The 55,361-nt window shown below is 61.0% G+C and carries 53 protein-coding genes, 2 tRNA genes, 1 pseudogene and 1 other annotated feature (1 of these 57 running past the window's edge); of the genes and pseudogenes, 27 read left to right on the forward strand and 29 right to left on the reverse strand.

Annotation, left to right across the window (positions count from 1 at the left end; all coding sequences use genetic code 11):
• Nucleotides 1-6 precede the first annotated feature (6 nt).
• The 10 genes and pseudogenes from AB5Y68_RS01625 to AB5Y68_RS01670 all read right to left on the reverse strand — a co-directional run.
• Nucleotides 7-258 (reverse strand): annotated as a pseudogene (locus AB5Y68_RS01625) (transposase); the annotation flags it as partial.
• Nucleotides 259-379: 121 nt separating this feature from the next.
• Nucleotides 380-715 (reverse strand): hypothetical protein, encoded by a 336-nt coding sequence (locus tag AB5Y68_RS01630; protein ID WP_171269275.1) that lies wholly within the window; start codon nt 713-715, stop codon nt 380-382.
• 24 nt (nt 716-739) lie between these two features.
• Nucleotides 740-931, reverse strand: a complete 192-nt coding sequence (locus tag AB5Y68_RS01635; RefSeq protein WP_043133630.1) for a hypothetical protein — start codon at nt 929-931, stop codon at nt 740-742.
• Entirely contained in the window at nt 928-1,425 is a 498-nt protein-coding gene (radC, locus tag AB5Y68_RS01640) for a DNA repair protein RadC (protein ID WP_201880210.1), read from the reverse strand. Before radC ends, AB5Y68_RS01635 begins: the two co-directional genes overlap by 4 nt.
• A 109-nt stretch (nt 1,426-1,534) precedes the next feature.
• A complete protein-coding gene (locus tag AB5Y68_RS01645; RefSeq protein WP_279484730.1) occupies nt 1,535-1,780 on the reverse strand; it encodes a hypothetical protein in 246 nt (81 codons plus the stop codon).
• A gap of 4 nt (nt 1,781-1,784) precedes the next feature.
• Complete coding sequence (locus AB5Y68_RS01650; protein ID WP_201880213.1) at nt 1,785-2,195, reverse strand: hypothetical protein; 411 nt, start codon at nt 2,193-2,195, stop codon at nt 1,785-1,787.
• A 9-nt stretch (nt 2,196-2,204) separates the two neighbouring features.
• Nucleotides 2,205-2,630: a DUF2787 domain-containing protein gene (locus tag AB5Y68_RS01655; protein WP_201880216.1), complete on the reverse strand. Its 426-nt coding sequence runs from the start codon at nt 2,628-2,630 to the stop codon at nt 2,205-2,207.
• A gap of 19 nt (nt 2,631-2,649) precedes the next feature.
• On the reverse strand, nt 2,650-2,997 hold the full coding sequence (locus AB5Y68_RS01660; protein ID WP_201880219.1) for a YkvA family protein: 348 nt from the start codon (nt 2,995-2,997) through the stop codon (nt 2,650-2,652).
• Between the two features lie 83 nt (nt 2,998-3,080).
• Entirely contained in the window at nt 3,081-3,530 is a 450-nt protein-coding gene (locus AB5Y68_RS01665) for a hypothetical protein (RefSeq protein ID WP_201880224.1), read from the reverse strand.
• Between the two features lie 12 nt (nt 3,531-3,542).
• A complete protein-coding gene (locus AB5Y68_RS01670) occupies nt 3,543-3,866 on the reverse strand; it encodes a hypothetical protein (protein ID WP_123173866.1) in 324 nt (107 codons plus the stop codon).
• A 246-nt stretch (nt 3,867-4,112) separates the two neighbouring features.
• On the opposite strand from AB5Y68_RS01670, the gene AB5Y68_RS01675 reads away from it, so the two are divergent.
• A complete protein-coding gene (locus AB5Y68_RS01675) occupies nt 4,113-4,463 on the forward strand; it encodes a helix-turn-helix domain-containing protein (protein WP_201880227.1) in 351 nt (116 codons plus the stop codon).
• An 11-nt stretch (nt 4,464-4,474) separates the two neighbouring features.
• Here the strand turns inward: AB5Y68_RS01675 and AB5Y68_RS01680 are convergent, their stop codons facing one another.
• The 5 genes from AB5Y68_RS01680 to AB5Y68_RS01700 form a co-directional block, all read right to left on the reverse strand.
• Nucleotides 4,475-5,455: a hypothetical protein gene (locus tag AB5Y68_RS01680; protein ID WP_201880230.1), complete on the reverse strand. Its 981-nt coding sequence runs from the start codon at nt 5,453-5,455 to the stop codon at nt 4,475-4,477.
• Nucleotides 5,452-6,441 (reverse strand): YqaJ viral recombinase family protein, encoded by a 990-nt coding sequence (locus tag AB5Y68_RS01685; RefSeq protein WP_139392549.1) that lies wholly within the window; start codon nt 6,439-6,441, stop codon nt 5,452-5,454. The genes AB5Y68_RS01680 and AB5Y68_RS01685 overlap by 4 nt, the downstream gene beginning before the upstream one ends.
• A 94-nt stretch (nt 6,442-6,535) precedes the next feature.
• The gene (locus AB5Y68_RS01690) at nt 6,536-7,486 is read right to left on the reverse strand and encodes a DUF932 domain-containing protein (RefSeq protein ID WP_201880236.1); all 951 of its coding nucleotides are present in this window, start codon (nt 7,484-7,486) and stop codon (nt 6,536-6,538) included.
• A 234-nt stretch (nt 7,487-7,720) separates the two neighbouring features.
• A tRNA-Arg gene (locus AB5Y68_RS01695) sits at nt 7,721-7,797 on the reverse strand.
• A 50-nt stretch (nt 7,798-7,847) separates the two neighbouring features.
• On the reverse strand, nt 7,848-8,999 hold the full coding sequence (locus AB5Y68_RS01700) for a flagellar assembly protein FlgT (protein WP_039041370.1): 1,152 nt from the start codon (nt 8,997-8,999) through the stop codon (nt 7,848-7,850).
• Nucleotides 9,000-9,264: 265 nt separating this feature from the next.
• Here AB5Y68_RS01700 and AB5Y68_RS01705 point away from each other — a divergent pair, with 265 nt between their 5' ends.
• On the forward strand, nt 9,265-9,885 hold the full coding sequence (locus AB5Y68_RS01705; RefSeq protein WP_010673310.1) for a FlgO family outer membrane protein: 621 nt from the start codon (nt 9,265-9,267) through the stop codon (nt 9,883-9,885).
• Between the two features lie 88 nt (nt 9,886-9,973).
• A complete protein-coding gene (locus tag AB5Y68_RS01710; protein WP_010673311.1) occupies nt 9,974-10,399 on the forward strand; it encodes an LPP20 family lipoprotein in 426 nt (141 codons plus the stop codon).
• Between the two features lie 623 nt (nt 10,400-11,022).
• Here AB5Y68_RS01710 and pheA read toward each other — a convergent pair.
• A complete protein-coding gene (gene pheA / locus AB5Y68_RS01715; protein ID WP_010673312.1) occupies nt 11,023-12,195 on the reverse strand; it encodes a prephenate dehydratase in 1,173 nt (390 codons plus the stop codon).
• A 38-nt stretch (nt 12,196-12,233) separates the two neighbouring features.
• Nucleotides 12,234-12,367: a sequence feature (Phe leader region), on the reverse strand.
• A gap of 191 nt (nt 12,368-12,558) precedes the next feature.
• Between pheA and AB5Y68_RS01720 the strand changes: the two genes are divergently transcribed.
• The 20 genes from AB5Y68_RS01720 to galE all read left to right on the forward strand — a co-directional run bounded on the left by AB5Y68_RS01720 (nt 12,559) and on the right by galE (nt 30,172).
• On the forward strand, nt 12,559-13,158 hold the full coding sequence (locus tag AB5Y68_RS01720; protein WP_039041371.1) for an HAD family phosphatase: 600 nt from the start codon (nt 12,559-12,561) through the stop codon (nt 13,156-13,158).
• 114 nt (nt 13,159-13,272) lie between these two features.
• Complete coding sequence (locus tag AB5Y68_RS01725; RefSeq protein WP_162483107.1) at nt 13,273-14,136, forward strand: hypothetical protein; 864 nt, start codon at nt 13,273-13,275, stop codon at nt 14,134-14,136.
• Between the two features lie 87 nt (nt 14,137-14,223).
• A complete protein-coding gene (locus AB5Y68_RS01730) occupies nt 14,224-14,778 on the forward strand; it encodes a DUF3157 family protein (RefSeq protein WP_039041373.1) in 555 nt (184 codons plus the stop codon).
• A 178-nt stretch (nt 14,779-14,956) separates the two neighbouring features.
• A complete protein-coding gene (locus AB5Y68_RS01735; protein ID WP_039041374.1) occupies nt 14,957-15,586 on the forward strand; it encodes an outer membrane beta-barrel protein in 630 nt (209 codons plus the stop codon).
• 172 nt (nt 15,587-15,758) lie between these two features.
• Nucleotides 15,759-16,703, forward strand: coding sequence for a DUF523 and DUF1722 domain-containing protein (locus AB5Y68_RS01740; RefSeq protein WP_010673317.1), 945 nt, complete (start codon nt 15,759-15,761; stop codon nt 16,701-16,703).
• A 139-nt stretch (nt 16,704-16,842) separates the two neighbouring features.
• The gene (locus AB5Y68_RS01745; protein ID WP_039041375.1) at nt 16,843-17,730 is read left to right on the forward strand and encodes a MerR family transcriptional regulator; all 888 of its coding nucleotides are present in this window, start codon (nt 16,843-16,845) and stop codon (nt 17,728-17,730) included.
• Complete coding sequence (phrB, locus tag AB5Y68_RS01750) at nt 17,727-19,151, forward strand: deoxyribodipyrimidine photo-lyase (RefSeq protein WP_039041376.1); 1,425 nt, start codon at nt 17,727-17,729, stop codon at nt 19,149-19,151. The genes AB5Y68_RS01745 and phrB overlap by 4 nt, the downstream gene beginning before the upstream one ends.
• Nucleotide 19,152: 1 nt before the next feature.
• On the forward strand, nt 19,153-19,581 hold the full coding sequence (locus AB5Y68_RS01755) for a nuclear transport factor 2 family protein (RefSeq protein WP_039041377.1): 429 nt from the start codon (nt 19,153-19,155) through the stop codon (nt 19,579-19,581).
• A complete protein-coding gene (locus AB5Y68_RS01760; RefSeq protein WP_039041378.1) occupies nt 19,578-20,312 on the forward strand; it encodes an SDR family NAD(P)-dependent oxidoreductase in 735 nt (244 codons plus the stop codon). Before AB5Y68_RS01755 ends, AB5Y68_RS01760 begins: the two co-directional genes overlap by 4 nt.
• Nucleotides 20,309-21,568 carry an FAD-dependent oxidoreductase gene (locus AB5Y68_RS01765; RefSeq protein WP_323880254.1) on the forward strand — a complete coding sequence of 420 codons (1,260 nt, stop codon included), beginning with the start codon at nt 20,309-20,311 and terminating at the stop codon, nt 21,566-21,568. The genes AB5Y68_RS01760 and AB5Y68_RS01765 overlap by 4 nt, the downstream gene beginning before the upstream one ends.
• A complete protein-coding gene (locus tag AB5Y68_RS01770; protein WP_039041353.1) occupies nt 21,565-22,344 on the forward strand; it encodes a DUF1365 domain-containing protein in 780 nt (259 codons plus the stop codon). Before AB5Y68_RS01765 ends, AB5Y68_RS01770 begins: the two co-directional genes overlap by 4 nt.
• 106 nt (nt 22,345-22,450) lie before the next feature.
• Nucleotides 22,451-23,707, forward strand: a complete 1,257-nt coding sequence (locus AB5Y68_RS01775; RefSeq protein ID WP_039041352.1) for a cyclopropane-fatty-acyl-phospholipid synthase family protein — start codon at nt 22,451-22,453, stop codon at nt 23,705-23,707.
• 2 nt (nt 23,708-23,709) lie between these two features.
• Nucleotides 23,710-24,189 carry a DUF2878 domain-containing protein gene (locus AB5Y68_RS01780; protein ID WP_039041351.1) on the forward strand — a complete coding sequence of 160 codons (480 nt, stop codon included), beginning with the start codon at nt 23,710-23,712 and terminating at the stop codon, nt 24,187-24,189.
• Nucleotides 24,186-24,404, forward strand: coding sequence for a TIGR02450 family Trp-rich protein (locus tag AB5Y68_RS01785; protein WP_010673326.1), 219 nt, complete (start codon nt 24,186-24,188; stop codon nt 24,402-24,404). Before AB5Y68_RS01780 ends, AB5Y68_RS01785 begins: the two co-directional genes overlap by 4 nt.
• Nucleotides 24,361-24,903 carry a chalcone isomerase family protein gene (locus AB5Y68_RS01790; protein ID WP_039041350.1) on the forward strand — a complete coding sequence of 181 codons (543 nt, stop codon included), beginning with the start codon at nt 24,361-24,363 and terminating at the stop codon, nt 24,901-24,903. Before AB5Y68_RS01785 ends, AB5Y68_RS01790 begins: the two co-directional genes overlap by 44 nt.
• Before the next feature lie 11 nt (nt 24,904-24,914).
• Nucleotides 24,915-25,457, forward strand: coding sequence for a DUF3833 domain-containing protein (locus tag AB5Y68_RS01795; protein ID WP_080768134.1), 543 nt, complete (start codon nt 24,915-24,917; stop codon nt 25,455-25,457).
• A 130-nt stretch (nt 25,458-25,587) separates the two neighbouring features.
• Nucleotides 25,588-26,055, forward strand: a complete 468-nt coding sequence (locus AB5Y68_RS01800; RefSeq protein WP_010673329.1) for a Dps family protein — start codon at nt 25,588-25,590, stop codon at nt 26,053-26,055.
• A 236-nt stretch (nt 26,056-26,291) separates the two neighbouring features.
• A complete protein-coding gene (gene hcp / locus AB5Y68_RS01805; RefSeq protein WP_039041348.1) occupies nt 26,292-27,941 on the forward strand; it encodes a hydroxylamine reductase in 1,650 nt (549 codons plus the stop codon).
• A gap of 100 nt (nt 27,942-28,041) precedes the next feature.
• The gene (locus AB5Y68_RS01810) at nt 28,042-29,061 is read left to right on the forward strand and encodes a hybrid-cluster NAD(P)-dependent oxidoreductase (RefSeq protein ID WP_039041347.1); all 1,020 of its coding nucleotides are present in this window, start codon (nt 28,042-28,044) and stop codon (nt 29,059-29,061) included.
• Nucleotides 29,062-29,146: 85 nt separating this feature from the next.
• A complete protein-coding gene (galE, locus tag AB5Y68_RS01815) occupies nt 29,147-30,172 on the forward strand; it encodes a UDP-glucose 4-epimerase GalE (RefSeq protein WP_039041346.1) in 1,026 nt (341 codons plus the stop codon).
• 130 nt (nt 30,173-30,302) lie between these two features.
• On the opposite strand, the gene AB5Y68_RS01820 is transcribed toward galE, so the two are convergent.
• Complete coding sequence (locus tag AB5Y68_RS01820; RefSeq protein ID WP_039041345.1) at nt 30,303-31,052, reverse strand: DsbA family protein; 750 nt, start codon at nt 31,050-31,052, stop codon at nt 30,303-30,305.
• Between the two features lie 198 nt (nt 31,053-31,250).
• Here AB5Y68_RS01820 and AB5Y68_RS01825 point away from each other — a divergent pair.
• Nucleotides 31,251-31,338, forward strand: a tRNA-Ser gene (locus tag AB5Y68_RS01825).
• A 94-nt stretch (nt 31,339-31,432) separates the two neighbouring features.
• On the opposite strand, the gene AB5Y68_RS01830 is transcribed toward AB5Y68_RS01825, so the two are convergent.
• The 6 genes from AB5Y68_RS01830 to AB5Y68_RS01855 form a co-directional block, all read right to left on the reverse strand.
• Nucleotides 31,433-32,128 carry a family 16 glycosylhydrolase gene (locus AB5Y68_RS01830; RefSeq protein ID WP_080770122.1) on the reverse strand — a complete coding sequence of 232 codons (696 nt, stop codon included), beginning with the start codon at nt 32,126-32,128 and terminating at the stop codon, nt 31,433-31,435.
• 240 nt (nt 32,129-32,368) lie between these two features.
• Nucleotides 32,369-32,680 carry a PTS lactose/cellobiose transporter subunit IIA gene (locus tag AB5Y68_RS01835; protein WP_010673336.1) on the reverse strand — a complete coding sequence of 104 codons (312 nt, stop codon included), beginning with the start codon at nt 32,678-32,680 and terminating at the stop codon, nt 32,369-32,371.
• A gap of 10 nt (nt 32,681-32,690) precedes the next feature.
• On the reverse strand, nt 32,691-34,070 hold the full coding sequence (locus AB5Y68_RS01840; RefSeq protein ID WP_039041344.1) for a glycoside hydrolase family 1 protein: 1,380 nt from the start codon (nt 34,068-34,070) through the stop codon (nt 32,691-32,693).
• Nucleotides 34,071-34,127: 57 nt separating this feature from the next.
• Entirely contained in the window at nt 34,128-35,480 is a 1,353-nt protein-coding gene (locus tag AB5Y68_RS01845) for a PTS sugar transporter subunit IIC (protein ID WP_039041343.1), read from the reverse strand.
• Between the two features lie 27 nt (nt 35,481-35,507).
• On the reverse strand, nt 35,508-35,813 hold the full coding sequence (locus tag AB5Y68_RS01850; protein WP_010673339.1) for a PTS sugar transporter subunit IIB: 306 nt from the start codon (nt 35,811-35,813) through the stop codon (nt 35,508-35,510).
• An 830-nt stretch (nt 35,814-36,643) separates the two neighbouring features.
• A complete protein-coding gene (locus AB5Y68_RS01855) occupies nt 36,644-38,995 on the reverse strand; it encodes a glycoside hydrolase family 9 protein (RefSeq protein ID WP_336574559.1) in 2,352 nt (783 codons plus the stop codon).
• 718 nt (nt 38,996-39,713) lie between these two features.
• Here AB5Y68_RS01855 and AB5Y68_RS01860 point away from each other — a divergent pair.
• The 3 genes from AB5Y68_RS01860 (at nt 39,714) to AB5Y68_RS01870 (ending at nt 45,801) form a co-directional block, all read left to right on the forward strand.
• On the forward strand, nt 39,714-42,392 hold the full coding sequence (locus AB5Y68_RS01860) for a glycoside hydrolase family 3 protein (protein WP_039041341.1): 2,679 nt from the start codon (nt 39,714-39,716) through the stop codon (nt 42,390-42,392).
• 93 nt (nt 42,393-42,485) lie between these two features.
• Nucleotides 42,486-44,459, forward strand: a complete 1,974-nt coding sequence (locus AB5Y68_RS01865) for a methyl-accepting chemotaxis protein (RefSeq protein WP_039041340.1) — start codon at nt 42,486-42,488, stop codon at nt 44,457-44,459.
• A 10-nt stretch (nt 44,460-44,469) separates the two neighbouring features.
• Nucleotides 44,470-45,801 (forward strand): ABC transporter substrate-binding protein, encoded by a 1,332-nt coding sequence (locus tag AB5Y68_RS01870; protein ID WP_039041339.1) that lies wholly within the window; start codon nt 44,470-44,472, stop codon nt 45,799-45,801.
• Nucleotides 45,802-46,128: 327 nt separating this feature from the next.
• On the opposite strand, the gene AB5Y68_RS01875 is transcribed toward AB5Y68_RS01870, so the two are convergent.
• The 6 genes from AB5Y68_RS01875 to AB5Y68_RS01900 form a co-directional block, all read right to left on the reverse strand.
• Entirely contained in the window at nt 46,129-47,151 is a 1,023-nt protein-coding gene (locus AB5Y68_RS01875; protein ID WP_039041338.1) for a LacI family DNA-binding transcriptional regulator, read from the reverse strand.
• A gap of 139 nt (nt 47,152-47,290) precedes the next feature.
• Nucleotides 47,291-48,160, reverse strand: a complete 870-nt coding sequence (locus tag AB5Y68_RS01880; RefSeq protein WP_039041337.1) for a MalM family protein — start codon at nt 48,158-48,160, stop codon at nt 47,291-47,293.
• 74 nt (nt 48,161-48,234) lie between these two features.
• Entirely contained in the window at nt 48,235-49,524 is a 1,290-nt protein-coding gene (locus tag AB5Y68_RS01885; RefSeq protein ID WP_039041336.1) for a carbohydrate porin, read from the reverse strand.
• A 61-nt stretch (nt 49,525-49,585) separates the two neighbouring features.
• Nucleotides 49,586-50,923, reverse strand: a complete 1,338-nt coding sequence (locus AB5Y68_RS01890; RefSeq protein ID WP_124244622.1) for a putative glycoside hydrolase — start codon at nt 50,921-50,923, stop codon at nt 49,586-49,588.
• 834 nt (nt 50,924-51,757) lie between these two features.
• Nucleotides 51,758-54,883: a multidrug efflux RND transporter permease subunit gene (locus tag AB5Y68_RS01895; RefSeq protein WP_039041334.1), complete on the reverse strand. Its 3,126-nt coding sequence runs from the start codon at nt 54,881-54,883 to the stop codon at nt 51,758-51,760.
• 14 nt (nt 54,884-54,897) lie between these two features.
• On the reverse strand, nt 54,898-55,361 hold the final stretch of the coding sequence (locus AB5Y68_RS01900; protein ID WP_039041333.1) for an efflux RND transporter periplasmic adaptor subunit. It continues 694 nt past the right edge of the window; 464 of the gene's 1,158 nt are visible here — the last part of the coding sequence; its start codon lies beyond the right edge, outside the window; it ends in the stop codon at nt 54,898-54,900.

Below are 55,361 nucleotides of genomic sequence, written 5' to 3' on the forward strand. Positions count from 1 at the left end.
ACCTGATTACCCATGACCCTCAGCCAGCTTCAAGAGCCGATATGGCATCGGAGGGCTTGCCACGACTGCATGCCCCAATTCAACCAACATGCTCTTGAGGTCAAAACGATGATTAAACCGGAAGCAGTATTCCGCAAGATGCCTTGGTAAATGCTTCGCTCCGAGCGTATGGCAACTGCCCCGCAGCGAGTTTTTCACATTTCCTATCATCGTGTTTACCCAGTTGAATGCCGGATGATCCAGCCAGTCCAGGTTGCCCCGGTGACAGTCGGGATATCCGGATCATGGTGTTGGCGCTGATGATCCGGGTTTGGGGATGCTGGCGTTATTGGGTGGAAACGTGATCGGCATGCATGTTATTCGGCGATCGGTATACATGTTATTGCTGTGCCTGCGCTGCGTCTGGGTGAGCGGCATCGAACAGGATGGCGTAGAGCGCACAATCAATGCCGTTAACGGCATCGTGGTGCGGGTAATAGGGCGGTGCGTCTCGGGATCGTTCGAAGTAGTCGCCAAAGCAGCTGAGACAGTCGCGTATCTCGATGGTGGAGCCTTGCAAGGTCTCTTCAAACTGCTTGGCATAACTCCGGTCATCACTAGCCTTGGCGATGGCCTTCTCCAGCAACGTCAGCGCATCTTCGTTGCTGACGGCTGTCAGGCCATGGCGCAGCTTCTCGAGGGTTTCCTCAAGGGAATAGGGATTGGGTAATCGCATGGCGTTTATTCCTTCTTGGCGTGACTAATGGCGTAGCTGGTGGAGCAGTGTGTCAATGGCCTCGATGCAGTCGGCTTGGGTGAGCAAATAACCGTTGGGGAGGTGAGCCACGATGGCGGGCTCAGCCTGCATCTGAACGTTATCTTCAAGCCAGCAGCGCAGCTCGAGGAGGATGTCGAGGGCGGTGAGGTGTGTTTTGTCTGGAGTAAGGCTCATAGCAGACCTCGCTCGGCCAGTGATACGACGCCTTCCGCCCCGACCACCAGATGATCCAGGGTGCGGATATCGACTAACTCCAACGCGCGCTGCAATCTGTGGGTGATGTCGATATCTGCCCGGCTGGGTTCCGGGTATCCCGACGGGTGGTTGTGGACCAGCATCAGCGCGGCGGCATTGTGATGCAAAGCTCGCTTGACCACATCGCGGGGGTAGACGGTCGCAGCGGACAGGGTGCCAAGGAACAGCTCTTCGTAGGCCAAGATCCGGTGCTGATTATCGAGGAACAGTGCCGCAAACACTTCGCGATCCCGTGTTTGCAGCAGTCCTTGCAGGGCCTGATGGGCCACGTGTTTATCGGTGATGGCAATGCCCTTGGCGAGCTTCTGGCGGGCAACAGCTTGGGCGATGGTGAGCAGGTCATCGTCGGTGACAAGGTCAGTCACCCGGTAGGTGCCGGGTTGCTCCCCGGCGGTGAGTTTTTGATGCAACATGATTAGGCTCCATACGCCATCGCCCCACCGTGAGGGATGCGGCTGGGTCGGCGAGGTGTTTGGTTAATAGGGTGGTAAATGTGGTGGTTGCAGGATTGGCTGGTGGTGTTCAGGCCGCAAGGGTGTGAGTGGTGTAGTCGTACAACGGGACGTGGTAACTGGTCGCAAGCAGTGTGCCTAGCTGGGTTAGCCAGCGGTGATCCGGGTGGTCGCACAGCCATTGAACCAGTTTATTGCCCTGTTCGTTTTCATAGCGCAGGTAGAGGGCATAACCGTTCACTGGCTGGCTTTGGTCATGCACCACGTCAATCTGGCCATGGTGATCAAGGTAAGCCTCCAGCTCGATGGCGATCACGGCGTTAATTATCTTCGCTCTCCTTGTCAGGGGTGGGGTCACTCTCCACGGCATAGCCGCGATGGATGCAGATGCGCTGCAGGTCGCTCAGAAAGTTGGCCAGCACGCGGGGCTGCTCGCTGAGCGGAACCGGCCCTGCTTGGCAATGCCAGAAACAATTTCGCTTGGGGTCAATGCAGATCTCATCCCTCGGCTGGCTCATGGTGTGCCAGTCCTCAGCATTGGTGAGGGAGAGCAGTTGCCACTGCACGCCAGACCAACGGACCTGCAGGGTGACTGTGCGGATGTGTGGACTATCCGGGGTCAGGTGTAGCAGCCAAAGCTGACCACTGCGAGTGGGGGTTAGCTTGGCGCTTGTGGCGACTCGTCCCAGCCATTGGCGTGAGTAGTGGGAGAGCGCTAATTCTTGGCTCATCGTGTCCTCCTAATCCCCTGCGACCGTGATGCTGAAACATTCCAACCGACAGTAGGCAATGAAGTTGCTTTGCCAGATATCGAACAACTCCCGCGCTTCGGCCAGTCGCAGTGGCCCCCAGCCCAACATGATGTGTTCCCCATCGAGGAAGTTGAAATCGAGCTCCTTGCAGAGCTCAGCATCTTGGCCCTGCCCCTGGTAGCTGAAGTCGGTGACGTAATCGAACAGCCAGCCATCGAGCCCGCGGATCAAGCGGATCTCGACCGGGTGCACGCCGCCTTGCTCGGCGCTGTAGCCGGGATTGCGAAAGTTGAAGGTCAGTTGGGTTAAGCGCTCAATATTGAGCTCGGTTTTAGCTATTTCTTGGTCGAGGAGAACCAGCAATGCTTGGTCAACGGGCAGGGTAAAGCCGTCCCGGAAAAAGGGAATAGTCATGGTGTACTCCTTGTGGGGGTTAATCTTGTCCGAACAGCTCGCGCATTTTTCTGGCCACACGGGCACGGATCTGGGTGTCAATAAAGGCGGTAATACTGGCGAGTGCCGCACTTAGCACCGCGATGTCATCGGTGAGCCCCATAGGCAGCACATCCGGGATCGCATCGATGGGCGAGATAAAGTAGGCCAACGCGCTGTAGATCAGCAGCTTGGCCCAGAGCGGCAGGTCATCCTTCTGGCTGGTGTAGTAGAGCAACAGGCAGGTTTCAATAAAGGGCCGACCGGCACGCTTGGCAAAGGCGCAGAGCTTGCGCCAAAAGCCTTGCTGGTCGAACGGCTCGCATTCGGGAGGAATACAGGGGGGCATAGTGTGTCTCCTTCACAGGTGGGTGAATGGCAGAAATGAAAAGAGGAGGCAAATGCCTCCTCTTGGATGGGAATGGGTGTGAACTATTGGTCCCACATCAAGCAGTCAAACTCGGGGGTATTGGTGGCGGGCAGTACAGCGGCGACCTCTTTGGTTGGCAGTGCGAGTTGCTTGCCGTCAGCCGTCAAAATGCGGATCGACTTGGCCTTGCGTAGCTTGTCCCACATGTCGAAGAAATTGTTCTCACCGACACGGGACTCGGTCTCATAGGGCGCATCGTATTGGCTGCCATCGATGATGATGGTGAAAGCTTGCCCAGCATAAGAGCCGTACTCCTTGCCCTGCACGGTAGCCGTCATGCTGACCTTGCGGGTGTCATTACAGGCGATATAGAGGTTGTTTTGCTCGTTGACCACCGCCGTGTATTCGCTGGTCCCCTGTCCCCAGCCACTGCTCCAGCGTCCGGCCTCGCCATAGGCCAGGGCGTTGTTGCATAGCAGGATGGCCGTCAACGTGATCCAACATTTGTTCATGGTTAACTCTCCTTATCCAACGTAGTAACCCAACACATTTTGTAAAAAGCCACCTGCCGCGATGTAGCCCACCACGCCCCCGATGAGCTGGGGACCAACTTTCCAAAACAACTTTTTCTTGAACATCTCCTGTGCGCCGTCAGCAAACAGCATGTCTGGTTGGGTAAAGCGGCGGAACAATTCCCCGCCCATCAGGCCAAGTGAGGTAAACAGCGAGCCAAAGACAAAGTGCCAGATATGGCCCCAGAATCCGAGCTGTGGGGAGCTACCGGTCCAGAGTGAATAAATCGTGACGACGAGAAAAAAGAGGGAGGCAATAACGGGATAACGAGCCATGTACTTTTCCTTATGTAACAGAGTAATAGTAACAATGGCAGTCGCCCTAACCGCTCGCGTAAAAGCGCTTTACCCGAGATGGGAGGGGATGCCACAAACGAGGATTGATGTTTGTTGTCGGTGAGTCGGTCAGCGTAGCGATCATCGATTTACGGCCAATTACAACCAACTAGGTCGATACTCGCCTTTTTGAGTCCTTATCGTCAATGAGTCCATGGTCAACCATACGGGTTGACTGGAGGAACCATGACAGATATCAACCTTGAGCTGTTAGCCAAGAGCGTTGGCAAGGCGATTAGCCACAAGCGTACTCAAGCCGGATTCACGCAAGAGCATGTGGCTGAACACCTCAATATCGGGATGGAGGCCGTCTCTCGAATGGAGCGAGGGATTGTGGTGCCGACCGTGGTGCGGCTGGCGGAGCTCGCTCAACTGTTTGGTTGTGAGCTGGCGGACTTTCTGCGCGAGACCAGTAACCGCCCGACCGAGCAGGGCATTGTGCTGAGCCAGCAACTGGCCCGGCTCGATGTTGCTGACCGAACCCTGTTGCTGGAAACGGTTGAGCGGTTGGTTGAGCGGTTAGCCCGTCCCGGCTGAACGCCCGCCATTCACTGGGGAGAGGATGGGCTCCCTTTCCCCAATTTGTTGGTGAGTGGACTCCTTCTTGGTTGTGGCCTCTGCGGCATTCTGGTTACTTGGCTTTGCGGTGCGTTATGCGAGGCAACCTCCACTGCCCCTACGTTTCCATTCGCCGTATCGTCGCTGTTTGCTTCAGGATAGAACTCTTCCAGCAGCATCGGCACCTCTTCATCGATATCCTCAAATTGGCCATTGCGCAGCAGGTCGCGAGCGGCCTGCTCCATCTGGTCGATGGCGAGCCCCGCCTCTTGATCACGCCGGGCGGCCTCCAGTGCTTGCCTGACTGCCTCAGTCAGGTTGGTTTCTTCCCGCAAGGTCAAATCCACGTAGTAGACCGGTGTGCGGTAGGACTGGGTAGTGCTCTTGGCCCGCAACCGCAGGGTGAGCGGCAGATAGCGGGTATGACCCCCGCTCACTGCCTCCAGGTACTTCAGTCGCGCAGCCAGGGTGCGTACCGAGTTGTAGCCGGTGGTGCGGAAGATAAAGCTACCCAGCTCATCCCCTTGCCCCTCCACAAACAGGTTCAGTCGTCCGTACAGCTTGCAGCCCTGTTGCCCTGCAAAGGCGCAGCGCTCTGGTCCTGGACAGCTGACTTCCTCCATGCCTTGCGCCCCCACACGTCTCGCCACCTCCCCATTCCCGACACAGAGCGGCCTGCCGGTTTGCCGGTCAAAGGCGCTGTATTCCGCCCGCAGATTCAAGTCGCTGTCGTTGAACAGCACCCGCACTGGAATGGCGCGGATCTTGGTTTGCTCCTGACCTTGGCCACTCTTTTGCGATGAGTAGTGTTGATGCAGGGGATGGAGCAACCATCCCCCCTTTTGCTGTACCTGGGTGGTGAGGGTGAAGCTGTCGTCCTTCTCCGGTACCCACTTATCCTGTTTTTGCACCAGCTTGCCGATGCAGATCCGCCCGATCACGGGCGGGGTAATCGCCAGTCCTTTGATCATGGTGTTTGCCTCAAGGGTTGAATGGTGAAACGGCGCACGCCGGGCACCGGTTTGACATAACGGGTGAGCAGGTCGGGATGATCCTGACCGAGCTTATCCAGATCCGGTGCCAGCCGGTCTTTGCTGCGCTTCCAAGTGATCTTGCCGTTGGCAAACAGCCCGGCAGTGGCTTCACCTAAGGTGGCTTGCAACCGCTGCTTGAGCTGCGACTCTTGCAGCTCGACGGCTTCCTTTTGCTGACGCAATCGCAGCAGCTCGCCAAACAGCTGGTTGAACTCGGGAGAATCCGAGAGATCCACCGTCTGGCCATCATCGCGGGGAAACAGCCAGCTCAGGGCATTGGCGGCATCATTGGAGCCGTCAGGCTCGGGCTGCTGGTCTTGTTGCACCATCTGCCAGAACTGCGCTTCCCGCTCGGTGAGATCCTGGATCTTCTCCTCATCGCGCTCGATGCGGTAAATCCGAAAATCCTGGCCGCCGATCAGCACTGCCACCTCAGCCCAGGCATGGCCGGTAACCGCTAATTGATGCAGTACCTGACACTGATAAGCCACCGGCACACCTTCCTCCCACTGGGGGGCGCTGTGATAGCTGGCGGTCTTGATCTCCAGAATGCCCGGCCCATCGGGATGGCCGACTACCTCCCGATCGAGGTTGGCGAGCATGAAGGGTTGCTCGGGGTGTTGCAGCACAGCATTGACCCGTCGCACACGAAAGCCGGTGCGTTTGGCATAGACCTGCGCTAACACAGGCTCCAGCTCAATGCCCCACAGCACGGCTTCCTTGTGTGAGATATCCTCCGGCTCCTTGCGACCGGTCTTCTCCAGCCAGAGGCTGAGCGGGCATTTGTAGGGGGAGAGCCCCACTGCGACGGCGGCATCGGAGGAACCAATGCCGAGTTTACGGATAGCGAGCCACTGCTCGCGGGTTAATTGAGTAGTAGAGGCTAGCCGCAGGGCTTGGCCATATTTGGCTTTTGCTTTCATGACTATTCCTTGTTGACGGCATAAATGGCTACGCCCGGATTGGCTTGCGCCAGTCCGGGTGAGGTCGTTATGCGATTTGAATGGGGAAGCGTAATTACTGCAGCAGAGTGAGTGCCTGATTCAGGGCTTGGGATTTGAGTTGGGCCCCCTGACCAAACCAGGCGGAGTCGAGCCGGTGATCTTGGCTGCGGGCACGGCGGTGGTGATCCACGTATTCCGTTACCGCATTGACCAGCCCCCAGGCGGTATTGCGGGAGCTGACAAGTTCTGAGCCCATGCCTGCGCCCTGATAGAGCTCATGCAGCCGTTGTACCGGCTTGGTGAGAATGATGTTCTCCTCATCCAGCGGTTGCGCCAACAGGTCGCTGAAAAAGCGCAGTGCCTCTTCGGGGGCCACGGGCCGCTGTGCCAGCGCCTTGGTCTGCGCCTTAAATTCATCCCAATGAGAGAGCCCCAGCCCGAGCGACTCTTTGACGACAGCTGCATCGAACTGAGTAGAGTGGGGCACCTTGATGGCACCGGTAGCGCCGCGCAGTGCCATCTGTAGGGTGTTGTTGCAGACTACCCGCAGCGAGGTGAACTGCGCCGTGGTGCAGAGCGTGCCGTCGCAGCTGGTCGCCAGCAGCAAATAGGACTTTACCAAGTCATTGCCTTTGAGCTTTAGGTCCTGACCTGTTTTAGCCAGAGCCCACAGCTTGCGGCCGCCTTTAAGCGAGCCTGCTGTTTCCAGCTCAAAGCCACCGGCTTCTACCAGATCTTGATAGAAGTGCAGCACCTCGTGAGGCTGTACCACGTTGTAGCGACTTGAGACCACCGATAGGGGGGCGAGGGTATCGGAGCGATACAGCACCTTGCTGTCGCTGTAGGGGCGGATATGCAGTGCATCGGAGGCGACGTTAAACATCACGTCGCTCTGCTCGATGGTCCAATCCATCCCGGCTGCCTGTAGCCAGATATCGAGAGATTGTTGCGGGGGCAAAATATTGCCAAGGCCATGCCAAGGGGTTTGGCCCGTGTAGGCCATGGTGTCAATCAGGTGAGCCATATCTCCTCCAGGAATTGTGAAATGCAGACATCAGCCTGCTAACTCATGGAGGTGATGTAGGTTTGAAAGTTTATTGAATAGGATTTATTTGCTATTGAATTCTCATTATTTTAAGGGGCTTTACAGCATGATGGTGTTGTGCAATGAACTGCACTGGAGGGGTACGGAGAGGGGTACGAGGCCAAAAACGACCAAGGGGTTAGCACCATGACGATGCCAACCCCTTGTTTTGTATGGTGTTCCCGACTGGAGTCGAACCAGTGGCCTGTCCCTTAGGAGGGGACCGCTCTATCCTGCTGAGCTACGGGAACCTTGTGGCGGGCATTATACAAGAAGCATTGTGCTTTTAAACCCTTGATTCCTATTCCAATACGGCCAGGTCACCGATTTGGACATTGAACGGCGAATATTTGTTCTGACTGCTGATGATGGCGCCATCCTCGAACACCTGCACCACCTCGAACAGACCGTCTGCGGGGTTGCGCATCACCCTGGACTTGCCATAGGGGTCGACGAAGTCGGCGCTGTGCTGGACCCGGAACTGGTCCCCGAGCTTGACCCCGTTGCGACGGCCCAGGTTGATGTGGGGGCCGCGCTCGTGCTGGGCCACGATCCGGGCGGTGACGGGGGCACAGGCGAGTTCGGCGGCGATGTCCTGGGCCGCCTCCTTCAACTGGTAGCCCACCTCCTGGCCAAAGCTCGACTGCCAGAACTGGCCGCCGCTGCTGCCCACCTGCTCCCGCTTGGAGAAGGTCCAGTTGGCGCGGCCCTTGTACTCCTTGCGGCCGAGCAGGCTGCCGTTGATGCCGTCGAACAGGTAGAGCTGCATGGAGAAGTTGCGCACGGGATCCTCATACCAGCTGGTGAGGGCGTTGCCCTGGGGCTCGAGGGAGAGGTCGTCGATGCTGCCGAGCACCAGATACTGGCTGTCGGTGCGCAGGCTCAGAGCCTTGATCTCCTCGAGGGCGCTGCGATCCCCCTGTTGCAGATGGAGAGGGTCGATGCGCAGGTTCTCGTCCAGCCACTGGCGTGCGACCACCTGGGGTGTCGTCGCCAGGGTTTCAAACAGCCGGCGGGAGAGATCGGCGGGCATGTCGTCCAGGGCACCGGTGCTCGCCTGGTCCGGGTAGCGCATGCGCAGGCGCACCAGCGTCAAATCCTTGGCGTAGTGCTGGGTCTGGCAGATCTGCCGCTCCGCCTGGATGTCGGCCACGAGGGTGATGTACATGCGGCCGTTGCGCACCTCTTCGCGCTTGAGGCGGTACTGGCGGATGTCGCCGCCGGAGCGGATCTGGATCTGCTCGGAGCGTAGGCTGCCGTTTTCCAGGCGCTGGATGCTGGAGACGGAGGCACCGCTGGCCAGCAGCGCCTGGCGCAGGGCATCCCGGGTCGCCTGCTCGCGGGCGTAGACCTCGTCGCCCCCCAGAATGGCGGCACTGCCCTGGGCCTCGATAAGTTCGGCCCTGGCCGACAGGCTGGCCAGCAGCAGGGTGAACAGCAGCGAAACTTTCATAACAAACACCTTGAGTGGGCGACCCCGCTGCCGCCGGTGGGGCGGGTCAGGGATCCTGGACACAGATCCGGTCTGCACCGGAGCGGGTGACCAAATAAAAGCAAGAACCATGCCTTCTTCCCTGGCCAGAGCCCGTACGGTGGGCTCCGGTGGCACAGTGTGCGCCTTTGCCCGGGGATCATCGAGGATCCTGCGCGCATTCCCGCCTCAAGTGTTGGCGGTTGCGACCGATAACAGGTCAGGTGCAGATACAGGAAAGGTATCCATGAAGAGAGTTATCACGGTGCTGGCGGTGGCGCTGGCATTGGTCGGTTGCGGGTCGGCCGACCCCATCAATCGGGAGCTGGGAGACCCCCGCCAGGCGGCGAAGGGGATGGAGCTCAACTGGCTGGTGGCCCGCATGACGGATCAGCTGATGGAGCGCAAGTCTCTCACGACCCTGACCGAGCCCATTGCGGTCGCCTCCTTTGTCGATCTCGACACCCTGAAGGACACCAACTGGATGGGGCAGCAGATCGAGGAGAGCTTCATCTACGAGCTGAACCGGCGCGGTGAGGTGGTGGTGGATTTCAAGACCACGGGCAACATCCAGGTGACCCCGCAGGGGGACTTCGTGATGAGCCGCAACTACAAGGATCTCTCGTCCCGGCTGCCCATCTCCCGCATCCTGACCGGCACCTTCAGCCGCAATCAGCAGGGGATCCTGGTCAACGCCCGCATCATCGATCTACGCACCAAGATGGTGGAGACCACGGCCCAGAGCCTGATCCCGAAACAATATTTGTCCGGTGCCAGCAACTCCTTTGGCCGGGCCTCCATCAATCGCGGTTACCTGATGCGGGGGGGCCAGAGCCCGTCCGGTCATCTGGTCAACCTGACCCCTTGAGGTGGCGCGTCATGAAGCGTGAAGCGGGCTGGCTGACATTGAGCCGTGAAACATCGTGTGTGGTGAACAGGAAAACGGGGAAACAGCGATGAAAATCTTGTTGGGTTGCCTGATGGCCATGTTGCTGACGGCGTGCAGTGGCAACCGGGTGGTGAACTATGACGTGGGCGAGAAGCCCGATGACTTCCCGGTGCTCAAGGCGGTGGGGTATGCGGTGATCGACATCCAGCCCGGTCCCTCCCAGTCCGAGAAGATGTTGCAGGCGATCCGCGCCTCCAAGATGGACGCCTACCGGGAGCTGGCGGAGCAGCTCAACGGCCAGCAGGTGCGCGGCCAGAGCAGCTACAAGGACCTGACACAGACCTCCAACTCCCTGGATGTGTCGGTGGCGGGCATGGTGCGCGGTGCCCGGGTGGTGGCGACCTATCCCCGTGGCAACACCTATGCCACCGAGCTGGAGCTCGACACCCGCAACCTCTATCACCTGAACCAGCTGATGGCGGGCCAGTTCTAGGGCGGGTCCGGGGGGCGCCGGCATGAGCCGGGCGTTCATCACGGCACAGACAAAGGCGAGCGCAGGCTCGCCTTTTTGTTTGGTCGGGAAAGGGCTCGGATCTGCGGGGAATAACCGGGTTGGTGCCTTGGACGGCATAGGGCCTGGGGAGGATAAACGGGGTTGGCGTCTTGGACGGGATAGGGCCTGGAGAGGATAACCGGGGTTGGCGTCTTGGGGGGGAACTGGTCTTCGGCAGGAGAAACGGAGTTGATGGGCCGGTCGGGATCCGGCCTGTGGCGAGGAAAATCGGGGCTGAGGCCGAACAAGAGGTGCCCGGGCGCCGGAATAGCGGCCTTTTTTGTTTAGGGAAATCTAACGATGCCGCCATATCGTTAAATAAAGCCAAACGATAGAAAGGCCCGGCAGGCGGCAAAAGGGGGCCGCAACGGGAGGAAGATGGCCTGATGGTGAGTGGAAAGACAGCAGCGCCAGGATCCCGGGTCCACGAGGAAGGGGGTGGAGGGCGGTTTAACGCCGGAAGGGAAGGGCGGGACTGGGCCGCGTCTCACGGGGAGGGCGCAGAGAGCACAAAGGCGAGCCGGGGCTCGCCTTTGTGTAGCAGGGGCGGGATCCCCTTCCCATCAGCTTCCCATCAAGACGGGCGGCACGGCGGTCGGCTTGACGTCTTCGCTCGGGTAGCAGCCCAGCACCTTGATGTAGCGGGTGATCTTGGTCAGCTCCAGCAGGGCGGCCTGCATGGCCGGGGTCTGCAGGTTGGCGGAGACATCCAGGTAGAACATCTCCTCCCAGGGGTTGCCCTGCACCGGACGGGATTCCAGCTTGGTCATGTTGATCTCGTGGCTGCGCAGCACCAGCAGCGCCTCCACCAGGGAGCCCGGCTTCTGGGAGGTGGACATGATGAGGGTGGTCTTGGCCGGGATCTGGGGCGCCACGTCGATGGGCTTGCGCGCCACCACGATGAAGCGGCTGTAGTTCTCCTTCTGGTTGGCGAGCTGCTCGGCCAGCACGTCGAGGCCATAGAGCTCGCCGCCGGCGGCGCTGCCGATGGCCGCCGCTTCCGGGCTTGCCAGCTCCTTGACCTTCATCATGGCGCTGGAGGAGGAGTCGCAGATCTCGTGGCGCGCCCCTTCCAGCTTGCTGAGGTAATGGGAGCACTGCTGGAACACCTGGGGATGGGCGTAGAAGGTCTTGATGCGTTCGATCTCGGTGGGCACGGCGGTGAGGATGCAGTGCTCGATGGGATAGGTGAGCTCACCCACGATGGAGAGGGTGGTGTGCTGCATCACGTCGTACACCTCGTTGATGGAGCCCGAGCTGGTGTTCTCGATGGGCAGCACCCCGAAGGCGGCACGGCCCGACTCCACGGTGTCCAGCACCTCGCGGAAGTTCTGGCAGTTCACCTCGATCACCTGATCCTTGTAGCGGGCCAGGTACTTGCGGGCGGCCAGGCTCGAGTAGGAGCCGCGCGGTCCCAGGTAGGCGACGCTGGTCATGGGTTCCTGCTGCTGGGGATTGAGCAGGCTCTGCAGGTAGGCCTGCTGGGAGAGCACGGAGTCTTCGATGATGGTGTGGTAGATGCGGGTGATGTACTGGGCATCCAGTCCGAGGGCGCGCCCTTTCTGGATCAGGGCGACCAGCAAGTCCTGCTCGCGCTGGTGGTCACGGATGGGACGGGGATTGGCCTGCTTGGCGCGGGCGACCTCGATGCTGAGGGTCTTGCGTTTGGCCAGCAGGGCGAGCAGCTCCTGATCCAACTGGGTGATGTCGTGTCTGATCTCGTCGAGCGTTGCCATGGTGGTTCCCTATCCAGTGATTCTGTGGTGTGTGGTGCAAAAAAAAGCCTCCGCTGGGGAGGCTCGATTCGTCTTTGGTTTCTGTTTACGCGAATGGTTCACGTGACGACGGGCCTTCCCTCATGTGGGCCGGGTAAACGAGAAAACAAAGAAGAATGGTGTGTTCATGGGCGTGTCCTGAATGTAACGCCATAACCATTAAGGGATTTGGCGGTGCGATGCAAGTAAAACTTGCCCGGGGGCGTTGAACGGGGCAGGGTGGTGGCTCGGGTTGCCGGGGGAGAGTGAGCGTCGTTCTGGTCCCTGTTTATGGCAACCGCCGTGACCACATCCGTGGCAACAATACATAGAGGGGACGAGACGATGGCGGTGATCTTCGATCTGGGCAGGGTGGTGGTGCGCTGGGATCCGGTGGCCATAGTGAGTGGGGTGCGCGGACCCGAGGGGGCGACTGCGATCGCGGAGCAGCTGTTCAACCACCCGGACTGGCTGGAGGTGGACAGGGGGACCCTCTCCCTGCACACCATGGCCCGTCAGGCGCAGGGGCGCACCGGCCTGTCGATGGCGGAGAATCTGGCCATCTTGCAGGCGGTGCCGCCCTCCCTTGTGCCGGATCCCGACATGGTGGCGCTCATCGAAGAACTGCACGGTGCAGGCCACACCCTCTATGCCCTCTCCAACATGGGGCACGCCAGCATCGACTGGCTGGAGCAGCATCAGTCCTTCTGGCGCTTCTTCAGCGGCAAGGTGGTGTCGGCCCGGGTGCGGATGCTCAAGCCCGAGCCCGACATCTACCGCTATCTGCTGGTGTCGTTCGACCTCAAGGCTGGGGAGTGCCTCTTTATCGACGACAGCCCGGCCAACGTGGCGGCGGCCGAGGCGCTCGGTCTGCGGGGGCTGATCTTCACCGATCCGGCCCGGTGCCGGGCGCATCTGATCGCTCAGGGGTTGTTGCCTGCCTGAGGGGAGCCAGTTTCGCTTCGCAGCGAAAAAAGTGGGGGAAGCGTTGATTTGGAGCAAATAATGTACAGTTTTACCCGCACTCTTTAAGTGTATATTCAGCTTGGGGCGGGCAAAATGGTATCCAGTTCATCATCCGGAGTTGTTGTTATGGATGCCAATGTCGTTGCGCTGAATCGGGGATACGATCAGACCTTTCAAGCCAGGGAACAGAGGCTCATCAACACCCTGGCCGGTTACAGCGAACTGCTTGTCTCCTTCTCCGGCCGACTGGAATCCTGCTACAGCATGGATCTGTGCCGGGCCAGCGGGGTGCGATTTCGCGCCATCACCCTGGACAACCCCACCCTCAGCCGCCAGTCGGTGGCCAGGGCACAGCGCTACTGCCGGCACTACGGCATCCCCCATCAGGTGCTCAAGACCGACGAGATGATCTTCAGCGCCCACCTGGGCCACCTCGCCGAGGTGACCGACCCGGTGCGCTACCTCTGCCAGCAGCTCGAACATGAAGAGGGCCCGCCGCTGCTGATGTCGGCCTCGGTGGAGGAGAAGCGGGAGTACCTGCGCCGATTCCACAGCCTGCCCGCCAACACCCTCTGGATCTTTGCCGAGCAGGGGATGACCAACCGGGATTTTCGCTACGGCTTTCACCAGCGGCAACTGGCGCTCTGGGGAGACGTGGGGGAGGCCTGCCTGAGCCGGCGGTTTGTCGATATGACCTCCCTTGACAGGCGGCACCTGCGGATGGTCGACATGGCCGAGCAGATGCTGGTGGACATGGGGCTGGGGGGAGCCCAGGTCTTCTTCCATACCCTGGGTGACAGGGTCACCACCCTTGCGAGGATCCGGGTGCCCGAACGGCTGCGGGCCCTGGTGTTCGACATGCAGCCCACCATCCAGAAGGCCCTCAGGAGTGCCCAGTTCGATCTGGTGACCCTGGATCTGGCCACGCTGGAGGATCCCCACCCACTGGTCATCTGAGCCGGGGCGTAACGTGAGGGGGGGCATAGGCAAGGAGGGCACGACTCTTTATACTGCCCCTTCGCATCCTTTATCGAGTGCCTGCCCATGAAACCCCTCTCCCGACTGCTGGTCGCCCTCTGTCTGTGCCCTCTGCTGGCCGAGGCGGCTCCCCTGCACCAGATCACCTTGCCGGATGGTCGCCAGGTGCAACTCAATGACGATTTCACCTGGGAATACCTGCTGGTCAAGCCGGCAGCCACGGTAGCCGGTCAGGCAGTGACGGCGAGTGTCGCGGCCCCGGTGCTGACCGAGCAGGCCATGGCCCATCCCGACTTGCTCTCCCAGGCGACCCGGGACGGCATCACGGTGAAGCTGGACCAGGTGGCGGGGGACGATCCCCTCAGCCTGCAGTTCGTGGTGAGCAACACCGGCAGTCGCAACGTGGTGCGCGTCAACGGCAGCCTGACCCTGTTCAGCGCCGACGGGGTGCAGCTCTCGAGCGAGCCCGTGCGCTTCTGGGTCGGGGAGAACCGCCTGCCTGACTCCTACCTGCGCAAGGGGGAGGCACGCGCCTCCCGGGCCATCGAGCTGGCACGACCCGCCGGCCTCACCGGCAAGCCGCTGGTGCGGGTGCAGATCGACGAGGTGGAGTTCCGCTAGTATGACGGCGGGGGAGCCCTCGCTCCCCCGCAGAGTGTTGCACCGGTAACCGCCAGCAATATCCGCTTACATCTGACATGGTTTGGCAACAGCTTGCTCCTCGGCGTTGCCCCCTTTGCCCGTCACAATGGCTCCATTCCAGTTAGGTCCGCCTAACTCAACCCATGGAGTCAACAAAATGCAAAAGATCGCACTGTCTGTTCTGGTTCTGGCCGGTCTCTCTTCCACCTCCGTCCTGGCGCAAGATGCCTTCAGCTATGCCAAGGGCTCTGCTACCTGGGCCCACACCAAGTCTGACTACATCGGTGGCAAGGATGGGGAGAACCGCGACTTCGGCGGCCTGAGCCTGGATCTCTCCAAGAGCTTCACCAGCAATGTCTATGGCCGGATCGGCAGCGAATACACCTCCCGCAGCAGCGGCAACGACAGCATGGCCATCTCCAGCCTGGGGATGGGTGTCTACACCCCCCTCAGCACCGGCCTGAACCTCTACGGTGAAACCGGCCTGATGGGCTACAGCCTGGAACGGGAGCTGGCCTCCGATGTGAACCATTCCGGTTGGGATACCCTGGCCCGCAAGAAGAGCGGCAGCCTCTACGGAGAAGTGGGCCTGCGCTACGACATCGGCGCCGTCGAGCTCTCCACCGGCTATCGCTACGCCAACATGACCGACGACATGCACGACTTCAAGGCGGGGGCGGCGTACAAGCTGACCCAGAACCTGGCCCTCACCGCCGACTACACCTATCGCAACTGGGATCTGCAAAAAGGCTCCATCTCCAGCCTGGGTGTGAAATACAGCTTCTGATCATCCTTCCTGCAGGGTCTTCACCTTTACCCATGACTTCGGTCATGGGTTTTTTTATGGGGGCTGATCCGCCCGCCGCCCCCTGGCCGTATCAGTTCGCAATAGTTATACAGCTTACAATTTTTTGTATAACTGCTATAACTTACTCAAGGCTTATACAAGGGGCTTCATCATGTACAAGATCAAGGTCGGTATCAGTGCCTGTCTGCTCGGCCAGGAAGTGCGCTTCGACGGGGGCCACAAACGATCCAGTTTCTGCGAACGGGATCTGGGCGCCCATTTCGACTATCACCCCGTCTGCCCCGAGATGGCCATTGGCCTGGGCGCACCCCGCGCCGCCATCCGGCTGGTGAAACGCCAGGGCGAGGTGCGGGCCGAGGCAAGCAACGGCAGCTTCGACGTTACCGACAAGCTGATTGCCTTCAGCGAGCAGAAGGCACGCCAGCTCGACTTCCTCTCCGGCTACATCCTCTGCGCCAAGTCCCCCAGCTGCGGCATGGAGCGGGTGCGCATCTATGGCGCCAACAACGAGGGGAGCGCCAAGGAGGGGGTCGGCCTCTTCGCCAAGGCGCTGATGGAGGCCAACCCCCTGCTGCCGGTGGAGGAAGATGGCCGCCTGTGCGACCCCATCCTGCGGGAGAACTTCGTCCTGCGGGTCTTTGCCTACCACGACTGGCAGCAGCTTTGCGCCCGAGGGATCACCGCTTCAGCCCTGATCCGCTTCCATTCACGCTACAAGTACCTGGTGCTCTCCCACGCCACCACCCACTATCGGGCGCTGGGGCGCCTGCTCGCCAACCTTGGCAAGGCCAACCTGCAGGAGGTGGCCGACAGCTACATCCAGGGGTTGATGGCGGCGCTGACCCTGCGGGCCAACCGCCGCAGCCACACCAATGTGCTGATGCACCTGCAGGGCTACTTCAAGCGGGTGCTGACCCCGGCCCAGAAGCAGGAGCTGTGCGACACCATCGACAAGTACCGCACCGGGGTCTTCCCGTTGCTGGTGCCCCTTACCCTGATCCGCCACTACCTGCGCGAGTACCCGAACCCCTATCTCGCCGAGCAGGTGTACCTCAATCCCCATCCCGACACGCTGAAATTGCGTTACGGGCTGTGAAGGTGTGGCTGGATTTGGCCGATCAGGCCTACCTCGACCTTCATCCCGACACGCTCAAGCTGCGCTACGGGCTCTGAACCCCCTGTGCAGGCCCCGGCGGATGACCGGGGCCTCTTCCCAACGTCTGATGGACTCTCTCATGTCTGATGAATCACAAGCAGCCGCGCCTCTCCCCGACGAGGGCGTCTACCCCATTCGCGAGGTCTCCCGCCTCACCGGCGTCAACGCCGTCACCCTGCGCGCCTGGCAGCGCCGCTACGGGCTGGTGCAACCGGCCCGAACCGAGAAGGGCCATCGCCTCTACAGCGAGCAGGATATCCGCCAGATAGGCGAGATCCTGAGCTGGCTGGAGCGGGGGGTGAGCATAGGTCAGGTGAAGGGGCTGCTGAGCGAGCCCCAGAGTGCGCCAGTGAGCGATCACTGGCAGCAGACCCTGGAGCAGTTCAGCCAGGCGCTGCTCGCCTTCAACCAGCGCAAGGCGGAGGCCGAGCTTGGCGATCTGCTGGCGAGCTACCCCTTCGAGCTGGTACGCAGCCGGGTGCTGCAGCCCCTGGTGGAGCGGCTGCTGGGGCTGTGGCGCGAGCGCCCCGATGGCGAGCTGCTGCAACAGGTGTGGCTCGGCTGGCTGCATACCCGCTTCGCCCGCCACCTCATCGAGCAGGAGAAGGGCGTCCCCGTCACCCTGGCAAGCTGGGGGCAGGTGGGGCCGCTGGATCTGGTCTGGGCTGCGTATGAGCTCATCGGTCAGGGATATGAGGTGCAACTGCTGGGGGCGGTGGAGCCCCGCCATGCCACCCTGCTGGAAGGGCGCGCCACTCCCCCCTGGCTGATCCTGCTGGGGGCCGGGCTCGGCAAGCAGGACCAGGCCGCCGAATGGCCTGCGGGTACCCGCTTCTTTGGCGAGCTGGGACGCCTCTACGATGAGCCGTGGCGGCGTGCCCGCAACTGGCACGCCACCCTGGCAGAGGTCAGTGCGACGACCCGCACTGCCAAGGCGAAGGGCAAGGGCGGGAGAACACCGTCATGAGGCTGGTCTGGTTTCGCAACGATCTGCGTCTGGCCGACAACCCGGCCCTGCGCCACGCCTGCGCCGGAGATGAACCGGTCGCCGCACTCTTCATCGTCTCGCCGACCCAGTGGCAGACGCACAAGCTGGCCCCGGTCCGCCAGCGCTTCATGCTGGCACAGGTGGATGCCATGGGCCGCGAGCTGGCGGCGCTCGGCATTCCGCTTCATCTGCTGCGGGTCGAGACCTTTGCCGAGGTGCCGACGGCGCTGACGGCGCTTTGCCGGGATCTCGGGGTGAGCCAGCTCTACGCCAACCAGGCCATCGAGATCGACGAGCTGCGCCGCGACCACGCCGTCAGCGCCGCGCTGGGGGAGCAGGGCATGACCAGCCACTGGTTCAATGGCTGCTGCGTGCTGCCGCCCGGTCGGGTGCTGACCGGGTCGGGGGAGATGTTCAAGGTCTTTACCCCCTTCAGCCGTGCCTGGCTCAAGGCTCTCGAGGAGGATGGTTTCGTCATTCACCGTGCCCCCGCACCACGCGGCGAGCCGTTGCCGTTGCTGCCCCTGGCCGAGCGGGAGTGGGTGGACGACGGGCTGGGGGATCTGACGCCGGACACCCGCTGGCCGGTGGGGGAGGCCGAGGCGAGCCGCCGATTGCACGCTTTTCTGGATCAGGCGGTGCTCGATTACGGCGAGACCCGGGACTTTCCGGCGCTGGCGGGCACCTCCGTGCTCTCCCCCTATCTGGCGGCGGGCATCATCAGTGCCCGCCAGTGCGTGGGGGCGCTGCAGCAGCGTCTCGGCTACCGGCCCCAGTCGAAGGCCCAACCCGGTTTCGTCTGGCTCAACGAGCTCATCTGGCGCGAGTTCTACCGCCACTTGCTGGTGCTGATCCCGAGCCTCTCCATGAACCGCCCCTTCAAGCCGGAGACGGCGGCCCTGCCGTGGAGCTGGGATCCGGATGCCTTCGCCGCCTGGTGCGAGGGGCGCACCGGCTACCCCGTGGTCGATGCGGCCATGCGCTGCCTCAACGCCACGGGCTGGATGCACAACCGGCTGCGGATGATAGTGGCGAGCTTCCTCACCAAGGATCTCCACATCCACTGGCGGCTCGGGGAGGACTACTTCATGAGCCGGCTCATCGACGGGGATCTGGCGGCCAACAATGGTGGCTGGCAGTGGGCGGCGGGGACCGGGGCCGATGCGGCGCCCTATTTCCGGGTCTTCAACCCCACCACCCAGGGGCAACGATTTGATCCACAAGGGGAGTTCATTCGTACCTGGGTCACTGAGCTGGCGGATGTGCCTGCTGCCTATCTCCACGAGCCCCACGGCTGGTTGCGGCTCAAGGGGCGGCAGGATTATCCGGCCCCCATGGTGGATCATGCCGTTGCACGGGTGAGGGCCATCGAGATGTTCCGCGAACTGGAGAAAAACTAGCATGAATGACGCGCTGGCCCGCTTTGTCATCCTCTACCTGCAATTGGACAAGCATCAGTTGCACCGCTTGCCGGAGGTCTATGCCGATGAGGTGATCTTCATCGATCCTGCGCACCGGATAGAGGGGCTGGCCGCGCTCACCCGCTACTTTTCCTCCCTTTATGAGCGCCTTGCCCAGTGCAGTTTCGAGATAACGAGTCAGCAGCAGTCGGGCAACGAAGCCTGGCTCGCCTGGGTCATGACCTTCTCCCACCCCAGGATTGCCGGTGGCCGGGCCGTCAGGGTGGAGGGGGCCACCCGGCTGACGTTCGACTCCTGGGGCAAGGTGTGCCTGCACCGGGACTACTTCGATCTCGGGGCCATGCTCTACGAGCAGTTGCCGCTGCTGGGGCCCGTGGTACGGGCCATCAAGGGGAGGCTGGGGACATGAGCGGCCGGGTGCTGATCACCGGGGCCACCTCGGGCATCGGCCGCCAGCTGGCGCTGGATTATCGGCGCGCCGGCTGGCAGGTGTGGGGTTGTGGCCGGGACGAGGTGCGCTTGCAGGCACTGGCCGACCTGGGGATCACCCCTTTGCGATTCGATGCGCGCGACAGCGCCGCCATGGCCGGGGTGGCCGCAAGCCTGCCCGCCCTCGACCTGCTCATTCTCAATGCGGGCAACTGTGAATACATGGATCCGGCAGAAGGCTTTGACGGCGCCCTGTTTGCCCGGGTCATCGAGACCAACCTCATCGCCACCGGCAACGCCCTGGCCGCCTTGCTGCCACGGCTGGGGGCGGGTGGACGGCTTGCCATCGTCAGCTCCTCGGTGAGCTGGCTGCCCCTGCCACGGGCGGAGGCCTATGGCGCCTCCAAGGCGGCCCTCGATTATCTGGCGGATACGTTGCGCCTGGATCTGGCCAACAAGGGCATCGGGGTGACCCTGATCCGCCCGGGCTTCGTGCAGACGCCGCTCACCGACAAGAATGATTTTCCCATGCCCTGCCTGGTGACGGTGGAAGAGGCTTCCCGCGCCATCATGACGGGGCTTGCCGCCGGTCGCCACCAGATCCATTTTCCCCGTCGCTTCATCTGGCTGCTGCGCCTGCTCGGCGCTCTGCCGACGGGGCTCTGGCTGCGCCTTGGCCGCACACTCGTTTCGAAAGGACGCCCTTCATGAAGAAAAAGATCGCCATCGTCGGCTCCGGTATCTCCGGTCTCACCGCCGGTTTTCTGCTCCACAAGCTGCATGACATCACCCTGTTCGAGGCGGCGCCGACCCTGGGAGGCCACACCGCCACCGTGGAGGTGGAACAGGCTGGGCGCCACTATGCCATCGACACCGGCTTCATCGTCTTCAATGACCGCACCTATCCCAACTTCCTCAAATTGCTGGAGCGCATCGGTGTGGGGCGCCAACCCGCCGAGATGAGCTTCTCGGTCAAGAGTCCCGAGGGGATGGAGTACAACGGCCACAACCTCGATACCCTGTTCGCCCGGCGCCGCAATCTGCTGAGCCCGCGCTTCTATCGCTTCGTCGCCGAGATACTGCGCTTCAACCGGGAGGCGCGGGCCTGGCTGGCCGCGCATCGCCAGCGGGAGCTGACCCCCGAGCTGACCCTGGGGGACTTCCTGCAGGCGGGGAAATTCAGCGACTACTTCGCCCGCCACTACATCCTGCCCATGGGGGCGGCCATCTGGTCCTCCACCCTGGCGGACATGCGTGCCTTCCCCTTGAGCTTCTTCCTGCGGTTTTTCGCCAACCACGGGCTGCTGGAGGTGGCGAACCGCCCCCAGTGGTATGTGATCCCGGGTGGCTCGCGAGAGTACATAGGGCCGCTCACGGCGGGCTGGCAGTCGCGCATCCGCCTCGCTACCCCGGTGGAGGCGGTGCGCCGGGTGGCGGATGGCGTCGTGGTCACCAGCCAGGGGCAGGAGGCCCATTTTGACGAGGTGATCTTCGCCTGTCACAGCGATCAGGCCCTGGCCCTGCTGGCGGATGCGAGCGACGGAGAGAGGGCCATCCTCGGGAACATGCCCTATCAGGCCAACGACGTCTGGCTGCACACCGACGCCTCCTGCCTGCCGATGCGCCGCAAGGCGTGGGCGAGCTGGAACTACCAGCTCGGTGAGGATGACGGGGCGCGCCCTCTGGTGAGCTACAACATGAACATCCTGCAGGGGGTGAGCTCCCCCGCGCCCTTCTGCGTCAGCCTCAATCCCCGTGGACGGGTGGACGAGAGCAAGGTGTTGCGCCGTTTCGTCTATCATCATCCGGTATTCAATCAGGGCTCCATCGTCGCCCAGCAGCGACGGGGCGAGATCTGTGGCCATCAGCGCACCCACTTCTGCGGGGCTTACTGGTACAACGGTTTTCACGAGGACGGGGTGCGCAGCGCCCTGGACGTGGCCAGACGCTTCGGGGCCGAGCTATGAGCGGCGCCGCGGCCTTGACGCAAGGGGACGAGGGAATGGGGGAGGGGATCAGCGCCATCTGGCAAGGCTCGGTGCGCCATCGCCGCTTCGCCCCCAGGGCCCACGCTTTTTCATACAGCCTCTTCATGCTGGGGCTGGATCTGGACGAACTGCCTGGGCTTGAGCAGGGGCGCTGGTTTGCCGTGGAGCGGGCCGGACTGCTCTCGTTTCGCCGCGAGGACTATCTGCGGGGCAGCGAAGGGCCCCTCAAGCAGGCGGTCTGGGACAAGGTGGCGGCCCTTGGGGGGGATGCGGAGCCCGGCGGGCGGGTGCTGCTCCTTGGCAACGTGCGCTGCCTCGGGTTTTATTTCAGCCCGGTCAATTTCTACTTCTGCGATCGGGCGGGGGAGACCCGCTACCTGCTGGCGGAGGTCTCCAATACCCCCTGGAACGAGCGCCACTACTACCTGCTGGATCTGGCGGCGCTCTCCCCCCATGACAAGGATTTTCATGTCTCCCCCTTCATGGGACTGGGGATGCGCTACCACTGGCGCATCCGGGCGCCGAAAGAGGAGGCGCTGATCCATATCGAGAGCCACCCCGTATCCGGTGAGAGCAAGCTGTTTGACGCCACCCTGGCCCTGCGCCGCGCGCCGCTGTCGCGCAAGGGGCTGGCGGCGCTGCTGGTTCGCTGGCCCTGGATGACCCTGAAGGTGCTGCTCGGGATCTACTGGCAGGCCCTGCGCCTTTTTATCAAACGCACCCCCGTCTTCACCCATCCGGAGAGCCGCCCGTGACGTTGACACACCCGTTAAATTCCGCTTCCTGGTGTTGTCAGCAGCCCATGGTGCGGGTTCATCCCAACCGAACGACCTCACTCTTGACCCATTCGGAGAGCCGCTAATGGAACTTGCTCAATCAACCCTCTCTGCCTCTTTCATCGACAAGGGGGCCAAGCAACTGCTGCTCAAATTGCTGGCGCGCCTTGAGCAGGGCCAGCTGGTACTCCACGACGGCAGCGAGTGCCACCGTTTCGGCAAGGCGGGCAGCGACCTGCATGCCGAGCTGGTGGTGCAGGATCCGGCGTTTTATCGCCGCCTGCTGCTGGGGGGTAGCATCGCCGCAGGAGAGACCTGGGTGGAGGGTCTCTGGACCAGCCCGGAGCCGGTGGCACTGGTGCGCCTGCTGGCCCGCAATCTGCCGTTGCTCGACGCCCTGGAACGGCGCCTCGGCTGGCTCAGCTTCCCGTTCAACAAGGTGCGCCACTGGTTCAATCGCAATACCCTGACCGGTTCGCGCGCCAACATCGCCGCCCACTATGACCTTGGCAACACCCTCTATCAGGGCTTTCTCGACGATCACATGCAGTATTCGAGCGCCATCTATCCCCACCCGGACGCCACCCTGGAGGAGGGGCAGCAGGCCAAGCTGCGCACCATCTGCGAGCGGCTTGAGCTTGGGCCGGACGACCACCTGCTGGAGATAGGCACCGGCTGGGGCGGTCTCGCCGTCTATGCGGCCCGTCACTACGGCTGCCGGGTCACCACCACTACCATCTCCCGGGCCCAGCACGACTATGCCAAGGCGTGGATCGAGCGGGAGGGGCTGGGGGATCGCATCACCTTGCTGCTGGAGGATTACCGCAAGCTGGAGGGACGCTATGACAAGCTGGTCTCCATCGAGATGATCGAGGCGGTGGGGCACGCCTTCCTGCCCGACTATTTCCGCCAGTTGTCGCGCCTGCTCAAGCCCGGCGGACGCCTGCTGATCCAGGCCATCACCATCGCCGATCAGCGTCACGCCCAGTATCTGCGCGGGGTGGACTTCATCCAGCGCTACATCTTCCCGGGAGGCTGCCTGCCCTGCGTCTCCCAGATGGCGGGTCTGCTGGCGCGGGAGACCGATATGCAGCTGGTACGGCTGCACGATCACGGCCACCACTATGCCCGTACCCTGGCCCACTGGTGCGAACGCTTCCTGGCGCTGGCCCCGGAGCTGCCCAAGCTCGGTTACAGCCAGGATTTCATCCGGCTCTGGCACTTCTATTTCGCCTACTGTGAAGGGGGATTCTGGGAGCGGGCCATCAGCCTGGTGCAACTGGAGGCCGCTAAGCCGGGGCCCCATGGCTGGTCCGGGGACTTGCCGGCACACGGTCGCTGATCATGTGGCAGTGGGCCCACCTGCTGGGATTCAACCTCTACTGGTTGCTGGCGGTGACATGGCAGCAACCGGGCCCGCTGCTCGGGATGCTGCTGCTCCATTTCATCTTCTCCCCACGCCGTGGGCAGGACTGGCGCCTCATCCCGGTCGCCCTGGCAGGCTGCCTGCTCGACATCCTGCTCTGGCGCCTCGGCCTGTTTCACTTTCCGTCCGGTTTTCCGCTCTGGCTGTTGCTGCTCTGGTGCGGTTTCGCCCTGACCCTCTCCCACGGCCTTCCCTGGCTTCGCCTCTTGCCGCGCTGGCAACAGGGGCTGTTCGGCATGGTAGGGGGCGCCTCCTCCTATATGGCGGGGGCCGCCATGGGGGCAGTAAACTTACCCTGGGGCATCTGGACAAGCGCAGTGCTGCTGGCGGTGATCTGGATGTGGTGGTTACCCGTACTCCTGTGGGTAACGGTCAAGCTGGAGGGTGAGACGAGATGAACACCTTTTCGACCGACACCTTGTTGTTTTCCAAGTGGACCAGGGATGGCCAGTGCGAGCTGGCCGAGCGTTTCTACCTGGTGGTGGCCTGCCAGCGCGATGCCCAGGGGCATCTGGCGAGCGTGGTGATGCAGGATATCAACACCCTGCAGGAACAGGAGATGGACTGGCATGAACTGGAGGATCCCGCCCGTTGGCACATGGGGTGGAACTAGCCTGCTGCTGGCGGCCTTGAGCCTGCCACTGCTTGCGACCGCCCAGAGTGTTGCCGCCCCCTGGCAGGGGCTGCGAACCGTGGGACAGGGGGAGATGCGCTGGCTCTGGTTCAAGCTCTATGACGCCACCCTCTACAGCGAGAGCGGCCGCTATCAGCCGGGGCGCTACCCGCAGGCCCTCAGCATTACCTACGCGAGGGCCATCGAGCGCCAGGATCTGCTGGAGGCGACCGCCGCCGAGTGGCAGCGGCTCGGCCTTGGCAGCGAGAGTGAGCGCCAACGCTGGCTGGCTCGACTGGCCACGCTCTGGCCGGATGTCGTCCCCGGCGACAAGCTGGTTTTTTATGTGGACGAGCAAGGCACGGGCCACTTCTGGTTGCGAGATCGCCTCCTTGGCTCTCTTGATGATCCCGCCTTCGCCCCCGCGTTTCTTGCCATCTGGCTGACTGACGACAGCCGGGATCCCGCCCTGACCCGCCGCCTGCGCGGCCAATCCTGATGGAGTATTCCATGAAGTTCTCTTCCTGGTGGCGTCTTGCCTGGTTGCTACCCCTGCTGTGGCTCTCTGGTTGCGGCGCGGGTCTTGACGATTATCGCGGCTCCCGGCCGGGTTGGGATCTCGCCCGTTTCTTCAATGGCAAGCTGGTGGCCCACGGCCTGGTGACGGACCGCAGCGGCGAAGTGACCAGTCGCTTTCGGGTCGAGATGCAGGGGCACTGGCGAGAGGGCAAGGGGGAGCTGTTCGAGCAGTTTTACTTCGATGATGGCCGTCGGCAGACCCGCACCTGGTTTTTGAGCAAGGGGGCGGATGGCCACTGGCGCGGCACGGCTTCAGACGTGGTGGGGGAGGCGGTAGGCAAGACAGAGGGCTTTGCCCTCAATTGGCGTTATCAACTCGATCTGGCACTGCCGGATGAGAGCGTGGTGAGGGTGAGCTTTGATGACTGGATGTATCTGCTGGACGACGATCGCCTGATCAACCGCGCGAAGATCAGCAAGTTCGGCATTCACCTCGGCGAGGTGATCCTCTATATCGAACGGCTTGAGCAATGAAAGCCGGTGCATTTTTTGCCGACGATAGCCATTGGCTATGGATCGGCAAGGCACAGACGATTGTCCTTTGAGTCTGCTTCTGGATAAGCTGACTCCGTTCCCGATAATGCTTACCACCTGGAGGTGAATCATGAAGAGCCCCATTGGTCTTGATACCGTGCAATCACAAGCCCTGGCCGCCGAGCTCAACAAGCTGCTGGCCAGCTACCAGATCCTCTACATGAACGTCCGTGGCTTCCACTGGAACATCCGCGGCAACCAGTTCTTCGAGCTGCACCTGAAATTCGAAGAGATCTACAACGACCTGCTGCTGAAAGTCGATGCCCTGGCCGAACGCATCCTCACCCTGGATGGCGTGCCCCTGCACAGCTTCAGCGACTACATCCAGGTGTCTGCCATCCCCGAGCAGAAGGGGCTGCATGACGGTCGTGCCTGCGTGGAATCCCTGCTGGCGAGCTTCCGCGAACTGCTGGTCGCCCAGCGCCGCATCCTGGGTCAGGCCGCCGATGCCGGTGATGAAGGGACTGCGTCCATCCTCTCCGACTATGTGCAGCAGCAGGAGAAACTGGTCTGGATGCTGCGCGCCTATCTGGCCTGATGAACCTGGGGCCGGCTGCCCATGCTCCGGCCCGTATCATTGCCCCTGTTGTTGCAAACCCGAGTTGTCTCTCCTTGATTTCCCACCCGCTTGCCGCCCGATTTGGGCGGCTTTTTTCTATTTGATCTGCATCAATGAAACGTTAATTGGTAAATTGAATGCCTATTAAGTTTTCCAGGAGGGGAATAGAATCGCCACAAAACAGATAACTGAAATGTCCAATTAGGAGAGACATGATGTTTTGTGTGCAATGTGAACAGACAATTCGTACCCCGGCAGGCAACGGCTGCGCCTATGCACAAGGCATGTGCGGCAAGACGGCGGAAACTTCCGACCTGCAAGATGTGCTGATCTATACCCTGCAAGGGCTCAGCGCCTGGGCCCTGGCGGCCCGCGAGCACGGCATCGTCGACAGCGAAATAGACGCTTTCGTGCCCAAGGCGTTCTTTGCCACCCTCACCAACGTCAACTTCGACTCCGCTCGCATCGTCGCCTACGTCAACCAGGCGCTGGCCTATCGCCAGCAACTGGCCGCCAAGCTGGCACCGCTGGCGGTGCAGGCCGACACGCTGCCCGCCGCGGCCAGCTTCGAACCGGGTGCCGATCTGCTGGCCCAGCTGGCCCAGGCGCCGCAGACCGCGGTCAACCGGGGCAAGAACGAAGTCAACGAAGACATCATGGGGCTGCGCCTGCTCTGCCTCTACGGCCTCAAGGGTGCCGCCGCCTACATGGAGCACGCCCGGGTGCTGGATCAGCAGGATGCCGGGGTAGCCGCCGAATTCCATCGCATCATGAGCTGGCTCGGCACGGATCCCTGCGATCTGGATCCGCTGTTCAAGTGCGCCATGGACATTGGCCTGCTCAACTTCAAGATCATGGAGATGCTGGATCTCGGTGAAACCACCGCCTTCGGCCACCCCGAGCCGACCCAGGTTCGCGTCACTCCGGTTCCGGGCAAGTGCATTCTGGTCTCCGGTCACGACATGGTGGATCTCAAGCTCATCCTGGAGCAGACCAGGGGCACTGGCATCAACGTCTACACCCACGGCGAGATGCTGCCGGCCCTGGCCTACCCCTTCTTCAAGCAGTACCCGCACCTGGTGGGCAACTACGGCTCCGCCTGGCAGAACCAGCAGAAGGAGTTTGCCAATTTCCCGGGCGCCGTGGTGATGACCTCCAACTGCATCATCGACCCGAACGTGGGCAACTACAGCGATCGCATCTTCACCCGCTCCATCGTCGGCTGGCCGGGCGTGACCCACCTGGAAGGGGACGATTTCTCCGCCGTGATCGCCAAGGCGCAAGCGCTGGAAGGCTTCAAGCACGTTGAGCTCGAGCACTTCATCACCATCGGTTTTGCCCGCAACGCCCTGATGCAGGCCGCTCCCGCAGTGATCGACAAGGTCAAGGCTGGCGAAATCAGCCACTTCTTCCTGGTAGGGGGATGTGACGGTGACCGTGCCGAGCGCGCCTACTACACCGAGTTTGCCAAGGCGATCCCGCAGGACAGCCTGCTACTGACCCTGGGCTGCGGCAAGTACAAGTTCAACAAGCTCGATTTCGGCGACATCGGCGGCATTCCCCGTCTGCTGGATGTGGGTCAGTGCAACGATGCCTACTCCGCCATCCAGCTGGCCCTGGCGCTCGCCGACGCGTTCGAGTGCGGCGTCAACGATCTGCCCCTGACCCTTGTGCTCTCCTGGTTCGAGCAAAAAGCCATCGTCATTTTGCTCACCCTGCTTGCGCTCGGTGTGAAGGACATCCGCACCGGCCCGACCGCCCCGGCCTTCCTCACCCCGGCCCTGCTCAAGGTGCTGGAGGAGCAGTTTGGCCTGAAAGGCACCACCACGGCAGACGCGGATCTCGCCGAGATCCTGGCGGCCTGAGCAAAGATACAGCCTTACACGCTCAGCATGTTGTAAGCCTTTGGCGAGCCTGATGGCTCGCCTTTTTTCAACGCTATTTCCGAGCAAGAGGAGCCTTGCGATGACCTCCACCTCTTTGAGCCTGCGCTGTATAGCCCGCCGGGCAGAGACCCACGACGTAGCCAGTTGGCAATTCGTCCCTCTGGCTGGCGACCTGCCACCCGTGCTGGCCGGCCAGTGCGTCACCCTGCACACGATGATTGACGGCAAGCCTCACTGCCGCGCCTACACCCTCTCCTCCAGCCCGCAGGATCCTTTCTGGCAGGTCACCATCAAGGATGTGGGGCTGGTCTCTCACCATCTGCACCAGAGCCTGCAAGTGGGGGACGAGATCCGGGTAGACGGCCCCTTCGGCGATTTCCACCTGACCGCGCTCCCCTGCGAGCGGCCGCTGCTGCTCAGCGCCGGCTCCGGCATCACCCCCATGTGGGCCATGCTGCGGGACGAGCTCGCCAAGCGACCGGACGCCGATATCCGCTTTATTCACAGCGCCAGAACCCCCGGGGATGTGATCTTCGCGAGGGAACTGGCTTCACTGGCCGAGGCTCATGCCGGTGTGCGCCATGCTTTAGTGCTGGAGAAAGTAGGGAAAGAGGCGCCAACGGCTCATCCCTGGGTTGGCCGGCTCACACCGGGGATGCTCAAGGAACTGGCGCCGGATCTCTTGAGCCGCCACGTCTATCTGTGCGGGCCCGCCCCCTATATGGCGGTGGTGAGCGAGATGCTGGCCGGGCTCGGGCTGCCCCCCGGGCAGTTGCATCAGGAGTCGTTCGGCCTGCCTGCTGCGACATCGGGCGCGGCGCCAGTTGCGGCCGGCAGCGACCACTTCTGGCTGACCCTCAAAAAGAGCGGCAAGAAGGTGAAGATACTGCCTGGCCAGACCCTGCTGGCAGCACTGGAGGGGGCGGGGGAGACCATGATGGCCGCTTGCCGCGCCGGGGTGTGCGGCGCCTGTCGCTGCACCACGGAAGGCGAAATCGAGCGCCAGAGCGTGATGACCCTGAGCGCGCAAGATCTCGAGAACGGGGTGGCGCTGGCCTGTTCCTGCACCGCCAGAGGGGATGTGAGCCTGGAGTATTGACGGGCGTCATTGGTATCCCGAGCTTTTCCCGGGCGGGTCGTGCGGGTAGACTCAACCCCAGTTTCAGCAAAGTACGGGATAAAAAATGACAATTCTGGTGACGGGGGGAGCCGGTTACATCGGTTCCCACACCCTGGTCGAGCTGCTTGGTACCGGGCAGCAGGTCGTAGTACTGGACAACCTCTCCAACGCTTCCCCCGAGTCTCTCAAGCGGGTCGAGCGGATCACCGGCAAGCCGGTCACCTTCGTGGAAGGGGACATTCTGGACAGAGCCTGCCTGCAGCGGCTGTTTGCCGAGCACAGGATAGCATCCGTGATCCACTTCGCCGGCCTCAAGGCGGTGGGGGAATCCGGCCAGATCCCGCTTACCTACTATCAGAACAACGTGACCGGCACCCTGGTGCTGTGCGAAGAGATGGCCAGGGCCGGCGTGTTCCGGCTGGTGTTCAGCTCCTCGGCCACCGTCTATGGGGATCCGGCCTCGGTACCGCTGCGGGAAGATTTCCCCACCAGCGCCACCAATCCCTATGGCCGCTCCAAGCTGATGGTCGAAGAGATCCTGCGTGACCTCTCCAAATCCGATCCTCGCTGGGCCATCGTGCTGCTGCGCTACTTCAACCCGGTGGGGGCTCACGAGAGCGGCCTCATCGGTGAAGATCCCAACGGCATCCCCAACAACCTGCTGCCTTACATCAGTCAGGTCGGCGTGGGCAAGCTCAAGGAGCTGGGGGTCTTTGGCAACGACTACCCGACGCCGGACGGCACCGGGGTGCGCGACTATATCCACGTGGTGGATCTCGCCATCGGTCACCTCAAAGCGTTGGCCCGCATCAAGAGTGATACCGGCGTCTTCACCTATAACCTCGGCACCGGTCAGGGCTATTCCGTGCTGGAGATGGTCAAGGCGTTCGAGGCAGCCAGTGGCCGTGCCATTCCCTACCAGATCAAGCCCCGTCGCCCCGGCGACATTGCCGAGTGCTGGGCTGAACCGGCCCTGGCCCGTGACGAGCTGGGCTGGCAGGCCGAGCGGGGGCTGGAGCAGATGATGATCGATACCTGGCGCTGGCAAAGCCAGAACCCGAACGGTTATGGCCCTGCTGCGAAGCCGTGATCAAGGGTCATGCGCTGCTCTTCGCCTTGCTGACAGCTTCTCGCGACGACCCATCAGGCCTGATGGTTTGCAGCCTGAATAGCAAAACGCCCCGGCATGCCGGGGCGTTTTTTCATGAACAACGCGCGGGTTACTGAATGCTCTTGCCGGCGCGTACATCCTTGATGATGGCCTTGAGGCTGGCCAGATCCCGCGGTGCGCCGCGCAGGATCTGATCGCCGATGATGAAGGCCGGGGTACCGGAAATGGCCATGGCTTCGGCCAGCGCCCGGTTGGTACCCAGATTCTGATCGATGCTGCCGTCCTTGATCTTCGCCTCTACCTTGCTCCAGTCCACGCCGGCGGCCCTGGCGACGTCTTTCACCTGGGCTTCATCGGAGAGGGGCCCCTGATGGGCGTACAGCTTGTCGTGGAAGGCCTGGTATTTGTCGGGCTGGCCGAGCTTCACCGCCAGCGCCGCGCGGGCGGCGTAGTAGGAGGTTTCGCTCAGGATGGGGAACTGCTTGTAGATGTAGCGGATCTCCTTGTCCTCAGAGAGCAGTTGCTGAATGAGGGGATGAGCGCGCTTGCAGTAGCCGCAGTTGTAGTCGAAGAACTCCACCACCGTCAGGCTGCCCTTGGGATTGCCGCTCTCGGGATCCTGGTTGGCGAAGAGCTGCTTGGCATGGGCTTCTATCAGCGTCTTGTCGTTCTCGGCCTGCTGGCTCTCCTGCTTGGCACGCAGGGCGTTGGACATCTCGACCAGGATCTCCGGATTCTTGACCAGATAGTCGCGCACGATCTGCTCGACATCGCTCTTGGTCAGCTCGCTCGCCTGCACGGGCGCCGCAAGCAGGGTCGCGCCGGTCAGGGCGGCGAACAGGGCATGTTTGATTCTCATAAGTCCATCTTGCTGGGGATGTGGTAGTGGCCCCTATAGTGGGTGAGTCTGTTTTCAAGTCAAGCCATCCGCTTGAAAAAGCACGGTTTGCAGCGGTTTTGCCGGTTTTGTGCGCCAGATAGCCCAATAAATGGGCAAACAAACGGAGTGGGGATTTACAAGGGCTGGGGGCATGGGTAATATGCGTCGCACTGCTGCGGAGGGGTGGCAGAGCGGCTGAATGCACCGGTCTTGAAAACCGGCGATGGGCGACCATCCGTGGGTTCAAATCCCACCTCCTCCGCCATCCATATAGCCCAACTGATTTATTCAGTTGGGCTTTTTTGTGTCTTCGGTTTTGGGTATGCCACCGTGTGCCCGGATTTAGTTGACCATCGCGATCACTCCCAGGGCGTCACATTGGCGTACTTGTATTTGGCATAGACGGGCTGGCCGTTGTAGGAGCTGGGCGGGAAGCTCGGGTTGGCGCTGATCCAGTTATTCACAAACGTCTGCATCCAGCTGGTGACGGGGCGGCTCTCGCGGCGCACGCTCACCCATTTGTTCTGGGTGCGGCTGAAGACCTGCCAGGTGACTCCCGCCTCGTCGATGTTGAAGGCGTAGCGCTCCATGTTCCAGATGGAGATACCGTACTTGCCCAGGTCGATGTCCTGGGGATACTGACGCCCCTGGATCCAGACGTTGGTATGGAGCAGGTTGGTGCCCCCCATCAGCTCGATGTCGACTTCATAGTGAGAGCTGGTGCCTGCATCTCCGGTATAGGTAAAGAAGGAGCTGATGGTGCCGGGCACCGATCCTGCCTGCATCTGCACCTCATAACGACCCTTGCGGGTGTAGTTGTAGGTTCGCAGCTCAGCGCAGCTCTTGTTTCCTTTGTCGGATTTCGCATGGAGGATGGCCGTGCCGGACTCCATCCAGACGTTGGCGGCACGCCAGGTGCAGTCAAATTCTGACCCGCCATTGCGCCAACCATCAGAGACCTGCCAATCCTGATTGCTCCACCACCATGCCGATGCCTGAGTGGAATATAATCCTCCCGCCATCAGCAATACTGACATCAGTCCAAATTTACGCATATTATCCACATTCCTGTGTGTTTATTAATGAGTGTTTTATTGATGACTACAAGCAGCATCAGAATAGCCATAAACAGATGTTGAAACTTATACTGGTATCGCGTCATGACAGTTTCATATTTTTGAAATTGCCTGAAAAAGGTATGAAAGACATGACGGCTGGCTGGTATAACCAGAATAAAAAAAGCCACCGTATATAACGGTGGCAAAAGCACGGACTCCCGATCCGATGAGTTAAAATCAGCTGGCTTGGCGGCGATAGATCTCGACCAGTTCGGTGGCCAGTTCGCGGCACAGAATGGAGGTCATCAGGTGATCCTGGGCATGTACCATGACCAGTGTCATCTTGGTCTTGCCTTCGCCCTCATCGGCTTCAATCAGTTTGGTTTGTACGGCATGGGCAGCTTTCCCCGCGTCGGTGGCCTGGAGCAGCAAGGCATCCGCTTCGCTGAACTGGCCAGCACGAGCCTGACGCAGGGCTTCGAAACAGAGACTGCGAGATTGGCCGGCATTGACGATGATGCCCATGACTGCTTCTTCAAGATCCATCATTTATGACTCCTTAAAATCCATTATTACGAGAGACGTTGGCGAACCATTCACCACTTTTCTTGACGGTGCGCTGCTGGCTTTCCAAATCAAGGCAGATGAATCCATAACGGTTCTTGTAGGCATTCATCCAGGACCAGTTGTCAATAAAGGTCCACAGGTGATAACCACGGCAATTACTTCCTTCGGCAATGGCGGTATGAATCCACTGGAGGTGGCCGCGAATGAAGTCGATACGATAATCGTCTTTTACCTGACCATCTTCACCAATGAATCTGTGCTCCCCTTCGACACCCATACCATTTTCGGAGATATAGCTTGGGATATTTCCATAGTTGTCGCGCAGGTTGATCAATATGTCATAAATTCCGCGCTCATATATTTCCCAGCCGCGATAAGGGTTCATTTTGCGGCCCGGCATCTCGTAATTCTCGAAGAACCAGTCAGGCAGGAAAGGGGAGTCCGGGTTGATGGCCGTCATGCGTGCCTTCACTCGCCGCGGCTGGTAGTAGTTGATGCCGAGCAGATCGATCTTGCCGGCGGCCAGCAGTTCGCAGTCGCCGCTTTGCACCACGGGCATCTGATCGTGCTCGCGCAGGATATCGATCAGCTCCTGGGGATAAACCCCCTTCACCGCAGGATCGAGGAAGGCGCGGTTGAAGAACAGGTCGGCAATGAACGAGGCCTTCAAGTCTGCCGGGTTTGAAGAGCGCGGATAGGAGGGGGTCAGGTTCAGGACGATGCCGATCTGGCCGGGCAGGGAGAGTGTGCGATAACGCTTCACCGCCAGACTGTGGGCCAGCATCATGTGATAGGCCACCTGGGCTGCCCGTTTGAAGTCCATCTGGTTCGGGTAATGGAAGTCATACAGATACCCTCCTTCCACTACCACAACGGGTTCATTGAAGGTCATCCAGCAGGCGACGCGATCACCGAACAGTTTGAAGCAGAGCGCTGCGTACTCGGCATAGGCCGCCACGGTTTCGCGGCTCTCCCAGCCCCCCTGCTCCTGCCAGTACATCGGCATGTCGAAGTGGAACAGGCCGATGAAGGGTTTGATCCCCTTGGCCAGCAGCTCATCGATAACCTTGTTGTAGAAGTCGACGGCCTCCTGATTGACGGTGTGGCCATCCGGCAGCAACCGGGCCCAGGAGATGGATGTGCGGAAGCTGTTGTGGCCAATCTGTTCCATCAATGCGATGTCTTCACGATAACGATCGTAGAAGGTGGAGGTGTTGGCCGGGCCAACCTGACCGTGGAAACGGTGTGGCTCCGTCTCGAACCAGTGATCCCAGATGGTCGGTGCCTTGCCGCCCACATTGGCAGCCCCTTCCGATTGTGCGGCCGACGAGGCGCTACCCCACCAGAAGCCTTCGGGGAATGTATATTGCATTGCAGTTTCCTCTTGATAACCGGCGTGCAGGCGGCGTGGCGCCCGCACGCCTGGCGCTTACGCCTGACTCTGAATCGGTGTGATTGTGTCTGCTTTTTCTGATCTGGCGGCTTCTTCCGCTTCAGCCGTCTCGGCTTCCTGCTTGAGCAGGGTGCGTTCGTAAGCCCGCACGAAGGGGTAATACATCAGGGCGGAGATCCCCATGCAGATGAAGCACATGATGACCGGACTGAAGGCCCAGTTGGTCGCCCAGGAGGCGCCGATGGGGGCCGGCGTGGTCCATGCGGTCAGCATCACGACCCTTTCAACCAGACCCAGATCCACCGCGAACCAGGCCAGGATGGCGTTGATCACAGGTACAAAGATGAATGGCAGGAAGAAAACCGGGTTCATGATGATGGGAGCACCAAACAGGATCGGCTCGTTGATGTTGAAGAACCCGGGGACAACACCCATTCGCCCTATGGTGCGCAGGTGCACGGCGCGGCTGCGCATCAGCAGGAATGCCAGTGGCAAGGTGGAGCCCACGCCGCCGATAAAGAGGAAATGTTCCCAAAAACCGGGCAGGAAGGTGTGGGGAATGGCTTGGCCGGCGGCCATGGCTGCCTGGTTGCTGGCCAGGTTTGCCATCCAGAAGGGGTTCATGATACCGGTGACGATCATGGAGCCATGGATGCCGGCAAACCAGAGGATCTGGCACAACAGCACCGCCAGCAAGACGGCAGGCAGGCTGTCGGAAGCCGCCACCAGCGGTTTGAGCATGGACATGATCGCCTCGGGCAGGATCATGCCTGTGGTTTCCTGCAGCAGCATGTTGAAGGGGTGCAGGGTCAGGATAATCGCCAGGACCGGGATCAGCACCTCGAAGGAGCGCGCCACCCCCATCGGCACCTGCTCGGGCAGACGGATGGTGATGTTGTTGCGCTTGAGCCAGGCATAGACCTCGGTCGAATAGATGGCGCAAATGAGAGCGGTAAAGATACCCTGACCGGAGAAATACTGGGTGGAGATGGTGCCGTCTTTATATTGCGCCGCCACCAGCATGAACGACATCAGCGACAGCAGGCCCGTGATGATGGGGTCCAGGGAGTACTGCTTGGCCAGGCTGGATGCGACGCCCACCGAAATGAAGACCGTCATCAGCCCCATGCTCATGTTGAAGGGCAACATGAGTTCGGCACGATAGGTGTTGGAAAAATCGAGCCAGGCTCTGGCAAAGCCCCAGGTGGTTTCGCTGGAGATGGGTGGAAAAATGAAGACCAACATGAAGCTGCCGACGATCATGAACGGCAGCGCGGCAATAAAACCGTCACGGATGGCCAGAACATAGCGTTGCTGGCCCAGTTTTCCTGCCAATGGGCCGATCCGTTGTTCGATCAACTTGACCAGCATCCCATAGAGTGAACTCATAGTGTGTGTCCTTCCTTGTGAGCACGCTTAACCAATCAGGGAGAGGGCGTAGTCCAGCACCTTGTCGCCGCGCTGCATGCCGTAATCCATCATGTCGATAGGTTGTACCTTGATGCCGTGAGCCGCCGCCTTGGCTTGCAACTCCGGTTGCATGTACTTGATCTGCGGTCCCAGCAAGACCACCTGGTAATGGGGCATCTGGTCATCGAACTCCGATGCGCCAAAAGCCTTGATCTCGGCAGCCAGGCCCCGTTTTTCGGCTTCTACCAGCATTTTTTTCACCAGCAGGCTGGTGGACATCCCGGCAGAGCAGCACAACATGATTTTTTTCATGATCATTCCTCAGTTATTAAGCTGGGCTCACTATAGATCGATGCAACAAAGTGGGAAATCGATTTCATAAATCGAGTTTTGTAATTGTGATCGCGATCACTTGATGGATATCTGATATAAGGTCGATAAAATAAAATATCGTTATTTATCAGTTAATTGTAATTATTTTTATGATGTGGTTTACGCCATGTTTGTTCGACTTGGCATTTTGAAATATCGATTTCAAGTTTGTCGTGGTTTTCATGCTGCTCCTGCCCCCTGCATGATGCAGGGGGCGCTTTCGGCATGGTGCCGATCCGGCGCCCATGCCAGCAACCCCGGATAACCGAGCCCATCGCCGTGCTCCTTCACCCTCTTGTAGCAGGGGGTCATGGTGGCGGCTAAGGGGCTCTGTACAGTGTCTTGCTCAGATGGCGGGCTCAGCCTGGGGTTGCCTTGTGGTGCTCGCTGAGGGTCACGAAACCCGATTCAGGAGCCGGGTATCCTGCTTTCCCGCCTGCTTCGCGCGGGGGGCACTGTAGAAGAGGCGGGGAGCGGGTGATGCCCAGATGGCGTCAGCAGATCTGATGGCAAATGAGGGATCAAGTGGATGCGCAAATAAGGTGGCCAAGAGACGGACATGTAAAGGCAGGGTTGCGAAGGTGCGGTCAGATGCAATGAAATGATCGATAAGAGAGGGTTCTGCTGCCGTCAGCCTCTGAATGATGACGGAAAAGGGAAACGGAAAACGTAGAGTGGAGGGCGGCGACAGGTGCGGGAACTGTCCTGGGAAAGAACGGCAGGAGAGTAAAACAATGCTCCGTCACGGGGACGGAGCATTGGAAGGGTGATCAGCGGGTCAATCCACCTTCATCCAGTACGCTGACCGTCCAGAAGAAGGGGGCATTCCAGTTGACGGTGACCTCGTTCAGCGTCCAGGCACCAATCTCATCTTTCCAGCAGGTCTGGCCGGTACACTTGCCCTTGAGGGTGGAGGCAACGGGATCGCTGAAGTTGATGGAGTTCGGCCCGCCCGAGAGTACTCCTGGCGGAACCAGGGGAGACGCGGGGTCGATGGGGTGAGCCCAGAACCTGTGGTGCGGATTCTTCAGCGGACGGCTGCCGTAGCCCGACACATAGGACTGGTCGAGGGGGTTGCGGCCGAGCACATAGTCCATGGCATCGGACATGGCCTGCAGGTATTTGCGCTCTCCCGTGAAGTCATGGGCCAACCCGAGGAAGATGCTGCGGTTCATCAGGTTGGAGTTGGAGCCCCAGGGGTATTCGGTAGCCTGATAGGGGATAAGGTAACCCTCCGTCGCCACGCTCTTCTGGTAGCCGTCAGCTGCGGCGATGATAGCGGCGCGCGCCTTCTCCACTTCCTGTTTGCCCAGTTTGTTGGGCACCATGGCCAGCGTGATGGTCCCTGCGCTGCTGAGATCCTGCCAGTAGAGATCACCGCTTGCGCTGCGATCCCCCTTGGGGGCGGCCAGATAGAGAGGGGACTGCTGGACGGCCTGCTTGTACTCGGCTTTGCCGGTGGTGGCAAACAGCTCGGCGGCAGCCCAGTAGAATTCGTCCTTCAGGTTGGTGTCATCATAGGGACCGGATCCCACAAAGTTGTCATAGGCATAGACGTCCGGATGGCGGTTGGCCGCCTTCCAGGCTCGTTCCGCTGCCTGCAGGCTGCGCTGTGCGAAGGCCGGATCCAGATCCTTCCATACGCGAGCAGACTGGGCGGCGGTGGCCGCCAGGTTCAGAGTCGCAGCCGTGCTGGGGTGGCTCAGGAAACGGGGTTGTGGATCCTTGTGGGGCGGGAGCGGCATCCCGGTCCAGGCTTCGTCGGCGACCTTGTGGAAGACCATGCCGGAGGCATCGATCTCGGTCAGTTTCAGGCTGTCGAGCTGCTTGGACTGATCGCCTACCGGCACCCAGGCCTTCTTGCCTTCGGGCACCTGCATGGCGAGGAAGAACTCCATCATCCAGCGGGACTCGTCCAGCAGATCGTTGTAGCCGTTGTGCTGTTCCGGGATCTTGACCTTGCCGTCGGCAAAGGCGCTCTTGTCACCCTCTTTCGCCAGCTGCTCCCGTTCATAAAGGTTCATCAAGGTCCATACCGAGATCCCACCGTTGACCACGTACTTGCCCTGATCGCCGGCGTCGTACCAGCCGCCGGTCACATCCAGCGTGAAGTCACAGCCAGGCCACTGGTTGCCCTTGGCGTCCAGCTTGTTGAAGCAGGTTACGTTCTCGGGCTTGTGTCCTGCCGGGCGAGCAAGGTCGGGGCGCTGGACATATTTGGCTTCGATGTCGATGCCGCTACGCTGCTGATAGAAGAAGGAGAGGGCATCGAATTTCATGGTGTGATAGATGTCATCGCCGATGCTGAACGGATGACTCTTCTGGCCGGCGATCTCCAGTACCAGGCCGGTGCCCGGGGTGGTGACCTGACTGAAGTCGGCAATCTGTACGTTCTCGCCGGATGCGGCATTCAGGCCAAAGGGCGTGGTCTTGCCTTCCGCGATGGTCTCACCCTGGGCATTGCGCAGGGTCCAGGGGAGCGCGTCCTTGCTGTCGGTGGCGATGGTCGCCCGTTTCAGAGCCTTGCTCAGATAGCCGACCTGGTTGACGCGCACGCTGCCCAGCTCCGATTTCTTGATCAAGGAGGGGCCCGATAGCGTGGCTTCACCGATACAGACAGTGGTCGGTGTCTGGGTGCCCATCTGAAGTTGGAACTGGGTCTTCTCGTCAGTGGCAGAAGGTGTGAACTGGATATCGAACGGTTTGGGCGTGCTGCCGAGGGCGAGGTCCTGCACCATGTAGTTGGTGTAGGGGGCGCCATCATGCTGGATCAGGGCCTTGACGTTGATGTCGCTCTTGGCCATGGCAGTGAAATGGAGTTTGTAGGTTTGCCCCTGCACCAGGCCGAGATTGGACTGACCCAGGATGACATCCCAGGGATTGGAGCCCGACTCGGTGAAGGTGATACAGCCCATCTGGTTCTCGGCGTTCAGGGTCCCCCCGGCCGTCCACCATCCATCGGTTCCCTGGAAGCCCCCATTGGTCAGCAATTCACCCACAGGTCCGGCAGATGCCGAGGAGGTCGCTGAACCAGATGCTCCTGCGCTGGGCAGTGAGCAGCCATGCAAGCCAATGACGCAAGACATGGCAAGCGTCAGGGCACTAAGCCGAGATGTTTTCATTGTTACCCCTTTGATCACAGACGGAAATAATGGCGTCGATTTTCGCACTCACGCAGAAAATGACCGAGTCATCCTGCGGCCCGCATTTCACTGTCAAGATTCACACACAATCCTTGAGTGGAAATCGATTTCACGATTCAGGTAACAGTAAATTTTTTGGCAGATCAAGTTTGCTTTTATGAAATGTGATGGAGACGGCAAATTTTCGTTTATTGATATATTCATGCACTTGAATTGAATTCCATTGAATCCTTTCAACATTCCTCTGACTCCCCAGCCGTTTGGCCATATCGGTGTCGTTCCAGGCAGCTCATGCGGCAAATCAATGTGATAGATTGCATTTAAATTATTGTTTTAATTTTATTTTGTTGATCTTTCTGACATGAGTCTACCCGCTCTCCCTGTTCCTTCCTGGGTATTCTGCTGATGAGGCACGCCCCCGAGTTTGTGAGTTGCATCACTATTTTCTCTTTCAGCGGGATCTTTGTCATGGCATGACAAAGATACTGCTGGAATGACGAAGAGATTTCTGTTTACCATTTAATATTCTTGCAATCGATTTCAGGTTCGACTGTTTTTCAAGACGACTCGCCATGAACGATGAGTCCAGGCGATGAACGAGAACATCCGGAGAGTCATAAGGAAAATGCGTAAAACTACAGGTCTCACCAGGTCTATGACCTGCCTATTCGTGGGGTGCGGCATCTGGAGTGCCGGGATGGCGGATGAGTTGTCGACCATGCCCTATTTTTCCACCTGGCCGCAGATCCACAGCGCCATTGTCAGGGACGAGGGGATGGAGCGCCAGATCCAGGCTCTGCTCTCCCGGATGACCCTGGAGGAGAAGGTTGGCCAGATGATCCAGCCCGACTTTCGTGAAGTGACACCTGAGGAGGTGACGCGCTACAAGATTGGCTCCGTCCTCAACGGGGGGGGTGGCTGGCCCGGCAACAACAAACACGCGTCGGCCCAGGACTGGGCACACCAGGCCGACACCTATTGGCAGGCGGCGGAAGCGGGCTTTGAGGGCAGGGGGTATCGCATCCCCTTCATGTGGGCGACCGATGCGGTGCACGGCCACAACAACGTCTTCGCGGCGACCCTCTTCCCGCACAATATCGGCCTGGGGGCGGCGCGGGATCCGGATCTCATCTACCGTATCGGCCAGGTGACGGCGCGGGAAGTGGCCGCCACCGGGCTGGATTGGACCTTCGCCCCGACGGTGGCGGTGCCGAGGGATGATCGCTGGGGCCGGACCTATGAGGGCTATTCCGAAGATCCCGCCATCGTCTATCACTATGCCGGCGAGATGGTGCGTGGCCTGCAAGGTTCCGCGACGGATCTGCGCGGCCAGCGCCATGTCATCTCGAACGTGAAACACTTCGTGGGGGACGGCGGTACCCTGAACGGGGTCGACCGGGGTCAGAACTTCTATTCGGAAGAGGACCTGCGCAACCTGCACGCGGTGGGCTACTTCTCGGGGCTGGATGCCGGTGCCCAGGTGGTCATGGCTTCGTTCAACAGCTGGCACAACGAGCTCAACCGCGACGTGCTGCCAGAAGACGGGGTGGAGTACAACGGCAAGCTGCACGGCAGCCGCTATCTGCTGACCGACGTGCTCAAGGGCAAGATGGGCTTTGATGGTCTTGTCGTCTCTGATTGGAACGGTCACAGCGAGATCGCCGGTTGCACCATGGGGAGCTGCCTGCCTGCGGTGCTGGCCGGGGTCGACATCTTCATGGTCACGGCGCGCAAGGACTGGATGGAGTTTCGCCAGAGCCTGCTCGATGGCGTGGCGAGCCGGCAGATCCCGATAAGCCGGATCGACGATGCCGTGACGCGTATCCTGCGGGTCAAGATGCGGGCCGGGCTGTGGGAGAAACCCATGCCGTCGGCCCGTGAGCTGGCGGGCAAGCAGGGTGAACTTGGTGCCGTGACGCACAAGGCGCTGGCCCGGGAGGCGGTACGCAAGTCGCTGGTGCTGCTCAAGAACGAGGGCAGGATCCTGCCCCTGAGCCGGCAGAGCCGGGTGCTGGTGGCTGGAAGCGCCGCCAACGATCTGGGCAAGCAGGTGGGGGGCTGGAGCCTGACCTGGCAAGGCAGCGAAAACGGGCGCGGTGATTTCCCCGGTGCCCAGAGCGTGCTGGATGCGGTGACCGCCACCGTCGGTGCGGATCATGTGCAGGTGAGCGCGGGATCCGGTGAGTTTGCGGGAGCCAAGCCCGATGTCGCCATCCTGGTCATGGGGGAGGATCCCTATGCCGAGTGGTTCGGCGACATTCCTGACAACAAGACCCTTGCCTATGGGGATCTCAAGAGCAGCTATCACGAGGACCTGTTGACCCTCAAGCGGCTGAAGGCGGCCGGCATCCCCGTGGTGACCGTGCTTTTCTCCGGACGTCCGCTCTACGTCAATGAGGAGCTCAATCTCTCTTCCGCCTTTGTCGCCGCCTGGCTGCCGGGCACCGAGGGGGAGGGGATCACCGATCTGCTGTTCAGGGATGCCAAGGGCAAGGTGGCCCATGACTTCCAGGGACGCCTCTCCTTCTCGTGGCCCTTCAGCAAGTGCGCCACCACCATCAATCGCACGCCCACCCATATCCCGGGCTGGCAGCGTCCAGCCTTCGAGCAGGATCCAGCGGGTGAGTACGCACCGCTCTTCCCCTATGGCTACGGGCTCAGCTACGGCAAGCCTTCCCCTGTGGCGGCCCGGGTCAGCAACCTCAATACCCTGACCCTGGATAAACGTACCTTCGGCTGCAACGAGAGCGACCCCGCCAAACTGAGCGCCGCTGACAAGGTGCTCGAGCTGTTCGGGCCAAAGGCGGGTGAAGAACACCGTCTGCGCATGGGGGATGCCAGCAACTGGACGGGGACTGAAGTCTCCGGCAACAGCGTGACCGAGATGACCTTCATCAAGGTTCAGCCCATCGACTACCTGCGCCAGCAGGATGCGCGAGCGGTCACCTTCCTCGGGGCTAACAAGCCGGGTGTCGACTCCGGGGCCACGATCCAGTTGCAGACCACCCAGGTCAAGGGGGCGGATCGTCGCACCTACCTGAAGGGCGAGAGCGAGCTGCAGGTGACGCTGCGGGTGCAGCAGGCGCCAGCGGGGGACATGACGCTGGGGCTGCAGTGTGGCTGGCCCTGCGGCAAATCCATCGAGATTGCTCCGGCCTTGCGCCAGTTGCCCCCGCAGAAGTGGGTGACCCTGAGTCTGCCCCTGCGCTGCCTCGAAGAGGGCATGGACTTCGCGAAGGTCAATACCCCCTTCATCCTGGGTACCAGTGGACAGGCGCGTATCGACATGGCGACCGTTCGCTGGGTTCCGGCTTCTCTGCTGGGGGCCTCAGGGGAAGTGGTCAGGCTCGATTGCCAGGGCAGGTTGAGTCGATAAGCCGTCAGCCAGATGCACCAGGATGCCTGTCGGGCTCCTGGTGCCTTGATAACCGACTCCGCCCCGATGCGGAGGGAGAGGTGGGAGAGAAGGATGTCGATCGTACAGCGGATCAGATTGGGCTTTACGCTGCTGCTGGTCCTGTTGCTATTGCTCGGGGCCATCAGTTACCTGAAGACGACCTCCATTCACGGTCGTTTCCAGCAGGTGACCGAGGAGGCGACACCTCAGGCCCTGACCGCCAGCCGGCTGCGCGCCGCGTTGCTGATGGCCGACAGGGACAGCCTGGCGCATCTCGCCATCCGGGAGACGTCGGCGTTCCCCGAGTCCCGTCAGCGTGTTGCCCAGGACAAGGTCCGCTATGAGCAGCACATCAAGGCATTCGCGGCCCTGACACTCGATACCGAGAGTGAGCGGCAACTCGCCCGGGTCACCGACCAGGCCCCCCGGCTGTTTACCATCTCTGAGCAGTTGATGAGCCTGCACGAAGAGTCGGTCGAGCTGGAGCGGGTGCTCTCACGGATGCGGAGCGAGCTGCTGCACCTGGACGACAACTATCGTTCGGCGGCAGACCTGCTGGTGCGTTACACGGCGGGTCGGCGCTCTTTGCAGAACAAGGCGGAGCTCATCACCAGCGGTATTGCACGGGATCTCAAGCTGATCCTGCGTGCCGACGGCAACACGGATCTGGTGGCGCTACAGGGGGTGCTGGCCAAAGACATCGACATTGCGAACCAGCGTCTGGAGCGGATTGTTGTCCCCGATGACGTCAAGGCCAGATTCACCCGCCATGTGGCGCGCATTCCCCAGCTGGTATTTGGCGACAAGGGGCTGATTGCCACCCTGGTGCGCCGTCAGCAAATCAGCCAGCAACTCCATGGCTTGCGTGAACAGCAGGAGGCGCAGAGCCAGCAACTGGGGGAGGTCCTGGACAGGCTTATCGCCATCAGCAACCAGAGCATGCAGGAGGACAGGCTGAGTGCCGACGTCGCGGTTGACAGCGCCCGCACCTGGATCGTGATGGTGGCCCTGTGTTCCGTGCTCATCGCCCTCATTGTTGCCTGGAGTACGGCCCGCAGCATCCAGGTGCCGCTGGTGCGGATCAATCGGGTTCTCGGTCTGATGGCACAAGGGGACATGACGCTGCGGGTGCGCTACCCCGCCAGGAACGAGCTTGGTGAGGTCGCGAACTCCATCGACCAGCTGGCCCACCACACCAAGACGCTTCTGATGGAGGTCCAGACCGGCTCTGAGTACCTGGTGAGCGAGACGCGCAAGACCGCGGAGATCGGCGAGCAGGTGATGTCGCAGGTGCAGGCGCAGAAGGCCCAGACCGATCAGGTAGCGGCCGCCATCTTCGAGCTGGAGACCAGTGCGACCGAAGTGGCGCGCTCGAGCGATCATGTTCGTCGGGAGGTGGGGGAGGCCAATGACGAGAGCCGGCGCGGACGTCATCTGATGCAGGCCAATCGGGATGGCATCGAGCAACTGGCGACCGACATCGCCGGGGCCATGGCGATCACCCGCAAGCTCGAAGGCTACAGCAGCAACATTGGCAACATTCTCGAGGTGATCCGTGGCATGGCTGAACAGACCAACCTGCTGGCCCTCAATGCGGCCATCGAAGCGGCCCGAGCCGGGGAGGCCGGGCGGGGCTTTGCGGTGGTGGCCGAGGAGGTGCGGGCGCTGGCTACCCGTTCACAAGGGGCGACCCAGGAGATCCAGGTGATGATCGACAACCTGCAGGGATGCGCCCGCGATGTGGCGAGCGTGATGGCCCAGAGCCATGAGCAGACCCAGCAGAGCGTGCAGCAGACCCGGGATGTCGAGAGTGCCCTGGGGGGGATCGCCTCGCGCATGGAGGCCATCAAGGAGATTGCGGATCACATGGCTTATGCCGCAGCGGAGCAGATTTCGGTGAGTCAGGGAGTGGCCCAGCACGTGGCGGCCATCGCAGACGTGGCTCACGAGACCGAGCAGGCGTCCCGGGTATCGGCGAGCAGTGGTGAGGTGTTGTCGGGGCTGGCCAGCCAGCAGCAGAGTCTGGTGGCCCGTTTCAAGGTGTAGGAGAGAGGCGATGTGGAAATCTGTGAGTGCCCTGCTGGTCTGGGGGCTGAGTACGGCGGCGGTATCCCAGGAGCTGGTGCTGGAAACCTGGCGCGTGGATGACGAGGCGCTCTGGAAGGAGCAGTTTCTGCCCCGTTTTCAGGCGATCCATCCCGAGATCACCCTTAAGCTGCATTCGCAGCGCTCGGCGGATTACGATCGGGAGCTTGCCGAGCGGCTGGCGGCGGGGAAGGCAGGGGATCTCATCACTTGCCGTCCTTATGATCAGTCCCTGCGGCTGTTCCAGCAGGGGCATCTGCTGGATCTGACGGACCTGCCCGGGATGGAGAACTTCCCGAGCTTTGCCAAGGCCGCCTGGCAGACCGACTCCGGGGCCCAGACCTTCTGCCTGCCCATTGCCTCCGTGATCCAGGGTTTCTACTTCAATGTCGATATCTTCAACGCCCTTGGGCTGACACCGCCGCGAACCCGTGCCGACTTCTTCGCCGTGCTGGAGAAGGTGAAGCAGGATGGCCGCTATCTGCCGCTGGCACTGGCGGCTCACGACAGCTGGGTGGTCTCCGAGCTTGGTTATCAGAACATCGGTCCCAATTACTGGCATGGGGAAGATGGCCGCCTGGCGCTGATCAACGGTCAGGCGCGAGTGACCGATGCCCCTTATGTGGCGGCGTTTCGTGAGCTGGCGAGCTGGCGGCCCTACATAGGGGACCATCCTGCCGATGCCACCGAAGCACAGGCGGTGGATGCCTTTGCCGCGGGCAAGGCCGCCATGATAGTGGCGGGCTCCTGGTCGCTGGCCCAGTTCACCGGCAAGGTCAATTTTGGTGCCTTCCCGCCCCCCGTCGCGCAGGAGGGGGACACCTGCTATTTCACCGATCACACCGACATGGGGATCGGCATCAATGCCGCCAGCCCGAACAAGGAGGCCGCCCTGAAACTGGTGGAGTGGATGGCAAGCGCCGACTTTGCCGAACGTTTCTCCAATTCGGTGCCCGGCTTTTTCTCCCTCTCCAATCACTTCTTCGAGCTCAAGGACCCGGTGGCGAGCACCATGATGGGCTGGCGGGATACCTGCGATTCCACCTTGCGTCTGGGGGCGCAGTTCCTCACCCGGGGTGAGCCATCGCTTACCACAGAGCTTGCGGAGGTATCGCAATCCGTGGTGCTCGGCACCATGACGCCGGAAGCCGCCGCCGCGCGCATCCAGCAGGGGTTGGCAAGCTGGTATCCCCCCCAGAAGGCGGCCACGAGAAGAGCCAGTCTGTGTGAAGCGGACGAGCCTCTCCCCACGCTGGCAACCAGCGCGGCCACCGGGACGGAATCCCCCTTCGCAGCGCCTTGACGGTGGCCACGCTCCCGCAGGGATCTGCACACTCCCCAAGGCGCCTTCAGGCGCCTTGTTTCATTCAGGTCGACCGGGTTCATCGGGTTGTGATTGCCAGGCTTTGGCTGGTGTCATGGGGCCAGGCCGGATTGAGGGGCCGGCAGAAGAGGGACGCCAGGTTGTGCGTGGTCTCTGTGCTATGTCAGAGAGTCAAGGTGGAAGTCGCGGCAGGGACTCGTCGCTCGCTGAACAGGAGGCTGACAAAAGAAAAACGGCCCGAAGGCCGCTTTGCGCTGATGCTGTGCAGGGATCTGATGCTTCGCAGGGAACTGCCCCGGTCTGTGTTCACCCCTTGTACGGCAGTGTGGTATCACGCACCACAATGCTCAACTCGGGCAGTTCGTCCGAGTTCAGCTCCGTGTTCTCGATCAAACCCAACAGAGTCTTGACCATCTTGACACCCATCTCGTAGATGGGCTGGCGCACCGTGGTCAATGGCGGGTTGGAAAAGGTGGAGAAGGGCAGGTCGTCAAAACCGATGAGAGAAACATCCTCAGGCACCCGCAAGCCGCACTGCTTGAGCCCCAGAATGGCCCCGTAACAGGTCTGATCGTTGGCGCAGAAGATGGCGGAGAATTTCCGGCCGCTCTCCACCAGCTTCTTGACGGCATTGAGCCCGCCGACTTCGGCGAAATCCCCCTGGATGACCAGGGAGGGGTCATATTCAATACCTGCGCTCACCAGGGCCTGGCGATAGCCATGATGACGCTCGATGGCATCGTTATGATCCGGTAAACCGACGATATGGGCGATGTCACGATGACCCAGATCCAATAAATAGCGAGTCGCCATGTAGCCACCCAGCCGGTTATTGATGCTGAAGGAGTGTACCCGCTCGGTCATGATATTGTGACCTGTGGCCACAATCGGTATTTGCTGGGAAAACTCGAGCAGTGTTTGCTGATTGACGTGGCCGGTCAAAATAATAAGGCCATCAACCCGCCGGGCCACCAGCAGACGCAACCGCTCAACTTCTTCTTCCGCATTCCAGTGACCGCTGACAATCAGCGGCACATACTCCATGCCCTGAAGAGTGTGTTCAACACCCCGCAACATTTCGTTGGAAAATGGACTCTCCACATGTTGGGTCAAAACACCCAGGGTCATGGACTGACCCGTTTTCAAATATTGCGCCATCAGGTTGGGACGAAAATTCAATTCCTGAATGGCATCTTCCACCGCCTGACGTTTATCTGCGGCCACTTTGGCCGAGCCGTTCAATATCCGGGATACAGTGCTTGCCGAGACACCGGCTCGGCGGGCGATATCATAGACAGTGGCTTTTTTCTCCTGAGCTGACTTCGACATCCCCCCTCCGTACTCGACTGTGAAAACCCCTGGTCATGGCCAGTGTTATATGAATATCTTCTTAATAAATCAGCAAGTTAGGATACCCGTTTCCCCAGGTGGTGACAAGCGATGATGCGCCTTGCCAGGGGAGGGAATGCTACTGCTGGGCGGCAAAAAAGACCTCTTTTGCCTTGGTAAAACCGGCTTGCTCGGCGGCTTTGACCCAGGCGAGCGCCTGCTCATAGTTTTTGCTCTGAACGGCAGTACGAATATGCTGATAATAATCCAGTTCACCCAACGATTTATCTGGTGAGACCATCACGGGCGATATGGTTTTTGCGATCTGCGTCGCATTTGCAGCGGGCTCTGCGTCCAGCGTCAAATATAGGCGTCCGGTAGCAGAGTGAGGCACTTCCACATTGATGAGGCGGGCGACATCCGTGGTGCGATCATATTGCATGGCGCGCTGGAGATCGTCCGGGTTGAGCCGGGTACTGCCCTGCATGTCCTTCGCCGTGGAATAGATCACCATATAGGCGGCCCGAGCGCTGCCGATGGGGGCCGGAATGGTGAATTCCCCCTGAATGTTCTGCCCTGAAATTAACGAACGACCGTCATAACTGAATGTGGAACCGGGAATGGTTTGAACGGCGTTGTATTGCTCGTCCAGCAACAGGATGCTGGGCAGGAAGACGGTATAGTCGACCGGAATGGTTATTTTGACGCGAGTTGCCTGGCTGACTTCGGGCAGCGAGAAGGCCATTACATAGCTTTTGCCTGAATCAAATGCATAGACCTGGCTGTCGGTGCTCACATCGACCCAGCGGCTCTCCTGCCCGAGGGACTGGAAGCGAAGTTCCTTGAATGACTCGACCGCCACCTTGTTCGACAATTGTTCCCGACCTTGTTCAACCTGTTGCTGCAGGGCGGAGACTGCCGATCCTGGCGAATGCTCCGGGCCCATGCCGGCGCATCCGGCCATCAGCAGACTGACCAGGAAAGGCAGACACTGCTTCGTTCCCTTCATCGTGTTTCCTCGTATGCAATGCGGGTCCCCCAAGGGACCCGAGATTATAGTGCAGATAAGTATCGCGACCTAACCTACCACCACATGTCCGCCTGTACACCGACCAGGAAATCTTCCCGGTCTTCCTGCCAGGGGGTCTCGTTGTTGTGATCGACATAGGTCGTCAGAATGCGGATCTCCGGTGAGGGCCCCATGCCGGTATTGACGGTGAAGGTCGGCACTATGCTGACCTTGTGAGAGGTGCCACCCCGTTCGACGTTGTCGATGATCAGGTTGTTTTTCACATATCCGACTTCCGTCTGGATGGAGAAGAACTCATTGATCGGGAATACCGGGCGCAGAGATGCGGCATACCAGGAGTCATGGCCACCCAGCTCGTAGTCGTTGTACTGGTAGGAGAGGGTCGGCAGCAGATGAATATTGGCGCCATACCAGCCACCCCAGAGGAAGAGGCGGTAGGATTGATCGCCTTCCATCACCTTGGACTGGTAGGGTTTATAGCCATCCGCCTTGTCCTGCAGTGTTTTCTGATACAGGGAGCCCTTGCGATACATGGCGGTATTGGTCAGGTTGGCACCCAGCAAGTCCCCTGAACCCAGCCCACGTCCTGCCTGGGCGATGAACTTGGAGAAGCCGCCCGGCATGAAGAAGAAGTCGTCGCGGGAATAGATGACGGTTCCTTCTGCCCCCTTGGTCGCATATTGCTTGTTGTCGCCGGTGAACTCGTTGCTGGGCATCTGCTTGAGTGCGATCTCCATGTCCCAGGCACCGTAGAGGGCGCTGGTGTGGAGGGTGTGCATGGTGGCTTCAGTGCCATTGGCGCGGTCGGAGTGGCTGGTGTCGTTGCTGTTGATATAGGCAAAGTCCCACTTGCCACCCGCCATCTCCATGGCTTTGATGCCGACGCCGGTTCCCGAGTAGTCCGTGTAGAAATAGTCGGTGGTCCAGATGTAGTTCTCGCGGTCGTAATAGCGCAGGCCACCCCACATGGTCCCGGTCGGGGTGATGCCACCCAGCTCCACATAGGTTTCTGACACACCGCTTTCGCGAGGCGCGGCACGGGTTTGCAGGCCATCGGCATCGGACTCCACCTTGAAGTGGATGTTGACCGACTTGTTGCTGCCCAGATCCCACAACTTGTTCAGGCCCGCTTCCCAGCTGTTGTCCAGCTCGGAGCCCAGGCGCCCCATGGTCTTGTCCATCTCATATTCGTACCCCGCCTTGGCGAAGTTGTCCTTGGCGTCAAACATCGAGCCGGCACGAATATAACCGTGGAAGCCAAAACTCTCGGCGGCATTCGATACTGCGGGCACTGCCAGCCCGCAACATGCCCCGACAAACAAGGCGAGTGACTTCAATTTCATCTTATTGCTCCAATCCGTAGAAAATTATTTTCAATCGATTTCTCGAAGATTCAATGCCTTGTCACTTGATCTGTTGGCAGGGCTGATTGCTGTCAAAGTCTGCCGGGATGGCTGTTTTCAGGGCCACGTTGGTGAAGGCGAAGCGCAGACCGGCCATGGAGTCCCAGGCCCCGCTCAGGTAAAGCGCCTTTTGCACCGAGCCGGTGTTGGCCGCCGGAATGAGAGAGGCGACCGGCAGGATGCAGCGGTACCAGGTGTCGTCATCGGGCACGATGTTGCTGTCCATGGTGAAGAAGGTGCCAAAGTCCGGGCCTGCGGTACCGTCCATGCGGATCTGGATGTTGGGGGAGTCACCGTAGCTGGAGACTTTCAAGTCGAGCAGCATGGCGCCGTCCTGATAGGCGGAGAGATCCCCATTGGCGCTGTCGGTCCCGAGGAAGGCGGCGCCATTGCCTGGCAGGTCCATGGTGATGACCTGGTTTTCATCCGTCAGGGTGCCGCCGAAGCTGGCTGCCGGGTAATCGGCGCTGCGGTCCTGGGCCTGGCTCTTGTCACCGGAGTAGTAGAGTGCGGCATCGGTGGCCACCAGCGCGGGGGCATTGTTGACGCCGGAGCCTGTGTCCGGATTGGTACCTGGATCGGTGCCAGGATCGGTACCGGGATCGGTTCCCGGGTCGGTGCCTGGGTCTGTGCCCGGGTCGGTAGCGCCGCCAGGCGCTTCACAGGTGACCGGGTCGACAACGGGCTTGGCCGAGGTGGTGAGCAGGTACTTGATGTTGGTGATTTCGTAGTTGAAGGCTTCCTTGGTGGCCAGGTGGAACGGTGTGCCCACAGTGGCGAGGTTGATGGCCGTGGCACCGGGGAAGGGCTTCATGCAGTTGATGGGCAGTGTGAGCGTTTCCCAGTCGCCCGAACCGGTCAGGGCGCTGGCAATGGGCAGGCTGCTGCGGTTGGGATACTCGTTGTCGATGGAGGCATTGAGCACTTCCGGCACCTTGCTCTTGGTCCGCAGCTGGAACTCGATGAAACCGGAGGCGTATTTGCTCAGGTTCAGAGGGGTGGCGGATTTGAGCATGAAGGTGCCATCTCCGTCACCGGCTACCTGCACATCGGCGGTGTCATCGGTACCGGCATTGTTGATGAGCACGGCGCTGATGCTGGTCATGGCGACGGGAGAAGCGGTGACCGGTTGCAAGCTCCAGTTGTCCTTCTCTGACTGGATGCTGGGGGTTGTACCCCCATTGGCACCGACCCCGAACAGGATCAGGGTGCTGTCGCCAGGGGGCGTGGTGCCACCGTTGTCGCCACCGTTATTACCACCGGTGTTGCCACTATTCGAGTCGATATTATCGGCCCCACCACACCCGCCAAGCAGGGCAGCGGCGATCAACGACGCCAAAAGTCCTTTTTTTGATGCATTCATACTGACCACTCCAATCAATGGGAAAAATATCCACCGCGATGAACCGTCAAGACTCAAACAGACGCTATGCAATCGATGCCAAGACAAATCATGCTGGCTTCATTTTCTTGAAATCGATTTCCAATGCAATGCTTATCCCCTGTGATGATCAAAGTTTGTGTTTCAAATCACAGAAAACGTGTCCTGACGACCAGCTGATGGGATGTGCAAGAAAGAGTTATCTTTAAATGAAAAGAGTTTATGATATTGTTTTTAATGGTTTATTTTATTTTTCTCTTGAGACTGACGATCAGAGGGAAAGTATCGGAGTAGATCTGCAATGTATCTGAGGTGATTGCGATGTGTCGATTTCTGAGCAACACTTAAATTGACTTCGATTTCATGGTGTATTACATGAGAACCAGGGTGTCATCAACCTTGCGGGGGCCTCTCCAGCGGTTCAGACACCAGGAGTGTCCAGCCTTGACTGGTGATGGCAGACAGCATGCAGTCGATGAGGCCAAGGGTGTCGGCCGTCAGAGCGATGCTGAGGCCGGGTTCCGGCAGGGTTGGCACCGACCCGGGATGGTGCAAGCCCCCTGTGCCAGATAGCAGATCGCCATCTTGGAGAAGACCAAGGATGCACCGGCGACGGAGGGTTGGTCACAAATCCTGGAGAGGCAACCCGCGATAGGGTCGCCCCGCAGCACCGGCCATGAACCACAGGCCCGGCACCATGGCGCGCTCATCCTCTTCGAAGGAACGCAAAATGGTGCCAGGCATGCATTGCATGATCATCGTCTCCCCAGGGCCAGCAAACCCGAGCAGCGGTCAGCATGATCGGTGCTTTGCTCGCTGTGTCCGCCAGGCCTGAATGCGCGCCTGGGTACCGATGACGAAGACAAAGAAGACCGGCACGAAGAAGATGGCCAGCAGGGTGCCGCTGATCATGCCGCCGAACACGCCGGTGCCGATGGCATGCTGGGTCTCCGCGCTGGCACCGCTGGCAAGCATCAGCGGCACCACACCGAGGGTGAAGGCGAGTGATGTCATCAGGATGGGGCGCAGACGCAGGCGTGCGGCGGTCACCGCAGCGTCAAGCAGCGAGCGCCCTTCGCCGTGCAACTGGCGGGCAAACTCCACGATGAGGATGGCGTTCTTGGCCGACAGGCCGATGATGGTGATCATGCCCACCTTGAAGAAGACGTCGTTGGGCATGCCGCGCAGCATCACCGCCGCCACGGCGCCGAGCAGGCCCAGGGGGACCACCAGCATCACGGAGAGCGGAATGGACCAGCTCTCGTAGAGCGCGGCCAGCACCAGGAAGACCACCAGCGCCGACAGCAGCATCAGCAGGGGGGCCTCGGCCGACGACTGGCGCTCCTGCAGCGACTGTCCCGTCCAGGCCAGGGCGAAGCCTGGCGGCAATTGCGCCACCAGGCGATCCATTTCCGCCATCGCGGCGCCACTGGACACCCCGGGGGCGGCACTCCCGGAGAGACGCACGGCGGGGAAGCCCTCGAAGCGCATCATCTGTTGCGGCGACTGGCGCCAGGTCGGCGTCACCACCTCCCGCAGGGGCACCATGCCGCCGCTGGCATTGCGCACCCGCAGGCCGAGTACGTCATCGAGCTGCATGCGCGCCGACGCGTCGGCCTGCAGGATGACCTGCTGCATGTGTCCGCCGTTGGGGAAGTCGTTGATATAGAGCGATCCCATCGCCGCCGACAGGGTGCTGCTCACGCTGGTGAACGAGAGTCCCATGGCCTCGGCTTTCTGACGGTTGATCTCGAGGTGAATGCTCTCGCCGGGGGGCAGGCTGTCGGGATAGACATCGCTCACCACTTCGCTTTGGGCCGCCAGTGCCAGCAGTTGCGCCTGGGCGGCCAGCAGCGCGGCCTCCCCCTGGTTGGCCCTGTCTTGCAGGAAGAGCGTGAAACCCGAAGAGGTGCCCAGTTCGTCGATGGCGGGCGGCAGCAGGCTCATCACGGTGCCTTCCTTGCTGTTGGCCATGGCGGCCTGTGCCAGCTCAGCCTCTTCGGCAGCCGTGGCACCATGACGCTGGTCCCAGTCTTTGAGCATGGTGAAGGCCATGGCCGCATTGGGGCCGGCGCCGGAGAAGCTGAAGCCTTGCACCACCAGATTGGTGTCGAGCGCCTCGCGAGAGGCCACATGGGCCTCGAACTCCTTGATGACGGCCAGGGTGCGCTCGCTGGTGGCGCCGGTCGGCAACTGGATGGAGGTCATGAAATAGCCCTGATCCTCGTCCGGCAGGAAAGAGGAGGGCAGTTGGGTGGCCGCAATGGCCAGCACGGCGCAGAGGGCGGCGAAGGTAGCCATCACGCGTCCGCTGCGCCCGACCAGCCGGGTGACCCGAACGCTGTAGCCTGTGGTGAGCCGCTCGACGCCCCGGTTGAAGGCGCCGAAGAAACCGCGCTTCTCATGGTGACTCGGGCTGACCGGACGCAGCAGGGTGGCGCAGAGCGCCGGCGTCAGGGTCAGGGCGAGGAAGGCGGACATCAGGATCGAGACCGCCATCGACAGGGTGAACTGCTGGTAGATGACCCCCACGGAGCCGCTGCCGAACGCCATGGGGATGAACACCGCCGTGAGCACCAGGGTGATGCCGATCACCGCCCCGGTGATCTCCTTCATGGCCCGCGATGTCGCCTCCCTGGGCGATAGCCCCTGGGTGGCCATCAGGCGCTCGACGTTCTCCACCACCACGATGGCGTCGTCGACGATGATACCGATGGCCAGCACCATGCCGAACATGGTCAGGGAGTTGATGGAAAAGCCGGCCAGCAGCATCACCGCGAAGGTGCCAAGCAGGGCGATGGGGGCGACGATGGCCGGGATCAGGGTGTAGCGCAGGTTCTGCAAGAAGAGGAACATCACCAGGAACACCAGCACCATGGCTTCCAGCAGGGTGTGGATCACCTTGTCGATGGAGACCTTGACGAAGGGGGCCGAGTCGAACGGGATCGAATAGGCCATGCCCGCCGGCAGGGTTGGCGAGAGCTGGGCAAGGCGAGTGCGCACCGCATCGGCGGTGCGCACGGCGTTGGCGCCAGGGGAGAGCTGGATGGCGGCGCTGGTGGCAGCCACCCCGTTCTCGCGGTTGGAAAAGGCGTAGGATTGCGCCCCCAGCTCGACCCGGGCCACGTCACCCAGCACCAGCTTGGCGCCATCACTACCGGCCCGCAGCACGATGGCGGCGAACGCCTCGGGAGTGGTCAGCTGCCCCTCTACCGTGAGGGGAACCGTCAGTCGCTGGCCAGGCAGGGCGGGTTCGTCTCCGAGGCGCCCCGGTGCAATCTGCACGTTCTGCTGCTCGATGGCCTGCGCCACCTCGCTGATGGTCAACCCGTAGGCGGCGAGTTTGCCCGGATCCACCCAGATGCGCATGGCCTGCTCGGCGCCGAACAGCTGCACCCGCCCCACCCCGTCGATGCGGCGCAGCTCCTGCACGATATTGCGCGCCATGTAGTCGTTCAGCGCGACCTCATCGAAGCGGCCATCCGGTGAAGTCATGCCGACCATCATCAGAAAGCCGGACGAGGCGGACTCCACCTGCAGGCCGGTTTGCCGCACCGCCTGTGGCAAGCGAGGCTCGACCGCCTTGATGCGGTTTTGCACGTCCATCTGGGCCAGCTCCGGATCGGTGCCCGGCTTGAAGGTGGCGGTGATCTGCGCGCTGCCGGAGGCATCTACCGACGACTCGAAGTAGAGCAGGTTCTTCACCCCAGACAGCTCGCGCTCGATCAGGCTCACCACCGCATCGTTCAGGGTCTGCGGCGTGGCGCCCGGATAGGTGGCATAGAGGGTCACCGACACCGGCGCCACCGAGGGATAGCGGGAGATGGGCAGCTTGGGGATGGCGATGACCCCCGCCAGCACGATGAAGAGGGCGATCACCCAGGCAAACACCGGGCGATGAATGAAAAACTGCGGCATGAAATGTCTCCGATTCAACGGTTACCGGCGTCAGCCTGCTGGCTGACTGCGGGGGATTGCCAGGGATGGGCAATGACTTGCGTCCCCGGGGTCAGGCGGTCGATCCCCTCGATCACCACCCGCTGTCCGGCGCTGAGCCCGGACGCGATTCGGTAATGGCTATTCACCAGTTCAGCGGTGTTGACCGGAACCAGTTGTGCCTGCCCCTGGCCATCCACCACCCACACGCTGGTCTGGCCCGATGTGCGCACCACCGCCTGCTGAGGCACGCTCAGGGCGTTGGCATAGCGGGCACGGGGAATGCGCGCCTGTACGTAGAGGCCGGGCAAGAGCCGCCGCTCCGGGTTGTCCACCAGTACCCGCAGCAGTACGTCACCGGTCCCGGCATCCACCTCGATGCCGGAGAAGAGGATGTGCCCCTGCATGCCGAGCGGCTTGCCGTCGCTGCCGAGGATGTCCACCGTCAGTTCCGGTGCCG

It is taken from the genome of Aeromonas sp. R6-1 (genome assembly GCF_040908165.1).
Lineage (GTDB): Bacteria > Pseudomonadota > Gammaproteobacteria > Enterobacterales > Aeromonadaceae > Aeromonas > Aeromonas caviae.

What these genes read in the sequence shown, in the direction of transcription:
- AB5Y68_RS01630 (WP_171269275.1), bottom strand. Translation starts at nt 715, where the DNA reads ATGCGATTACCCAATCCCTATTCCCTTGAGGAAACCCTCGAGAAGCTG.
- AB5Y68_RS01635 (WP_043133630.1), bottom strand. Translation starts at nt 931, where the DNA reads ATGAGCCTTACTCCAGACAAAACACACCTCACCGCCCTCGACATCCTC.
- radC (WP_201880210.1), bottom strand. Translation starts at nt 1,425, where the DNA reads ATGTTGCATCAAAAACTCACCGCCGGGGAGCAACCCGGCACCTACCGG.
- AB5Y68_RS01650 (WP_201880213.1), bottom strand. Translation starts at nt 2,195, where the DNA reads ATGAGCCAAGAATTAGCGCTCTCCCACTACTCACGCCAATGGCTGGGA.
- AB5Y68_RS01655 (WP_201880216.1), bottom strand. Translation starts at nt 2,630, where the DNA reads ATGACTATTCCCTTTTTCCGGGACGGCTTTACCCTGCCCGTTGACCAA.
- AB5Y68_RS01660 (WP_201880219.1), bottom strand. Translation starts at nt 2,997, where the DNA reads ATGCCCCCCTGTATTCCTCCCGAATGCGAGCCGTTCGACCAGCAAGGC.
- AB5Y68_RS01665 (WP_201880224.1), bottom strand. Translation starts at nt 3,530, where the DNA reads ATGAACAAATGTTGGATCACGTTGACGGCCATCCTGCTATGCAACAAC.
- AB5Y68_RS01670 (WP_123173866.1), bottom strand. Translation starts at nt 3,866, where the DNA reads ATGGCTCGTTATCCCGTTATTGCCTCCCTCTTTTTTCTCGTCGTCACG.
- AB5Y68_RS01675 (WP_201880227.1), top strand. Translation starts at nt 4,113, where the DNA reads ATGACAGATATCAACCTTGAGCTGTTAGCCAAGAGCGTTGGCAAGGCG.
- AB5Y68_RS01680 (WP_201880230.1), bottom strand. Translation starts at nt 5,455, where the DNA reads ATGATCAAAGGACTGGCGATTACCCCGCCCGTGATCGGGCGGATCTGC.
- AB5Y68_RS01685 (WP_139392549.1), bottom strand. Translation starts at nt 6,441, where the DNA reads ATGAAAGCAAAAGCCAAATATGGCCAAGCCCTGCGGCTAGCCTCTACT.
- AB5Y68_RS01690 (WP_201880236.1), bottom strand. Translation starts at nt 7,486, where the DNA reads ATGGCTCACCTGATTGACACCATGGCCTACACGGGCCAAACCCCTTGG.
- AB5Y68_RS01700 (WP_039041370.1), bottom strand. Translation starts at nt 8,999, where the DNA reads ATGAAAGTTTCGCTGCTGTTCACCCTGCTGCTGGCCAGCCTGTCGGCC.
- AB5Y68_RS01705 (WP_010673310.1), top strand. Translation starts at nt 9,265, where the DNA reads ATGAAGAGAGTTATCACGGTGCTGGCGGTGGCGCTGGCATTGGTCGGT.
- AB5Y68_RS01710 (WP_010673311.1), top strand. Translation starts at nt 9,974, where the DNA reads ATGAAAATCTTGTTGGGTTGCCTGATGGCCATGTTGCTGACGGCGTGC.
- pheA (WP_010673312.1), bottom strand. Translation starts at nt 12,195, where the DNA reads ATGGCAACGCTCGACGAGATCAGACACGACATCACCCAGTTGGATCAG.
- AB5Y68_RS01720 (WP_039041371.1), top strand. Translation starts at nt 12,559, where the DNA reads ATGGCGGTGATCTTCGATCTGGGCAGGGTGGTGGTGCGCTGGGATCCG.
- AB5Y68_RS01725 (WP_162483107.1), top strand. Translation starts at nt 13,273, where the DNA reads ATGGTATCCAGTTCATCATCCGGAGTTGTTGTTATGGATGCCAATGTC.
- AB5Y68_RS01730 (WP_039041373.1), top strand. Translation starts at nt 14,224, where the DNA reads ATGAAACCCCTCTCCCGACTGCTGGTCGCCCTCTGTCTGTGCCCTCTG.
- AB5Y68_RS01735 (WP_039041374.1), top strand. Translation starts at nt 14,957, where the DNA reads ATGCAAAAGATCGCACTGTCTGTTCTGGTTCTGGCCGGTCTCTCTTCC.
- AB5Y68_RS01740 (WP_010673317.1), top strand. Translation starts at nt 15,759, where the DNA reads ATGTACAAGATCAAGGTCGGTATCAGTGCCTGTCTGCTCGGCCAGGAA.
- AB5Y68_RS01745 (WP_039041375.1), top strand. Translation starts at nt 16,843, where the DNA reads ATGTCTGATGAATCACAAGCAGCCGCGCCTCTCCCCGACGAGGGCGTC.
- phrB (WP_039041376.1), top strand. Translation starts at nt 17,727, where the DNA reads ATGAGGCTGGTCTGGTTTCGCAACGATCTGCGTCTGGCCGACAACCCG.
- AB5Y68_RS01755 (WP_039041377.1), top strand. Translation starts at nt 19,153, where the DNA reads ATGAATGACGCGCTGGCCCGCTTTGTCATCCTCTACCTGCAATTGGAC.
- AB5Y68_RS01760 (WP_039041378.1), top strand. Translation starts at nt 19,578, where the DNA reads ATGAGCGGCCGGGTGCTGATCACCGGGGCCACCTCGGGCATCGGCCGC.
- AB5Y68_RS01765 (WP_323880254.1), top strand. Translation starts at nt 20,309, where the DNA reads ATGAAGAAAAAGATCGCCATCGTCGGCTCCGGTATCTCCGGTCTCACC.
- AB5Y68_RS01770 (WP_039041353.1), top strand. Translation starts at nt 21,565, where the DNA reads ATGAGCGGCGCCGCGGCCTTGACGCAAGGGGACGAGGGAATGGGGGAG.
- AB5Y68_RS01775 (WP_039041352.1), top strand. Translation starts at nt 22,451, where the DNA reads ATGGAACTTGCTCAATCAACCCTCTCTGCCTCTTTCATCGACAAGGGG.
- AB5Y68_RS01780 (WP_039041351.1), top strand. Translation starts at nt 23,710, where the DNA reads ATGTGGCAGTGGGCCCACCTGCTGGGATTCAACCTCTACTGGTTGCTG.
- AB5Y68_RS01785 (WP_010673326.1), top strand. Translation starts at nt 24,186, where the DNA reads ATGAACACCTTTTCGACCGACACCTTGTTGTTTTCCAAGTGGACCAGG.
- AB5Y68_RS01790 (WP_039041350.1), top strand. Translation starts at nt 24,361, where the DNA reads ATGAACTGGAGGATCCCGCCCGTTGGCACATGGGGTGGAACTAGCCTG.
- AB5Y68_RS01795 (WP_080768134.1), top strand. Translation starts at nt 24,915, where the DNA reads ATGAAGTTCTCTTCCTGGTGGCGTCTTGCCTGGTTGCTACCCCTGCTG.
- AB5Y68_RS01800 (WP_010673329.1), top strand. Translation starts at nt 25,588, where the DNA reads ATGAAGAGCCCCATTGGTCTTGATACCGTGCAATCACAAGCCCTGGCC.
- hcp (WP_039041348.1), top strand. Translation starts at nt 26,292, where the DNA reads ATGTTTTGTGTGCAATGTGAACAGACAATTCGTACCCCGGCAGGCAAC.
- AB5Y68_RS01810 (WP_039041347.1), top strand. Translation starts at nt 28,042, where the DNA reads ATGACCTCCACCTCTTTGAGCCTGCGCTGTATAGCCCGCCGGGCAGAG.
- galE (WP_039041346.1), top strand. Translation starts at nt 29,147, where the DNA reads ATGACAATTCTGGTGACGGGGGGAGCCGGTTACATCGGTTCCCACACC.
- AB5Y68_RS01820 (WP_039041345.1), bottom strand. Translation starts at nt 31,052, where the DNA reads ATGAGAATCAAACATGCCCTGTTCGCCGCCCTGACCGGCGCGACCCTG.
- AB5Y68_RS01830 (WP_080770122.1), bottom strand. Translation starts at nt 32,128, where the DNA reads ATGCGTAAATTTGGACTGATGTCAGTATTGCTGATGGCGGGAGGATTA.
- AB5Y68_RS01835 (WP_010673336.1), bottom strand. Translation starts at nt 32,680, where the DNA reads ATGATGGATCTTGAAGAAGCAGTCATGGGCATCATCGTCAATGCCGGC.
- AB5Y68_RS01840 (WP_039041344.1), bottom strand. Translation starts at nt 34,070, where the DNA reads ATGCAATATACATTCCCCGAAGGCTTCTGGTGGGGTAGCGCCTCGTCG.
- AB5Y68_RS01845 (WP_039041343.1), bottom strand. Translation starts at nt 35,480, where the DNA reads ATGAGTTCACTCTATGGGATGCTGGTCAAGTTGATCGAACAACGGATC.
- AB5Y68_RS01850 (WP_010673339.1), bottom strand. Translation starts at nt 35,813, where the DNA reads ATGAAAAAAATCATGTTGTGCTGCTCTGCCGGGATGTCCACCAGCCTG.
- AB5Y68_RS01855 (WP_336574559.1), bottom strand. Translation starts at nt 38,995, where the DNA reads ATGAAAACATCTCGGCTTAGTGCCCTGACGCTTGCCATGTCTTGCGTC.
- AB5Y68_RS01860 (WP_039041341.1), top strand. Translation starts at nt 39,714, where the DNA reads ATGGCGGATGAGTTGTCGACCATGCCCTATTTTTCCACCTGGCCGCAG.
- AB5Y68_RS01865 (WP_039041340.1), top strand. Translation starts at nt 42,486, where the DNA reads ATGTCGATCGTACAGCGGATCAGATTGGGCTTTACGCTGCTGCTGGTC.
- AB5Y68_RS01870 (WP_039041339.1), top strand. Translation starts at nt 44,470, where the DNA reads ATGTGGAAATCTGTGAGTGCCCTGCTGGTCTGGGGGCTGAGTACGGCG.
- AB5Y68_RS01875 (WP_039041338.1), bottom strand. Translation starts at nt 47,151, where the DNA reads ATGTCGAAGTCAGCTCAGGAGAAAAAAGCCACTGTCTATGATATCGCC.
- AB5Y68_RS01880 (WP_039041337.1), bottom strand. Translation starts at nt 48,160, where the DNA reads ATGAAGGGAACGAAGCAGTGTCTGCCTTTCCTGGTCAGTCTGCTGATG.
- AB5Y68_RS01885 (WP_039041336.1), bottom strand. Translation starts at nt 49,524, where the DNA reads ATGAAATTGAAGTCACTCGCCTTGTTTGTCGGGGCATGTTGCGGGCTG.
- AB5Y68_RS01895 (WP_039041334.1), bottom strand. Translation starts at nt 54,883, where the DNA reads ATGCCGCAGTTTTTCATTCATCGCCCGGTGTTTGCCTGGGTGATCGCC.